Here is a 40855-nt window from a genome sequence, read left to right as displayed (position 1 = left end):
CCGCGCCCGCGCCCGCTAAAACGCGGCCGGCCCGCGCCCCCCCCACACGAGAGCGTCCCCCCGCCCGGTGGGCGGGGGGACGCTCTCGTGTGCGCGGTGCGGGTTCCGCGTCAGGCTGCGACGGCGACGCCGGCGGGCTTCGCGTCCTCGGCCTCGACCTGCTCGTCGACCGGGGAGGCCGACGCCGAGTTGTACGCGTCGTGGTCCAGGATCTTCTCCCGGGCCGCGACTATGACCGGGACCAGCGCCTGTCCCGCGACGTTCGTGGCGGTACGCATCATGTCCAGGATCGGGTCGATGGCGAGCAGCAGGCCCACACCCTCCAGCGGGAGGCCGAGCGTCGACAGCGTCAGGGTCAGCATCACCGTGGCGCCGGTGAGGCCGGCGGTGGCCGCCGAGCCGATGACCGAGACGAACGCGATCAGGATGTAGTCGCCGACACCGAGCTGCACGTCGAAGATCTGCGCGATGAAGATCGCGGCCAGCGCCGGGTAGATCGCGGCGCAGCCGTCCATCTTGGTCGTGGCGCCGAAGGGGACGGCGAAGGAGGCGTAGTCCTTCGGGACGCCGAGGCGCTCGGTGACCTTCTGGGTGACCGGCATCGTGCCGACCGAGGAGCGGGAGACGAAGGCGAGCTGGATCGCGGGCCAGGCGCCCTTGAAGAACTGCAGCGGGCTGACCTTGGCGACCGTGGCGAGGAGCAGCGGGTAGACGCCGAACATCACCAGGGCGCAGCCGACGTAGACGTCCGCGGTGAAGGTCGCGTACTTGCCGATCAGGTCCCAGCCGTAGGTGGCGATCGCGTAGCCGATGAGGCCGACGGTGCCGATCGGGGCGAGGCGGATGACCCACCACAGCGCCTTCTGGAGGAGCTCGAGGATCGACTCGCTGAGGGCGAGGATCGGCTTGGCCCGCTCGCCGAGCTTGATGGCCGCGACGCCGGCGACGACCGCCATGAAGACGATCTGCAGGACGTTCAGGTCGGTGAACGGGGAGATCACGTTCTCCGGGATGATGCCCGTCAGGAAGTCGATCCAGGAGCCCTTGGTCTCGGAGAGGCTGCCGTCCTTGGGGGTGAGGCCGGTACCCGACCCCGGGTTGGTGACCAGACCGATCGCGAGGCCGATGGCCACCGCGATCAGCGAGGTGATCATGAACCAGAGCAGCGTCCGGGTGGCCAGCCGGGCGGCGTTGTTGACCTTGCGCAGGTTGGTGATCGACACCAGGATCGCGAAGAAGACGAGCGGTGCGACGGCCAGCTTCAGCAGCTGGACGAAGATGCCGCCGACCTTGTCGAGCGTGGTGACGAGCCAGCCGACGTCCTGGCTGCGGGCGAGCCAGCCGAGCAGGACGCCGAGGACGAGACCGGCGACGATCTGGACCCAGAAGGGGACGCTGGGTATGCGGGATCCGGGACCGGAGGGCCTACCGGCCTCGGTCTCGGCGGGGGACGCGGAATTCGCGGACACGGACACACTCCAGATGTGACGCATCGGGACGTACGAGGGCAGACGTACGGCGTGCGGTCGAACAGGGGGACGGGGGTGCGGCGCCCGCGTCGGGGGCGGCGCCGCTGCATGGTGCCGGTTTCAGACGTTGCGGCAACAGACCGCGGACATACAGCGGCAGAGATCGACATGCAGGCGCACCACGAGCGGGACGCTCAAGGCGTGATGGGTGCGCACGGCTGTAATCATGTCGAATACGTTAACACTGCAACTTTGAGAACCTCAAAGGTCCGCTTCTTGATCATTTCCTCGCCGTCCACCCCGGACACGCCGAAACCCCGGTACGGGAGCGGTTGCTCCGGTCCGGGGCTTCGTCGCGTGCGGTCCTGGGTGTGAGGAACCTTACGCCGCGCCTACCTGGTGACGCTGTCCTCGCGGGTGCGGTTCGCCTCGAGCCTGGCCTTGGTCCGGTCGACCGTCGAGATGAGCTGCTCGGACATCTCGTCGCGCTGTTTGCGCAGCAGCATGAAGCTGAGGGGCGCGGAGAGGAGCAGGCCGAGGAGGAGCACCCAGACGACGTTGGAGCCGCCGACCCCCGAGGGCAGCACACCGAAGTGGACCGCCACGCCGGCGACGAAGAAGCAGCCCACGAAAATCAGCAGGCGCATCGCGGAGTACCGGATCGTTGCGCTGGGCTTGGCAGCGGACACGGCTTGCCTTCTCTCTACGTCCGACGTTCCGCGGTCGCGCGGCTGGCAGTTCTGCCCGACCAGTGAAGCATGCCCCGAATTCGATCAGTTCGCAGGGCTCCCCCCGTGCCCGGCGGCTTCCGGCGCGGACGCCGGGCCCGGCTGCCGGAAGAGCGGGAGCAGCATGATGACGTCGTCGCGGTAGTCGTCCTCGGCGACCCGGATGGCGTCGGGGATCCGGCCCACCTCCTTGTATCCGCAGGAGGCGTAGAAGCGGTCGGCCCCGGTGCCCCCGCGGCAGGTGAGCCGTACGGCGCCGATGCCGTCGATCGCGCGGGCGGCGTCGGCCGCGGCGGCCATCAGCTCCCGCCCGAAGCCCCTGCCCTGGTGCCGGGGGTGCACCATGACCGTGTAGACGCCGATCCAGTGGCGCATCAGCCGGTGGGTGTTGTGGGTGAGGAAGGCGGTGGCGGCGACCGTGCCGTCCTCGCCCCGCCCGACGACCAGGTGGGTGCGGCCTTCGGCCATCCCCGCGAGGTGCTTGACCAGTTCCGGCCTGACCACGTCGGCGGTGACGGGCGGGACGAACCCGACCGCTCCACCGGCGTTGCTGACGTCGACCCAGAGCGCGGTGATGTCGTCCCGCAGGGCCCGGTCGAACGCGGGATCCACTTCAAACGTAAGCGCCATATGCGCAGGTTAGCCATTACGCACAGCGTGCTCCAACCTGCGTCCACCACGCGGGAAAGTCCCGGCCGGGGACGGCGGACCGGGACTTCCGTACGGCGGGACGACCCGCGGACCGCGGGATGCCCGGGAAGCGCCCGCGAGGGGCGCGCGGCGTCAGACGCGCATGGGCTGCGGCGTCTCGCGCCGGTCGGCGTCCGGCCCCGGGTACTCGCGCAGGATCTCGTACCTGGTGTTGCGCTCCACGGGCCGGAAGCCCGCGTCCCTGATCAGGTCGAGCAGGTCCTCACGGCCGAGCTTGTTCGGGGTGCCGTAGTCGTCGGCGTCGTGCGTGATCTTGTACTCGACGACCGAGCCGTCCATGTCGTCCGCGCCGTGCTGGAGGGCGAGCTGCGCGGTCTGCACACCGTGCATCACCCAGAACACCTTGACGTGCGGGACGTTGTCGAAGAGCAGCCGCGAGACCGCGAAGGTCTTCAGCGCCTCCGCGCCGGTCGCCATCGACGTCCGCGCCTGGAGGGTGTTGCGGACCTTGCCGTCCTTCATGTCGACGAAGTCGTGCTGGTAGCGCAGCGGGATGAAGACCTGGAAACCGCCGGTCTCGTCCTGCATCTCGCGCAGTCGCAGCACGTGGTCGACGCGGTGACGGGGCTCCTCGATGTGCCCGTACAGCATCGTCGCCGGGGTCTTGAGCCCCTTCTCGTGCGCGAGGCGGTGGATGCGCGACCAGTCCTCCCAGTGGGTGTTGTGGTCGACGATGTGCTGGCGGACCTCCCAGTCGAAGATCTCCGCGCCGCCGCCGGTCAGGGACTCCAGACCGGCCTCGATCAGCTCGTCGAGGATCTCGGAGGCCGTGAGCCCGGAGATCGTCTCGAAGTGGTGGATCTCCGTCGCCGTGAACGCCTTCAGCGCCACCTCGGGCAGCGCCTCCTTGAGCGCGCTGAGCGAGCGGGGGTAGTAACGCCACGGGAGGGTGGGGTGCAGCCCGTTGACGATGTGCAGCTCGGTGAGGTTCTCGCCCTGCATCGCCTTCGCGAGGCGGACGGCCTCCTCGATGCGCATCGTGTACGCGTCCTTCTCGCCCGGCTTGCGCTGGAACGAGCAGTACGCGCAGGACGCGGTGCACACGTTGGTCATGTTGAGGTGGCGGTTGACGTTGAAGTGGACGACGTCGCCGTTCTTCCGCGTCCGCACCTCATGGGCAAGTCCGCCGAGCCAGGCCAGGTCGTCGGACTCGTAGAGCGCGATCCCGTCCTCGCGGGTCAGCCGCTCGCCGGCCCGGACCTTCTCCTCCAGCTCGCGCTTGAGTCCCGCGTCCACTAGGCCGCCTCCATATGTCTGTACGTATCCGATCCGGCAGCCAACGGTACTCCCCCGCCTTCCGGACGGAGGCACCCCCGCCCCCGCGTCACTCCTCGTCGGGAAGCTCGCCGACCCTGTTCTCCCACTTGGTCGAGAGCACCACGGTCGTGCGGGTCCGGGAGACCCCCCGGGTGCCGCTGAGCCTGCGGATCGTCCTCTCCAGGCCGTCCACGTCACCGACGCGGACCTTGAGCATGAACGAGTCGTCGCCCGCGATGAACCAGCAGTCCTCGATCTCCGCGAGGTCCTTCAGCCGGTGCGCGACGTCCTCGTGGTCGGCGGCGTCGGAGAGCGAGATCCCGATCAGCGCGGTGACGCCCAGTCCGAGCGACGCGGCGTCGACGGTCGCGCGGTATCCGGTGATGACACCGGCGGTTTCCAGCCGGTTGATGCGGTCGGTGACGCTGGGCCCGGAGAGCCCGACGAGCCGTCCCAGCTCGGCGTACGAGGCCCTGCCGTTCTCTCTGAGGGCCTGGATGAGCTGCCTGTCCACCGCGTCCATATGACTGGAACCTTCCATTGTTCAGCAGTGCCGCGAGTTTATGTGTAGAATCTAAGGCACAACAGGGGTTACGGCCTACAAATCTTTTCCGTCACCCAAGAAACGCTTACGAATCTTCAGGAGTGAACTTCACCGTGTACACGATCGAGATGGCCTACGCCCGGATGCGCGAGCTGCAGGACCTGGCCAACCGCTCGCGTGCCCATCAGCCCGCCGCCGCCCACCAGGTCGACCGGACCCGCACCCTCCGTCCGGGCCGGAAGAAGCGCTGACCCCACCGGATCAGCCCCGGGAGCCGCCACCGAGCTCCCCCTCCCACCGGCGGTACAGCTGGTGCGGCACACCCGCCGCGTCCAGCACCCGCCCGGCGACGAAGTCCACCAGGTCCTGGATGTGCGTCGCCCCCGCGTAGAACCCCGGAGAGGCGGGCAGCACCACGGCGCCCGCCTCGTCCAGCGCGACCATCTGCCTCAGCGTCGAGCCGCTCAGCGGGGTCTCCCGCACGGCCACGACCAGCTTCCGCCGCTCCTTGAGCGTCACGCTCGCGGCCCGCTGCAACAGGTCCTTCGAGAGCCCGAGCGCCACCCCGGCCACACAGGCGGTCGACGCCGGGACGATCAGCATCCCCTTCGCCGGGTACGACCCGGACGACGGACCCGCCGCGAGATCGCCGGCCGCCCAGTGGTGTACGGCCCCGACGTCCGGCCGGAAGGTGTCCGGCTTCCCGTCCGCGCCCCGCGCCAGCCAGGTCCGCAGGTCCTCCTGCCGGTGGGCGTCGCGGAAGGCGATCCCCGTCTCGTCCAGGAGCGTCAGTCGCGAGGCACGGCTGACCACCAGGTCGACGCTCTCGCCCGCGTCCAGCAGCCCGCGCAGCACCGAGGCCGCGAACGGCGTGCCCGATGCGCCCGACACCCCGACAATCCAAGGCCTGCGCTGCTGTTGAGTCACTGAAGTCTCGGCTGTCACACCGCCGAGCCTATCCGGCACCGGGTCTCCCGTCCGGGTCAGGTCGGGCCGGTGGCGACACGGCGGACATTCAGGAACCAGGCCGGGGCCTCCGTACGTTGCTACGGAAGAGGCAACAGCCATGGACAGGGGGTGACCATGACGGGCACACGCACGAGCGCCACCGCACGGGCCGTCACGGCCGGCGCGGTGATGCTCGCCTGGGTCGCGCTGCTGTGGGTGCTGGAAGGCGTCGACGTCGCGACGGGCAACTCCCTGGACACCTACGGCGTCAGCCCGCGCGAGCCCGCCGAGCTGGCCGACATCGTGCCGTCCGCGTTCCTGCACAGCGGCTGGGAGCACGTGGCGTCCAACAGCGTGCCGCTGCTGGTCCTGGGCTTCATAGCCGCGCTGGGCGGGACGGCGAGGTTCGCGGCCGTGGTCCTGGTGGTGATCGTGACGAGCGGCCTCGGCGTCTGGCTCACCGCGCCACCGAACACGGTCACGCTGGGGGCGTCGGGCGTGGTCTTCGGCCTGCTCGGGTACCTGCTGGTCCGCGGCTTCGTGGACCGCAGCCCGCTGGACATCGTCGTCGGCGTGGTCGTGGCCGCGGTCTACGGCTCGCTGCTCTGGGGTGTGCTGCCGACCGACTCCGGCATCAGCTGGCAGGGCCATCTCTTCGGACTGGTGGGCGGAGTGGCGGCGGCGTTCCTCTTCCGCCGCCCCCGCCGACCGCAGGAGCCGAGGGGCTACGTCACGGTGTGAGGCCGCGCCTCACACCGTGAGACCGCGCACCAGCAGATCCAGCAGCGCGCAGGCGAACAGCGCGATCCCGATGAAGCCGTTGACCGAGAAGAAGGCCCTGTTCAGCCGGGACAGGTCGTGCGGCCGCACGACCCGGTGCTCGTACACGAAGGCGACGGCCACGATCAGCATGCCGATCCAGTAGAAGAGCTCCGCGTCGGTCGCCAGTCCGAACCACACCAGCAGCCCGGTCGTGACCACGTGGCAGACCCGCGCGCCCCACAGGGCGGCCGGGATCCCGAAGCGGGCGGGGAAGGAGAGCACTCCGTGGGCCCGGTCGGCCCGCACGTCCTGGCAGGCGAAGATCAGGTCGAAGCCGCCGATCCAGATCCCGACGGCCAGTCCCAGGATCACCGCGTCCCACGACCAGCTCCCGGTCACCGCCAGCCAGGCGCCGATCGGCCCGATGGCCTGGGCGAGACCCAGGATCGCGTGCGGGAAGTTCGTGAACCGCTTGCCGTACGGGTAGACCACCATCGGCACGACGGCGACCGGCGCCAGGGCCAGGCAGAGCGGGTTGAGCAGGGCGGCGGCGCCGAGGAAGAGGACGAGGGCCACGATCGCGCCGGTCCACGCGGACCTCACCGTGACGGCGCCGGTCACCAGCTCCCGGCCCTCGGTGCGCGGGTTCCGGGCGTCGATCTCCCGGTCGATGATCCGGTTCGCCGCCATCGCGAACGTACGCAGCCCGACCATGGCGACGGTCACGAGCAGCAGCGTCCCCCAGCGGATGTCGCCGTCCGTCCGGAACATCGCGGTCAGCGCGGCGATGTACGCGAACGGCAGCGCGAAGACGGAGTGCTCGATCATCACCAGCCGCAGGAACGCGCGGGGCCTGCTGCGCGGCTGCGGGACCGCGGCGGCCGATGCTGAAGCGCTCACAGGCCGTACTCCTTCCACCGGCGGTCGACCTTCGCCGCCGTCTGCGGGTCGGACTCGACCATCTCCGGCCAGCCCCCGTCCCGCGTGTACCCCTCCTCGGGCAGCTTGCGCGTCGCGTCGATGCCCGCCTTGCCACCCCAGAACTGCTGGTAGGAGGCGTGGTCGAGGTGGTCGACCGGACCTTCGGTGACCGTCAGGTCCCGGGCGTAGTCGGTGTTCCCGAGCGCCCGCCAGGCGACCTCGTGCAGGTCGTGGACGTCGCAGTCGGAGTCCACGACCACGATCAGCTTGGTCAGCGACATCATGTGCGCCCCCCAGATGGCGCTCATGACCTTCTGGGCGTGCTTGGGGTACTTCTTGTCGATCGAGACGATCGCGCAGTTGTGGAAGCCGCCCGCCTCGGGGAGGTGGTAGTCCACGATGTCCGGGACGATGATCTTGAGGAGTGGCAGGAAGAACCTTTCGGTCGCCCTCCCCAGCGGCCCGTCCTCGGTGGGCGGCCGGCCGACCACGATGGACTGCAGCAACGGCCGCTTCCGCATCGTCACGCAGTCGATCGTCAGCGCGGGGAAGGGTTCCTGCGGGGTGTAGAAGCCGGTGTGGTCGCCGAACGGGCCCTCGGGCAGCATCTCGCCCGGCTCCAGCCAGCCCTCGATGACGACCTCCGCCTGCGCCGGGACCTGGAGGGGCACGGTCTTGCAGTCGACCATCTCGATCCGCTTGCCCTGGACGAAGCCGGCGAAGAGGTACTCGTCGATGTCCCCGGGCAGCGGCGCCGTGGACGCGTAGGTGACGGCGGGCGGCGCGCCGAAGGCGATGGCTACGGGCAGCTTCTCGCCGCGCCGCGCGGCGACCTGGTAGTGGTTGCGGCTGTCCTTGTGGATCTGCCAGTGCATGCCGATGGTGCGCCTGTCGTGGCGCTGCAGCCGGTAGAGCCCGAGGTTGCGGATCCCCGTCTCGGGGTCCTTGGTGTGCGTGAGCCCCAGGTTGAAGAAGGAACCGCCGTCCTCGGGCCAGGTGAAGAGCGCGGGGAGCCGGTCGAGGTCCACGTCGTCGCCGGTGAGGACGACCTCCTGGACGGGTGCGCTGCCGGGCTTCACCTTCTTCGGCGGCAGGTGGGTCACCGCGCCGAGCTTCCCGAAGGCCTCGCGGACGCCGACGAACCCCTGCGGCAGCTCCGGCTTGAGCAGTCCGCCGATCTTGTCGCTGATCTCGGCGTAGGACTTCAGCCCGAGCGCCTTGAGCAGCCGCCGGTCCGTCCCGAAGACGTTCATGGCCAGGGGCATGGACGCCCCCTTGACGTTCTCGAAGAGCAGCGCGGGTCCGCCCGCCTTGTTCACCCGGTCGACGATCTCGCCGACCTCCAGATACGGGTCGACCTCGGCCTTGATGCGCTTGAGATCGCCCTCGCGCTCCAGAGCCCGGAGCAGGGAGCGAAGATCGTCGTAAGCCATGAAACCCAGTATCGGCCACCCGCTACCCTTGGCCCGTCACCGGGGGCGGGACAGCGCCTCCCCATCTCTTCTGGGGGATCCTCCACGATGCTCAGGGCCTTGATCTACATTCTGCCGCTGGCGCTGACGATCTACGCGTTCATCGACTGCCTGAACACCCCGGAGGACGAGGCGAAGCACCTGCCGAAGGTGGCCTGGGTCTTCATCATCCTGCTGTTCTGGATCGTCGGTCCGATCGTCTGGCTGGTCGCGGGGAAGACCCGCGCCACGTCCGCCGGGGGCGGTAGGCCCTCCGAGTGGCACCGCGGCAGTCGCAGCAGGTGGGTGGCGCCCGACGACAACCCGGACTTCCTCAGGTCGCTCAAGGACGAGAACAAGAAGGACGAGAGCGAGAAGGACGAGCCCGCCCTCAAGGACAAGGACGAGTCGGCGCTCAAGGACTGGGAGGCGGACCTGCGCCGCCGCGAGGAGGAGATCAGGCGCCGGGAGAGCGGCACCGGTCCCGAGGACCAGGCCCCGCCGGCCACCTCGTGAGCTCCTGACCGCCGACACGGTCCGGCCGCAGGGGCCGGCGGTCCCGTCCGGCAGGTCATGAGGACAGCAGTCGCCCCAGCCTGTCCAGCAGGGGCAGCAGCGCCGTGCGCTCCTCGGGGGTGAGCGCCTCCAGCGCGCCGTGCACCACACGCATCTCTGCGCGGATCCGGTGCGCCAACTCGGTGCCCTCCGCAGTGCGGGAGGCCACCTTGGAGCGGCGGTCGCCGGGCGCCGGGGTGCGGGTCACCAGGCCGCGGGCCTCCATGCGGCCGATCAGTCCGGTGGCGTTGGAGGCGTCGCACACCAGATGGCTGGCCAGCGCGCTCATCGGCATGGGCTCGTTCAGGGCGACCAGCGCCCGGGCCTGTGACGTGCTCAGACCGTGACGGCCGGCGACGGCGGTGAGGTCGTCGTGGTGGCCGCGGACGACCACCGCCAGGGGTTCCAGCAGTTCGTCCGGGGTAGGGACGGCGCGGGGTGCCGGTTCCGTCGTCATGGTCGGCCATCCTTCGATCGGTACGTGTGGTCCGGGGCCCGGATCCCGTTCCGCCACGCCCCGCATTCATTTGACATGCTCAACTTTAGCCGGTTACATGGAGCGTATTGCTTGAGCATATCAAGCTTCATGTTTCACGCGTCTCGCGTCTCGTAGGGAGCACCCCCCATGCCCTCCGTACTCTTCGTCCTCACTGGTGCCGACCACTGGACCCTCAACGACGGCACCACCCACCCCACCGGCTTCTGGGCCGAGGAACTCGCCGCCCCGCACCGCGTCTTCACGCAGGCGGGCTTCGACATCACCGTCGCCACCCCCGGCGGGGTCACCCCCACCGTCGACAGCGCCAGCCTCGCCGCCGACGCCAACGGCGGGCAGGAGCACGCCGACGCCGTCGCCTCCTACCTCGCCTCGATCGACGAGACCCTGCGCATCCCCGCCCGGCTGGAGGACGTCGTCCCCACGTCGTACGACATCGTCTTCTACCCCGGCGGCCACGGCCCCATGGAGGACCTGGCCGTCGACGAGGTGTCCGGCCGGCTGCTCACCGCGGCCCTGGACTCGGGCGCCCAGGTCGCCGTGCTGTGCCACGCCCCCGCCGCCCTGCTGCCCGCCCGTCGGGAGGACGGCGGCTGGCCGTTCGCCGGCTACCGCATGACCGGGTTCAGCAACGCCGAGGAGACCCAGGCGGGCTTCGCCGCCAAGGCGCCCTGGCTGCTGGAGACCCGGCTGGTCGAGCTCGGCGCCGAGTACAGCGCGGCGGACCCGTGGGCGGTGCACACGGTCCACGACCGCAACCTGCACACCGGCCAGAACCCCGCCTCGTCCGAGCAGCTCGCCCGCGAGATCCTGGAGGCCCTGTGACCGCCGCCACGCCGGAGGCCCCGGCCGACGTCGTCGCCAGGCTCCGCGCCACCTTCCGCACCGGCCGCACCAGGGACCTCGCCTGGCGCACCGGGCAACTGACACGGCTGCGCGCCCTGCTCACCGAGCGCGGCGACGAACTGGCCGACGCGCTCCGGGCCGACCTCGGCAAGAGCCGCAAGGAGGCCTACCGGACCGAGATCGACTTCACGGTCCGAGAGATCGACCACACCCTGGAACGGCTGGCGGGCTGGCTGGAGCCCGAGCCCGCCCCCGTACCGGCGGTCCTCGCGGGGGCCACCGCCCACACCGTGCAGGACCCGCTCGGGGTCGTCCTCGTCATCGCGCCGTGGAACTACCCGGTACAGCTGCTCCTCGCGCCCGTCGTGGGTGCGCTGGCCGCGGGCAACACGGTCGTCGCGAAGCCCAGCGAGCTGGCGCCGGCGACGTCCGCCGCCGTGGCCCGGCTGCTGCCGGAGTACCTCGACACGGACGCCGTCGCCGTCGTCGAGGGCGCGGTCCCGGAGACCACCGCACTGCTCGCCGAGCGCTTCGACCACATCTTCTACACCGGCAACGGCACGGTCGGCCGGATCGTGATGGCCGCCGCGGCGAAGCACCTCACCCCGGTGACGCTCGAACTGGGCGGCAAGTCGCCCGCGTTCGTCGACCGTGACACCGACCTGAAGACCGTGGCCTCACGGCTTGCTTCGGGCAAGTTCCTCAACGCGGGCCAGACGTGTGTCGCCCCCGACTACGTCCTGACCGACCCGGAGACCGCCCCCGCCCTGGCGGACGCCCTCGCGGCGGCGGTCGAGGGGCTGTTCGGGAAGGACGCCTCCACCAGCCCGGAGTACGGCCGGATCGTCAACGAGCGGCACTTCGACCGGCTGGTGGGCCTGCTGGACTCCGGGCGCACCGTGACGGGCGGCGCCCACGACCGGGACGAGAAGTACATCGCGCCGACCGTGCTGGCCGACGTCGCCCCGGACTCCCCCGTGATGCGCGAGGAGATCTTCGGCCCGGTGCTTCCGATCATCACCGTGGACGGGCTCGACGAGGCCATCGCCTTCGTCAACGACCGCGACAAGCCCCTGGCGCTCTACGCGTTCACCCAGGACGCGTCCGTACGGGAGCGGCTGCTGTCCGAGACCTCGTCCGGCGGCGTGGGCATGGGCCTGCCGCTGGCCCATCTGACCGTGTCCGACCTGCCCTTCGGCGGGGTCGGCGAGAGCGGCATGGGCAACTACCACGGCCGCTACTCCCTGGAGACGTTCAGCCACCGCAAGGCGGTCCTGGACACTCCGCTCGGCTGAGACCCACGCGTACGGCGAAGGGCGCGACCGCGGAACCGCGGTCGCGCCCTTCGCCGTGTACCGCCCGTGCCGTCAGACTCCCGCGTAGGAGTGCTTGCCGGTGACGAAGATGTTCACGCCGTAGTAGTTGAAGAGCCAGCAACCGAACGCGATCAGCGCCAGGTAGGCCGCCTTCCGCCCCTTCCAGCCGGCGGTCGCGCGGGCGTGCAGGTAACAGGCGTACGCGACCCAGGTGATGAAGGACCAGACCTCCTTGGGGTCCCAGCCCCAGTAGCGGCCCCAGGCGTCGCCCGCCCAGATCGCGCCCGCGATGATCGTGAACGTCCACAGCGGGAAGACGGCTGCGTTGATGCGGTACGCGAACGTGTCCAGGGTCTTCGCCGCAGGGAGCCGGTCGAGCACGGACGAGGCGAACCGGCCGGGCGTCCCGCCGTTCGCGATCTTGTTCTCGTAGCTGTCGCGGAACAGGTAGAGCAGCGTCCCGACCGCACCGAGGTAGAAGACGGCACCGCAGATGATGGCGGTGGAGACGTGGATCCACAGCCAGTACGAGTGCAGAGCCGGCACGAGCTGGTCACTGTCGGTGTAGAGCGTCGTCGTCGCGATGCCGAGGTCCAGCAGGACCGTGGTCACCAGCAGCAGGCCGATCCAGCGGACGTTCTTCCGCAGCGCCAGCAGGGTGAGGTACGCGCCGACGGCCACCGTGGAGAAGGTGATCGAGAACTCGTACATGTTGCCCCAGGGGGCGCGCTGCACCGACATGGCGCGGGCGACGACCCCTCCGGCCTGCACGGCGAAGGCGACGACGGTCAGCGAGACCGCGATCCGCCCCCACAGGTCGCCCTTGAAGGTGCCGCCCGCGGCGCCGGGCCCGTCCGGTACGTCCCGGGACCCGGCGGCCGAACGGGTCACGACCTTGGGGCGGTCCAGCACCGCGGTGTTGCCGCCCTGCTGCGCGACCCGCACCTTCACGGCCGAATCGGCGGTCGCCGGCCCGCTCAGCGCGGCGGCGGTGCGGCCCACCTTGCTGCGGCTGCCGAACACCCACTCCGCGATGTGCGCGAAGAAGGCCAGGGTGTAGACGGCCATCGACGAATAGATCAGCACATTGCTGGTGTGCGCCAGATTCTCGTTGGTTGCGGCGGCGAGATTCACTTCTCAGCCCCTTCGGGGGTTTCTGCGGCAGATGGTCCGGAAGGTCGTCCGGGATCGGGGTCGGGGTCGGGCGCGGTGGGCGCCACGGTGTGGAGCGCGACCGCGAGGTCGGCCAGCTCCTCGGGAAGCTTCGCGGACTCGCTGCGGCCCAGGCCCGCCATCTCGACGACGGTGACGCCGTCGGCCCCGCGCACGGCGCGCACCCACACCCGGCGGCGCTGGATGAAGAGCGATCCCGCGAGACCGAGGACGGCCCCGACCGCGCCGGTCAGCGCCCAGCCGCTGGCGGGCTGGCGCGAGATCTGGAAGCTGGCCCATTCGTCGACGCCCTCGAAGGTGATCGAGCCCGCGCCGTCGGGCAGCTTCATGGTCTCGCCGGGACGAAGCCGCTTCTTGAGCTTGTCCCCGTTGCTGTCCTTGAACTCCTTCATCTTGGACGTGTCGAGCTGGTAGACGTTCTGCAGCAGGCCGGAGTCGACACCGAGGCTGCCGTAGAAGCCGTTGAGCGCGAGGACCGGGTAGTCGGCACCGGGGTACTGCGAGAACATCGTGCCCTTGCCGTCACCGGCGAACGTCGGGACGAAGAAGGCCTGGAAACCGAGCTGCTCCTTCTTGCCGCCGGCGTCCCGGTAGCCGTCCATCACCTTGATCGCACCGGTCGAGGTGACGTTGTTGTCGATGGGCAGCAGGGGCACCGGGCTGCGGTAGACCTCCTTGCCCCTGCCGTCCTTGACGGAGATCACCGGGGCGTAGCCGTGCGCGTTGAGGTAGACCTTCGTACCGTCGACGACGAGCGGCTTGTTGACCTCGATGACCTTCTTCCTCGGGGCGCCGTCCGCGCCCTCGGAGTAGGTCACCCGGGCTTCGTAGGTCCTGGGCGTACCGCGCTGCGGACCGCTGCGCTCGTACGTGCCGACGAAGTCGTCCAGGTCGAAGCTGAAGGGTGCCAGGTCGTCGTTGTCGAAGAGCGAGCCCGACTTGAAGTCGTCGTACTGCGTGATCGTGTTGGCGAAGCCGTCGCCCTCGACGACCAGCTTGCCGCCCTCGGACTTGAAGAGCTGCCCGCCGGCGAACGCGACCAGCATGACGATCAGCGCGATGTGGAAGAGCAGGTTGCCGGTCTCCCGGAGGTACCCCTTCTCCGCCGCCACCGCGTCGCCCACGGTGTGCGAGCGGAAGCGCCGCTTGCGCAGGATCCCGAGCGCGGCCTCGCGGACGTGCTCGGGGTCCGCGTCCGTGCGCCAGGTCGTGTAGGCGGGCAGCCTGGTCAGCTTCCTGGGGGCGCCCGGCGGGCGGCCGCGCAGCTGGCCGACGAACTGGCCGGTGCGCGGGACGATGCAGCCGATCAGCGAGACGAACAGCAGGATGTAGATCGCGGAGAACCACACGGAGCTGTAGACGTCGAAGAACTGCAGCTTCTCGTAGACCGGGCTGACCGTGGTGTGGGCCTCCTTGAAGGTCTGCACCTTCATTTCGTCCACGCTGTTCTGCGGGATCAGCGACCCGGGTACGGCCCCGAGCGACAGCAGGAAGAGCAGGATCAGGGCGACCCGCATCGAGGTGAGCTGCCGCCAGAACCAGCGGGCCCAGCCGATGACGCCCATCGAGGGCAGGGAGGCCGCGGACTCCTCGCGCGGGGCGGTGGAGAGCTGCGCTCCCGCCTCGCCGAGGTCGCGCTCGTCCGTGGTGTGCGTGTTGCTCATGGACTCAGATCCCCACAGTGAAGCCGTTGGACCAGACCTGCATCTCCTGGATGAGCACGTCCCACGCGCCCGTCAGCAGGAGCAGTCCGGTCGCGATCATCATGCCGCCGCCGATGCGCATGACCCATGCGTAGTGGCGCTTGACCCAGCCGAACGCGCCGAGTGCCCGGCGGAAGGCGACCGCCGCCAGGACGAAGGGGACACCGAGTCCGAGACAGTACGCCAGGGACAGGATCGCCCCGCGGCCCGCGGTCGCCTGTGTGAACGCGAGCGTGTTGACGGAGGCGAGCGTCGGGCCGAGGCAGGGCGTCCAGCCGATCCCGAAGAGCGCACCGAGCAGCGGTGCCCCCACGAGCCCGGTCACCGGTCGCCTGTGGATGCGGAACTCACGCTGCGTCATCCAGGGCATGAGCCCCATGAAGAAGATCCCCATGAGGATCATCAGGATGCCGAGGACCTTGGAGAGCGTCCCGCTGTACTCCTGGAGCGTCTGGCCGAAGAAGCCGAAGAGGGCGCCGCCGGACACGAACACGACGGTGAAGCCGAGGACGAAGAGCGAGGCGCCGGCGACGGTCCTGCTCCGCCGGCTCTCGGCCAGATCACTGCCGCTGACCCCGGTGACGTAACTGAGGTAGCCGGGCACGAGGGGCAGGACGCAGGGTGAGAAGAACGAGACGAGGCCGCCGAGCAGGGCGATGGGCAACGCCACCACGAGGGCCCCGGTGAGGACCGTCTCGTTTCCGCCGGTGGCCGCGGCAAGCCCGAGCACCGGGGTCACTTCTCCGCGACCAGCGGGTCGATCATCTCGCGCAGCTTCGTGGCGTCGAGCGCGGCGAGCGAACGGGCGGCGAGCTTCCCCTGCCGGTCGATGACCACGGTCGACGGGATGGCCTGCGGGTTGAGCGTGCCCTTCGGGAAGCGCAGGAGCAGCTTCCCGCTCGGGTCGTAGAGGCTCGGGTAGGTGACCCCGAAGTCCTCTTCGAAGCTGACCGCGAGGGACTTCTGGGGGTCCCGGGTGTTGACGCCGACGAACTGGACGCCCTGGTTCCCGGTCTCCTTCGCCACCTTCACGAAGTGCTTGGCCTCGGCCCGGCAGGGGCTGCACCACGATCCCCAGAAGTTCAGGACGACGACCTTGCCCCTGTAGTCGGCGACGTCGAGGGACTTGCCGTCCAGGGTCGCCCCTTCGAGCGCGGGCGCGGCCGTGCGCTCGCCCTTGGCGACGGTGGAGATTCCGCCACTGCCGGTGACGAAGTTCGTGTTGCCGCCGCCGCCCGCCTTGGTGCCGTCACCACTGCACGCGGACAGTGTCAGCGCGCCTGCCACAGCGGTGGCGGCGAGCAGGGTGAAGCGGCGTCGGGACGCGCGGCCAGAGGTCATGTGAAAAGTTTCGCATGGCAGTTCCGGGGATCTTGCGCACCCCCCTCGGTGCCCGTAAAGCCCCTTGTCAAGCCTGTTTAAAGAAGGTGTTCCAGCCTCCGTCGGGCGCCTTGCCGACCTGGAGCGTACGCAGCTTCGCGAGCACCGCGGGGTCCTGTACGTCGAGCCAGTCGGCGAACTGCCGGAAGGAGACGAGGCGCACATCCGGCTTGTCCGCGATGTGTTTGAGCGCCGCCTCGACGGCGTCCATATAGATGCCGCCGTTCCACTCCTCGAAGTGGTTGCCGATGTAGAAGGGCGCGCGATTCGTCTCGTAGGCGCGGTCGAATCCGGCGATGTACGCCTCGGTGGCCTGGGTCCGCCAGCCCGGATAGCGCGAGGGCATGCCGTTGGTCGAATTCTTCGACTGGTTGGCGAGGATGTTGTAGTCCATGGAGAGGACCTCGAAGCTGTGGCCCGGGAACGGAATTCCCTGGAGCGGTAGGTCCCACACGCCCTGGCGCTTCTCGGGCCACATCTGGCTGCCGCCGGGCGAGCTCGCGTCGTAGCGCCAGCCCAGCTGCTTCGCGGTCGGGAGCAGGTTGTCCTGGCCCAGCAGACAGGGCGTGCGGCCCCCGACCAGTTCCTTGCGGTAGTCGAAGGGCAGTGGGTCGAGGTCCTGCCAGCCGGTGTTCGTCCGCCATTCGGTGACGAAGGAGACGGCCTGGTCGATCTCACTGCGCCATTGCTCGGGGGACCAGTCGCCGACGGATCCGGAACCGCCGCAGAAGTGCCCGTTGAAATGGGTGCCGATCTCGTGCCCGTCGAGCCAGGCCTGGCGGACGTACTTCAGCGTCTGCCTGACGTGGTCGTCGGTGAGATAGCCGATGTCGGAGGCGCCCCTGGGGTTGTTGGGCGGGCGGTAGAGGGACTTCTTCGACTCGGGCAGCACATAGAGCCCGGAGAGGAAGAAGGTCATCGCCGCGTCGTGCTGCTCGGCGAGTTCGAGGAAGCGCGGGAAGAGCCCGTTGCCGACCTCGCCCGCCCCGTCCCAGGAAAAGATCACGAACTGCGGCGGCGTCTGACCCGGCTCCAGAGGGACCGGCGCGGCGGGCTGATTCGGCTGCTTTCCGGTGTCCGCCGTGGAACCGTCACCGATCAGCCTGACGTGTTTCTCGGGGGAGCCTCCGCCATTCCCGTGCGTCCCCTTGGCACCTTTGCCGCCCTTCTCCGGTCCGGTCGGGCCGCTGTCCGACGACCCGAGGGAGCCGCAGCCGGTCATCGAGAGTGCGGCTGCGGCTCCGAGTCCGGCCCCGAGAAGGCCCCTTCGGTTGATTTCACGCATAGCGTCCCCATCTGCGGTCGTATTACCTCAAGGCCATACAAACTGGCGATGGCTTAGATGAGGAAACCAACACGACGGTTCCGCCGATAATCACAAAAGTTATTACGTGAAGAGACCCTTACGGATGCTGCACACGATGGCCGGAACAGGGCCGCGCGACAGGCTCGGCGCGCGGCTACGGAACCGCCTCAGGCCCCGAACGCCTTGGACTGCCCCTTGGCCGGCTTCGCACCCGCGAGCAGATGCGAAGGGACCAGGTCCCGGGCCGGCTCGGTGTACCCGACGGAGACGATCTTGTCGCCCTGGTACGTGAAACTCGTCAGCGACGCCAGGGTGCACTCCCGCTTGCGCGGGTCGTGCCACAGCCTGCGCCGCTCCACGAAGCTCCGCACGATCCAGATCGGCAGCTGGTGGCTGACGCAGACGGCCTCGTGCCCGCGCGCGGCGTCGCGCGCCGCGTCCAGGGCGCCCATCATCCGCACGACCTGCTCGACGTACGGCTCGCCCCAGGAGGGCTTGAAAGGGTTGGTCAGGTGCTTCCAGTTGTCGGGCTTGCGCAGCGCACCGTCGCCGACCCCGAAGGTCTTGCCCTCGAAGACGTTGGCGGCCTCGATGAGCCGCCCGTCGGTGGCGAGATCCACACTGTGCGACTTGGCGATCGGCGTGGCCGTCTCCTGGGCGCGCTCCAGCGGGGAGGCCACGACATAGGTGACGTCCCGCTTCTCCAGGTGCTCCGCGACCCGGTCGGCCATCCGCCGGCCCAGGTCGGACAGGCTGTAGCCGGGGCGGCGCCCGTAGAGCACGCCCTCCGGGTTGTGCACCTCACCGTGGCGCATCAGGTGGACGACAGTGATGTCCTTGTCCGTGTACTCGCTCATGCCGTGGCCTCCGAGGCTGCGCGGGCGGCGGCGGGCAGGGCTGCGGCGATCCGCTCCACGGCCCGCGCGTCGTGTGCGGTCGAGACGAACCAGGACTCGAACGCGGACGGCGGCAGGTACACACCCTGCTCCAGCATCGAGTGGAAGAACGCCGTGAAGCGGAAGGCCTCCTGCTTCTTCGCGCCCTCGTAGTCGCGGACGGGCTCGTCGGTGAAGAAGACGGAGAACATGTTGCTCGCCGCCGACACCGTGTGCGCGACACCCTCCTTGGTGAACGCCTCGCCGACCAGGGAGCGCAGCTCGGCGGAGACGGCGTCGACCTTCGCGTACGCCGCGTCGTCGAGCAGCCGGAGCTGGGCGAGACCCGCCGCCGTGGCGATCGGGTTCCCGGAGAGGGTGCCCGCCTGGTAGACGGGGCCGGCGGGCGCCAGGTGCGCCATCACGTCGGCACGGCCGCCGAACGCCGCGGCGGGGAAGCCGCCGCCCATGACCTTGCCGAAGGTCATCAGGTCGGGCCGCACCCCGTCGACGCCGTACCAGCCGGCCTTCGAGGTACGGAACCCCGTCATCACCTCGTCGGAGACGAACAGCGCGCCGTCGGCCGCGCAGATCTCCTTCAGCCCGGCGTTGAAGCCGTCCAGCGGCGGCACGACGCCCATGTTGCCCGGCGACGCCTCGGTGATCACACAGGCGATCTCGCCCGGCTGCGCGGCGAACGCCGCGCGCACGGCGTCCAGGTCGTTGTACGGCAGCACGATCGTGTCGCCCGCCTGCGCCCCCGTCACCCCGGGCGTGTCAGGGAGGCCGAAGGTGGCGACACCCGAGCCGGCGGCGGCCAGCAGCGCGTCGACATGGCCGTGGTAGCACCCGGCGAACTTCACGACCTTGGCGCGCCCGGTGAATCCGCGGGCGAGCCGGATCGCGGACATGGTCGCCTCGGTGCCGGACGACACGAGCCGCACCTGCTCGACGGGCTCGACACGGGCCACGATCTCCTCGGCGAGCGCGACCTCGCCCTCGCCGGGCGTACCGAACGAGGTACCCCGGGCCACCGCCTCCTGGACGGCGGCGATGACCTGGGGGTGCGCGTGGCCGAGGATCATCGGCCCCCACGAGCACACGAGGTCGACGTACTCGCGGCCGTCGGCGTCGGTGAGGTACGGACCCGTACCGGACACCATGAACCGGGGCGTACCGCCCACGGCGCGGAAGGCGCGCACGGGAGAGTTCACGCCGCCGGGTGTCACGAGGGACGCGCGGTCGAAAAGCGTCTGCGAAACTGGGGCTTCGTATGAATACGCCACTTTGGTCCTGATCTGCGATTCGAGGGTTCGGGGACCGGCCGGATCTTCCCGGCCGCCGGTGAGCGGGGAGCACGCTCTCCCCGTATGAGGCTCGTACAACGAAAGGGCGTCAGTCTCCTCGCGTCTGCGAAACTGGTGCGTCATGGGGGAAGCTCACACATGCATGGTGTCAGAGGCGTGCACGGTCTTGCGGACAGGTGTTTCACCGCACGCCCGTGGGGGAGGTCACTGACGATGATCGGGTTGCGCGGCGGGGCTGTGTCTCCTAAGAAGTAGTCGGGTGGATGAGATATGCATCGCGGTGGCGGAGTGGGCGAAGGGACCGACGACCATGGGCCCGAGCCTGCCCGGCGAGGGCGGCACCGGCGCGAGGCCGAGCGCCGACGGGACGCCCAGGCGGGTGGCCCCGATGGTCCGGGGAGCAGGAGTGGTGGACGGGTGGGGGTGACCTACAAGTACTTCGGCGCCCCGGACGGGGCCACCGCAGCACGTGTGCCCATCTCCATGCGCCCCGAGGAACTGGGCGGCGACGAACTGGGCATGGGCGGCATGTTCAGCAAGATCAAGCCGGAGACCGTGGCGGCCATGGTCCTCACCGGCATACAGGGCATACCCCTGAACAAGGTCCCCCCGCTGGAACTGGTCGTGCTCCATCCCGACTACGCGGTGGTCAAGCTCCCGATGACGGTGGTCGACCCGCTGCGTGACGTCGGCGAGGAGTCCGTCGGCGCGGCGGCCTTCATCTGGTCCACCGTCCCGGACCGCGGCGGACCGCGCGACGCGTTCAACGTCTACCAACTGCTCCACGAGTGGCAGGACTTCTCGCACCGGCTGCACGACGCGGGTCACCAGGCGTACTGCCTGGTGTGGCCCTGACCGGGACCACACCGCCCCGGTGAGCCGACCGCCGGATCCGCGCACGCCCCCGTGCAGCCGTCGGGCGCCCGGGGCCCCGACCGCCGACGGCCCGTGGTGACCGAAAGCCCCCGGGGTCAGTGGTAGCTGAAGTCACCCACGGTCCAGGCGTCCACGTCCTCGATCGCGACGCGGTACATCCCGCCCGTCTCAGGGATACCCACCGTGCCCTGAAGGATGCGGGCGACGTGGAAGTGCAGATGGGTCGGCGGCCCTTCCCGGCCCGCTCGGTCGGTGAAGACTCCGGAGAACTCGCCCAGGCGGGCCGAGTCCGTCAGGACCTCGGAGACACGCCGGCTCCACACCGCTTCGGGAGCAAGCCGGCCGGTGATGACGGCTCCGCCGGTCACCACCGTCAGGGACATCTGGTTGCTGCGCCCGGACTCCACCATTGCGGCGATCTCGACGAGCAGCTCGTCAGGCTTCGACATGGGAGCGGATTCTATGCACCTGCCTCACGGCGCGCCCGCCCGGGACGCCCTTGCCCGGGCCGGCGTCTTCCGGTCGGCCCCACGGACCCGGCGCGGCGCGGTCCGGGCGGGAGACCGTCGTGGAGGGGGGCCGGGGCCGTCGCCCGGCGATGTAGGAGGATGTGGCCATGACGGGAGATGATCTGCGGGTGGTCGTCGAGACCGCACCCGACGGGGCCGTACTGGTCCGGGTCCGGGGCAGTCTGGACGAGTGGTCGGGTTCCAGGGAGTTGGCAGCCGCGCTGGCCGGTGCGGCCGGGGCAGGCGGGCGCCGCACGGTGGTGGACCTCTCCGGGGTCGGGTTCGCCGACTCGGCGGGGCTGCACGCCCTGCTGGGGGGCCTGAGGCAGCACGGCGAGGCCGGCATACCCCTGGTACTGGCCGGACCGATGACAGCCGCCGTCCGACGGCTCTTCGAGGTGACGGGCACGCTCGACGCGTTCCGGGTCGCGGACTGCGTGGACTCGGCATTCACGTGCTGACCGCCCGCGCCCTCCGCGGGTCGGGCGCGAGCGGATGGTGTGACCTCGGGTCCTCCGGGCAGGCGGAGAGTGCATGAACGGGGAACAGGAAAGGCCAGCGAACGGCATGAACCCGGAAAGCGGACCGGGAGACGCCGTCAGTAGCGCTGGACCACGGGAACCCGCCACGCCGGGCGACGACCCCTTGGTGCCCCGGAACGCGGCGTCCGCGCGCGCGACCGTGACACACCTCCTGGCGTCCCGGATCCACGGACCGGCCGGGCAGGGCCTGGCGGAGGTCGTCATCGCCGACGCCCTCCTGGTGACCTCCGAACTGGTGACCAACGCCTTCCGGCACGGCGGTGGGCTCACCGGCTTCACGGCCGAACTCACCGACGAGGGACTTCTGCTCGCCGTGGCGGACGCCAGCCCCGACGCGCCCGTCACCTCCCCCCACCCGCCGCGCACGGCCCATGTCGGAGGCTACGGCTGGCCGTTGGTGTGCCGTCTCGCCAAGCGGGTCTCCATCACGTTCCACCCGGGCGGCAAGCGGATCATCGCCCTGGTGGCGCTCCCCTGACGGAGCCGCGCGAAGCGGCCCCACCGGCCTCCCGCCCGTACCGGACCGCGGGCACCGGAAACCCCCTGCCCTGTCGGTCCCGCCCGTCCCTCTCGGCATACTCGGCGGCATGTCCAGCGCACCCCCGCCGCTTCCTCCCCGCCCCGGCTCCGTACCCCCACGGGCACCGGTGGCAGCCGAGTTCGAGAGCGACGGCTGCTGGGTCATCCAGGCGCGCGGAGACCTGGACAGCGACACCGTCGACCCGCTGTTCATCGCCATGTGGGAAGCAGCCGCCGGCTACGACGTCGTCGTACTGGACGCCGGGGCCGTCACCTTCGCTGACTCCTCGTTCCTGAGCCTGCTCATCCAGGTGCACCAGCAGACGCGGCTGCGCATCGCCGCTCCGGGAACCGCCCTGCGGCGCCTGCTCGGCACGGCGGGCGTCGACCGTCTCCTGGCGCACTACAGCACCCTGGAAGAGGCCCTGGCCGCTCCCCGCTGAAGCGTCAGCCCGAGGGCGTACGGGGAGTACGGGACGGGCCCGTGAACATCGCGGGACCGGTGGGGCGCGCGCCCTCGTCCGCCTGCGCCTGTTCGGGTTGTTCGTCCGCCGCGGTCGTCTCGAAGAGGTGCCGGGTGCCCGTGACGGCGAGGATCCGCTCGAGGAACGGCGGCGGGGAGTCCAGATGGAGCCGTACGCCGCGCGCGGTGGTGCTCCGGTGTATCTGGAGCAGGGTCGAGACCCCCATGGAATCGCAGAGCCGCAGCTCGGCGCAGTCCAGGTGCAGGACGTCCGGGCTCTGCTCGTCGAGACAGGCCTGCGCACGGGCGGCGAGCTCACCACTGGTGTCGTAGTCCAGGTCACCGCCTATGCGCAGGCGCACGGTGCGTGGCCCGGCCTCGACGGCCACCGTGAGAAGCGGGTTCGGCAGGACTGTCATGCGGTGGCTCCGGAGATGTGACCGGCAGACGCCGGGGTGGCGTCCAGCACGAGACGGGCGTGGTCGAGCAGCCGGACGCAGCGGGGGAAGTCCTGGAGTTCGGCCGCGAGAACGTCCAAGGCGGGGCTGAGCGACCTGGCCGGGACGTCACGGGCGCTGAGGATGCCCGCAGTCCACTCCAGGAACGTCGTGAACAGCTCGTCGTCGTCGGTGTAGAGGCCGACCGCGAGGTGGTCCACGATGTGGGCGATGTCCTCGGCCGTGTGCTCCCTCTGCTGGGCCGTGTAGGCGCCCATCGCCGGGAAGCGCTTCTCCAGCTGGGTCAGGACCTCACGGACCAGCTGCCCCTGGCTGCGGGCGACGTAGGTGTACTCCTGGTCGGCCAGGTGGGGCAGGTCGTCCACCTGGGTGCGGCCGACCGCCAGGTCCGGGGTGGGGATCCCGTCCGCGAGGAGTCCTGCGGCCGTGCGCGCGTCCGGGGCCCAGGCGTTGGCGCCCAGCAGTCGCGCGTAGCGCCCGTCGGGCCCGAAGGCCGCGCCGCCGGCCAGGACCGGCACACCGATGGCCTGGCAGGCGGTGATCGCCGCGTGCGCGGTGGGCAGCCGGGTGGGCAGGGACGAGGAGAGCGCCACGATCTCCGCGCCGCTGCTGTGCAGATGCGCGATGAGGTGCGGGGTGGGGACCTGGGCACCCAGGAAGTCGACCCGCCAGCCGCGCAGCGAGAGGACCTCCGCGAGCAGCCGGGCAGGCAGCACGTGCCATTCCTTGTCGACGCAGGCCACCGTGACCTTGCCCAGCCGTGGCTTCACCCGGGTCGACGGATGGTGGGCGAGGGCCGCGACGACCCGTTCGGCTATCGCGCTGGCGGCGTGCTCCTCCGCGACGGTGAGGCGGTTCGCCGCCCACTCGGCACCCACCTTCCTCTGGACCGGCGCGATGACGTCCAGGAGCGCGGACTCGGCGTCCATCCCGCCGTCCATGGCCTCGAAGACGATTCCGGCGGCGGCGTGTTCGTCCCGGTCCGTCACCGCGTCCCACAGCTGCTCCCGCAGCATCCGGAGGCCGTGGGTACCGGTGGTGATGACAGGTGCGCTCATGCCGTGTACCTGCCCCGCGTGTGCCCGTTCACCGCGCTCAGGTGTGTGGTGCGAGGAGCGGTGATGGCCACCAGGGCCATGTCGTCGTGCCTGCCGTCGCGCAGCCACTGGGACGCGAGCATCTGGATCCGCTCCACCACGGCCGCGCCGGGCAGGCCCGCGCACCCGGACAGGGCCCGCATGAGACGTTCCTCACCGAAGAGCTCGTCACCCATCGGACCGCCGCGGGCCTCGGTGACCCCGTCGGTGTAGAGCAGGCAGGTCTCGCCCGGCTGCAGACTGACCTCGACCGTGCTGGCCTCGACGTGCGGCAGGGCCCCGACCAGGGTCCCGTGCGTGGCGATCTCCTCGATCGCGCCGTTGTTGCGCACCACCAGCGGGGCCGGGTGGCCCGCCGAGGTGAGACGCAGCCGCACGTGGTTGTCCGTACGCAGGACCGAGGCGAGGACCAGGGTGGCGAAGCGGGTGTGATGCGAGTTCAGCAGGGCTCCGTTCAGGAGCTGCAGCATCTTCCCGTGGTCCTCCGCCATCGGCGTCAGGGCCTGCACCGTGTTGCGGATCTTGCCGGTGAGCACGGCCGCGTCCAGGCCCTTGCCGCAGACATCGCCGAGGACGACCAGCGACGGGTCCGAGTCCGTGCTGCCGGGGTGGACGTCGTAGAAGTCACCGCCCACCCGCTCCCGCACCCCGGCCGGCTGGTAGCCGCCCGCGAACTCGACGCCGTTCACCCGCTGGAGCTCGGGGGGCAGCAGGTCCCGCATCAGGGTCCGGGTGATGTCGGTCTGTTCCGCGTACAGGCGTGCGGCCGAGAGCGCGGCTCCGGCACGGGCGGCGAACTGCCGGGCGAAGAGCTCCTCGCTCTCGCTGAACTCGGCCCGCCCGTTGACGCGCAGCAGGATCAGCGCACCGGCGGGCACCCCGTGACCGGGCAGCGGGGTGACGGCGACCGACCCGATCGGACCGGTGAAGCCTTCGGGAAGCATCCACGCGGGCAGGGCCGCAGGGTCGATCCACCGGGAGGGCACGGGCGGGAAGCCCTGGAGCGCCTCGCTCAGTCCCGGCACCACGGAGGGGTCGTCCGCCACCAGGGCGCGGGTGGCGTCCTGGCCGGCCACGGCGTGCGCCACGGGCATCGTGCGTCCGGAGGACGGTGTGACGACGACCGCCGCGTCGGCCAGGTAATGGGCCGCGAGACGCGCGGTCGCCAGCATGCACCGCTCGCTGTTCAGAGAGGCCATCAGCACGTTGGAGGCCTCGGCGAGGAACGTGGCCCGCTCGCGCTCCGTGGAGAGCGCCGCCTCGGCCAGCCGCTGGACGGTGTCGTCGACCAGCCACCACGCGACCTGGCCGTCCCCGCCCAGCGAGGGGTGGGCCTCGAAGCTGTGGTCCCCGATGTGACCCCGGACACAGGCGGGTACCACCGCGTCTCCGCCGCGGTTCGCCACCGAGCCGGCTGCCACCAGATCCGAGTGCGCCTCCGCGAGCCAGGAGGGTGCGGCGTCCGCCATGACGGCTCCCGGCACCGCACCGTTCATCAGGGACGCGGCGACCGCGTTCACTTCGACGACGGTGCCGGCCCGGTCGGCGACGATCACGGGATAGGGGGCAGTGCCCCATACACCGCTCGCGGGCTGCTCGTAAGACTGCTCGTAAGCGATCGTGGCGGAACTTTCCTTCGGAGGAGCCATGAGGGGGGACCCGCCGAGGGCGAGCCGCACCACCTTCCAACTGGACGAAAATTACTTTCCCTTCGGCAACCATCGCCCAGAGGGGCGCCGAATAGCAACCCGCCATCAGGTCCCGGCTCCCCCGAAGGTCCTGACCGGCACCTGCCGACGGTCGGTTTCGAAACCTTCACGGCGCGCGCACGAGTCCCGCCCGGACGCCGGGCGCCAGGAGCCGGCGGCCGGCTCAGGCGGCCGACGACGGGCGGCCGTGCCAGTCCAGGCACACCACCAACGAGTCGTCCGCGGCGGGCCCCGGGCCGCGATGCCCCAGCAGCCTCTCCAGCAGTGCGCGCGGCACCTGCGCCGCGGGCAGCAGGCGGGTCTCGTGGATCGCCCTCACGAGGGCGTGCAGGCTGTACTTCTCCCCCGAAGGCGACAGGGCGTCATAGACGCCGTCACTCACGAAGAACAGCCGGTCCCCGGGCTCGACGGTGAGACGCTGCGGTGTGTAGACCGTGTCCTCGAACATCCCCAGCGGCATCTGGGCCTCCAGCCCGACCGGCTCTACGACCCCCCTGCGCAGCCGCCAGATACGCGGCGACCCCGCGTCGATGATCTCCACCTCACCGGTGGGCAGGTGGAACCGGAGCAGCAGCGTGGCCAGGAAGCTGCCCCCCTGGTACTGGCCGTAGAGCGCCTGGTCGGCCAGGTACGCCTGGTCGGTGAGGCTCAGCCCGGCACGGCGCGCGTTGCGCAGGGCGTTGACCGCGAGATTGGTGAGCAGCGCGGCCTCGATGCCCTCGCCCATCCCGTTGTTGACCGTCAGGACGAGATCGTCCGCGGACGCCGACCAGTCGAAGTTGTCACCGTGGATGGCGTAGGCGGGCTCCAGTTGGGCTCCGATGCTGTACTCGGGACGGGCGCACGACCGGCCGGGCAGCAGCTGCCACTGCATCTCGGCCGCGAGGGTCAGCCGCTCGGCCCGCCGGGCCTGGAGGAAGACGTCGGTGTCCCGCTCCGCGACGACGATCTCGTGCGCCAGCGCGTCCGCGCACGACCGGAGGTCGTCCACCACGGTCGCGTCCGGGCCGCTGCCGTCGTCGGACAGTGTGACGCTCAGCACGCCCGTCCGGTCGCCACGGACGCTGACCGGCAGGTACACGGTCGCGGTGGACGTGCCGGGGTCGCGCACGGTGTGCGGCTCCTGTGCACCGAAGGCCCGGCCCGGGTCGCTGTCGTGGACCGGCACCGACCGGCGGGTGTGAGGCAGGACACCGACGGGCTGGAGCTGCGTCATCGCGTAGTCGGCGACCAGCAGTTCCACCTGCGAGGCACCGTAGAGGCTCCTGATCAGGGCCTGGAACTCACCGAGAACCTGGTGCGGGGCCGCCTCGCGGAGTACCCGCTCGACGCCGTTGGGTCTGTCCACCTTGTACCCGGCCCTGCTTTCTTTGACGTATTTTCATAAGGCGACTGTTCACATCGACCAGCCGGAACGGGCATATGCCCCACTCGGGAGTGTCACATGCGCGATGAGCCAGTCCCGCTCGACCGGTACGCCCCCGACGAGGCGCCCGAGGTCAGAGAGGTCCTCGAACTCCTGGAGATCGCCTGGGAGCGCGGACGCAACACCCTCGCGACCGCGCCCGTCTCCGCGGCGCAGATACGCGTGATGTACATCATCGAACGCGACCCCGGGATCAATCTACGGACACTCGGCCGGCACCTGGACGCGGCGGCCCCCTCCGTCAGCCGCCTGTGCGACCGCCTGCAGGCGGCGGGATTCGTCCGCAGGACCCCTCGCCCCGACGACCGCCGCGAGATGCTGCTGGAACTCACGGAGGCCGGCGCGGCGCACCTGCGAGACGTACGGCGACAGCGCGAGCGGGCGCTGCACCAGGCGATGAAGCGCATGACCCCCGCCGCGCGCGAGGCGCTGGCGACCGGGCTCGCGGCCTTCTGCGAGGCGGCCGCGGACCCCTTCCTTCCGGCGGCGGAGTCTCCGCGGCGGCAGACCGTCTGAGACGGCCACGCGGCCGGGCAGCCCTCGGGGCTCAGCCGTCTCCCGCGAGTTCGCGACGACCTGGCGGCCGTCCGGGTCGGCGGCCGCGGTGACGTCCGCCACGCGGGCCACCCGGCCGGCGAGGACGACCATGGCGGTGACCGAACCGACGACGACGCCCACGGCGAGGTTCTCGGTGGGGACGACGCAGGCCACCGAGGTCCTCGCGAAGCCGCGGGTCCAGCCGGCGCGGGCCGAGGAGTTCGCCCTCACCCTGAGCAACCGCCTGGACCCGAACGGCCCCAATGAAGGCCGATACGCCGGACTGATCGCCTTTTCGCGGGATATGTAGATCATTCTTCGGCCATTCATTGGCCGAAGAATGATCTACAGCCACGCCGCCGGGTCTGCCGATGCAAGGAGCACACGCCCCGGAGGAGGCCTGCCGTGGAGGACATCCTGTTGACCCTGGCCGTCCCGGCCGTGGTCATCGCCAGCGGTATCTACACACTCTGCGCCTGCCGCCGACAGCGCCGGAACCCGCCCTCCCCGTACACCCGGCAGGCCGCCCGGACCGCGGCGCTCGACGCGACGGTACGGGCCGAGACAGTCGTCTCCGGCGCGTACGCCGACCTCGGCAGGCTGTACACCGACCCGGCCACCGCGCACCCGGCCCGGAGCGCCCCCGTCGTCACCGGCCGGAGACGCGACCCTTCGCGTCCGGCCCCCGCTCCAAGGCCGTAGCCCAGCCGACCGCGGCGCGACGGCCCACCCAGGCGCCTACGACACCTTCGCCCGGTGCACCGCCTGCGAGCACGCCCACCGGCGCGGCGCCCACCGCTCCCGCCCTGAAGGCGTCGCGGCCGACGCGGTACGCGAGCCCGGCGGCGCGGACAGCCGGACACCGGCCACCCGAGGAACCGCTCAGAAGACGTAGGCGTCGCCGGTCGAGGGGGCCAGCACCTCATGGGTGTTGTTGCGCGGGTTCCGGTCGCTCGCACCGCCGTTCCACACGGTGTCCACGCGCACCACCACCTCGGCCGGCCGCCCCGCGAGACCCAGCACCACCGTGGTGCGCCGCGCGTCGCCGGCCGCGCTCAGCACCCCCGTCCCGCACAGCACGGTCCGGGCACCGGCGCGCAGACAGCCGCGGGGCAGGCGCTGCCCCGCGGCGAGCGGGACGGAGAAGCGCAGCCTTACGGTCGCCTCGACCAGCGGCGACGGCCCCCGGTTGCCGGCCCGCAGCATGACCCCGAGCCTCCGGCCGTCGAGCGAGACATGGCCGTGGAGGGACACGTCCGCCTCCGGCGCGACCCTCCGGGGCACGGGCTCGGCCACGGCGGACAGCCCCGGACCAGGCACCACGACCGCCACCACCGCCGCCACCACCGACCCCGCCAGCCCTGCTCCACGCATCACTCGCATGAGCCGAAGATACCTATATATCCCAATAATCCTTATTTGCAGACCGGTTCACCGCTCGCGCTCCACCCGCACGGCCCACCACCCACCTCACCCCCGGCCGCCGCACCCCGCATGACACGCTTGTCCCATGCTCCTCGCCCGTTCCATCGCCCTCTTCGTCGTGGCCGCGGTCTTCGAGATCGGGGGCGCCTGGCTCGTCTGGCAGGGCGTGCGCGAGCACCGCGGCTGGATCTGGATCGGCGCGGGCGTGATCGCCCTCGGCGCGTACGGCTTCGTGGCGACCCTCCAGCCGGACGGCGACTTCGGGCGCATCCTCGCCGCGTACGGAGGAGTGTTCGTCGCGGGATCGATCGCCTGGGGCATGGTCGCCGACGGCTACCGCCCGGACCGCTGGGACGTCACCGGCGCACTCGTCTGCCTGGCCGGCATGGCGCTGATCATGTACGCCCCGCGAAACCACTGAACCCGGTCAGGGGCCGCCCGCCTATCCTTGCCCCGTACCGATCAGCTGTCCGAGGAGTCCGCATGGCCGCCACCCCCATCGCCGTCATCACCGGTGCGAGCAGCGGCATCGGCGCCGCGACCGCCAGGCAGCTGGCCGGCGCCGGCTACCGCGTGGTGCTCACCGCCCGCCGCAAGGACCGCATCGAGGCACTCGCCGCCGAGCTCACCGAAGCGGGCCACCAGGCGACCGCCTACTCCCTCGACGTCACCGACCGCGCCGCCGTGGACGAGTTCGCCACGGCCTTCCGCTCGCTGGCCGTCCTGGTCAACAACGCGGGCGGCGCGCTCGGCGCCGACCCCGTGGCCACCGGGGACCCGGCCGACTGGCGCCAGATGTACGAGACGAACGTCATCGGCACGCTCAACGTCACGCAGGCGCTGCTCCCCGCGCTCACCGCGAGCGGCGACGGCACCGTGGTCATCCTCTCCTCGACGGCCGGCCTCTCCACGTACGAGGGCGGGGGCGGTTACGTCGCCGCCAAGCACGGCGAGCACGTCCTGGCCGAGACCCTCCGCCTGGAGATCGTCGGCACCCCGGTCCGCGTGATCGAGGTCGCACCCGGCATGGTCAAGACGGAGGAGTTCGCGACCACCCGCTTCCGCGGCGACACCGAGAAGGCCGCCAAGGTCTACGCGGGCGTCGACGCCCCGCTCTCCGCCGACGACGTGGCCGACACGATCACCTGGGCCGTCACCCGCCCCAGCCACGTCAACATCGACCTCCTGGTGGTCCGCCCCCGAGCCCAGGCCTCGAACTCCAAGGTCCACCGCACGCCCTGACGGCCGGAACCACGACGGCGACCGACGAGCGACGGCCGGGGCCGGTCACCGCGGGCGCCGAAGAGCCCCGGACCACCCGCACCGCGGGATTCCGGGGCTCACGCCGTCGCCGGTGGGGGCCTCAGCCCTTCACACACACGACCTGCTTCAGCTTCGCGACGACCTCGACCAGGTCGCGCTGCTGCTCCATGACCTGTTCGATCGGCTTGTACGCGGACGGGATCTCGTCCACCACCCCGGAGTCCTTGCGGCACTCCACGCCCCGCGTCTGGTCCTCCAGGTCCTTCGTCGAGAACTTCCTCTTCGCGGCGGTCCGGCTCATCCTCCGACCGGCGCCGTGCGAGGCGGAGTTGAACGAGTGCGCGTTCCCGAGGCCCTTCACGATGTACGAACCCGTCCCCATGGACCCCGGAATGATCCCGAACTCCCCGGAGCCCGCGCGAATCGCGCCCTTCCTGGTGACCAGCAGGTCCATTCCCTCGTACCGCTCCTCCGCCACGTAGTTGTGGTGGCAGGAGATCACCGGCTCGAAGGTCACCCGGGCCTTCTTGAATTCCTTCCGGACCACGTCCTGGAGGAGCCCCATCATGATCGAGCGGTTGTACTTCGCGTACTCCTGCGCCCAGAACAGGTCGTTGCGGTAGGCCGCCATCTGCGGGGTGTCCGCGATGAAGACCGCGAGGTCACGGTCGACGAGCCCCTGGTTGTGCGGAAGCTTCCGGGCCTGCCCGATGTGGAAGTCGGCGAGCTCCTTGCCGATGTTCCGGGAGCCGGAGTGCAGCATCAGCCACACCGCTCCCTCTTCGTCGAGACAGATCTCGACAAAATGATTTCCACTTCCGAGCGTTCCCATCTGCTTTGTTGCCCGCTCCTGACGGAATTTGACCGCTTCGGCGATCCCGTCGAACCGCGACCAGAAGTCGTCCCAGCCGCTCGTCGGGAAGCCGTGCAGCCTTCCCGGGTCGACGACGTCGTCGTGCATCCCCCGGCCCACCGGGATCGCCTGCTCGGTCTTCGACCGGAGCCGCGAGAGATCACCCGGGAGGTCGTTGGCCGTGAGCGACGTCTTCACCGCCGACATCCCGCAGCCGATGTCCAGGCCCACCGCGGCGGGACAGACCGCCCCGTGCATCGCGATCACCGAGCCGACGGTCGCGCCCTTGCCGAAGTGGACGTCCGGCATGACGGCCAGACCCTTGATCCAGGGCAGCGTGGACACGTTCCGCAGCTGCTGCATCGCGCCGTCCTCGACCGACGCCGGATCCGCCCACATACGGATGGGAACCTTCGCACCCGGTACCTCTACATACGACATAACCCCTCGATTCCCCCGAAAAATCTGAAAGCGCAAAACCGGTGCCGAGGTCGGCATAACGGTCGGCCGACCGGCATTCACAGCGGCGCGTGCGATACACATTGTGTCCATCGGCCGCCATCGAGCGGCAACCCGTTTTCGTACCGAAGGGAGCCTGGGACCGTGCGACACATGGCGTACGTACCCGGCGTCGCGCTCCTCGCAGCGCTCGTCGCCGGCTGCAGCGCCGGCTCCGGCGCCGACGACCCCGCCGCCGACAGCAAGCCCGGCAGCCCGACGGTCTCGGCCGCGCCCCCGGGCAAGTACCGGACGCTGCCGGAATCCTGCCGCGCCGTACCGCGCTCCACGCTCAAGGACCTGCTGCCGGTCGGCGCCGGCCTGTCCGAGGACCAGCAGGAGAAGGTGTACGAGGGCGCGGCCGCCGTCACCTACGACACCGACCGCAAGGTCGGCTGCCGCTGGAAGTCCGACGCCCAGGACGCGTCCCGGAACCTGTCCATCGACTTCGAGCGCGTCGTCTCGTACGACCCCGCGGTCAGCGACGACGACCGCGCCCGCGAGGTGTACGCGAAGAAGGAGGACGCCGCCGCGCTTCCGGCCCCGGGCGGCGTGACACCGAGTGCGCCGGCCTCCGGAACGACCGGCGGCACGCCCTCCGGCTCCCCGAGCGGGAAGCCTTCGGCCCCGGCCTCCACGGACGCCGCCCCCTCCGGGGGCACGGGCGCAGGGGACGAGGACCTCCGGCCGCGGCTGCTCGGCGAACTCGGCGACGCCGCGTTCCTGGACGACGAGCTCACCCGGGCCGGTTCCACCGCGCAGCACCGCACCGTGAGCGTGGTGTTCCGCACATCGAACGTCATCGTGACCGTCCAGTACACCGAGCAGCCGGCCCTCGTCACCGAGGTCCCCGACAGCCGGGAACTGCAGGAGAAGGCCCAGGCCCTGGCCCGGAATCTGTCCGAGACCCTGAGCGAATGACCGTATGCCGACGGCACCCGGGCGTGGCTCCTCGCACACCCCGGGTCCCTCGGCCGAAGGCGGCATCCGGTCGCGGTCCGTCGTACCGTGGCCCCCGACCGACGTACGGCCGATCGCGGTGCGTACCGACCGCACGACCGAGACACCCCGTACCGCCCGACCGCCCGCACGACCGAGACCGCCGTGCCGTCCGAGTGAAGGAACCATGCACCGATCAGCCCCGCGACTGTCCCGCATACTCGCCTGCGCCGCCGTTCCGGTGATGCTCGTCGTCGCCGGCTGCTCGTCGGACTCCGGCGACTCGAAGGAGTCGGCCGCGTCCGCCTCCTCCGACTCCCCCGGCGCGAAGAAGTCCGAGCCGGCCGTCGAGCCCGCGAAGTTCTCCGAACTGCCCGACGCCTGCGGGTCGATCAGCAAGAAGACGATCGAGGACCTGGTCCCGAAGTCCAAGAACAAGGGCGGCACCCCGGGCAAGTCCAGCGACACCCGGACCCGCGGCAGCTGCGCCTGGAACGGTCTGGACGACAACGGCGTCAAGGGCTCGCAGTACCGCTGGCTCGACGTCGGCTTCACCCGTTTCGAGTCGGACCGGTCCCTCGGCAGCGGCGCGAAGCGTGCGACGGACGAGTTCACCAAGCAGGTCGCCAAGGCGCAGGCCACCGAGGGCGCCAAGAAGGTCTCGGCCAAGCCCGCCGCGGGCATCGGCGAGCAGGCGACCGCAGTCGTGTACAGCCTCACCAAGACCGGTGAGGAGTTCGAGTACGCGACGGTCGTGGCCCGCACCGGGAACGTCGTCGTCGGCGTCACCTACAACGGTGCCGGTTACGCGGGGGCGAAGACGCCGGCCACCGCCGACATCCTCAAGGGCGCGCAGACGGCCGCCAAGGAGGCGGTCGCCGAGGTAGGCGCCGACCAGGGCACCGCGAAGTCGTCGGCCTCGCCGTCCGCCTCGGCCAAGTCGTCCGCGCCCGCCAAGTCCTCCGCCAAGTCGTCCTCGGACGTGAAGTCGTCGGCGTCGAGGAAGCCGTCCGCGAAGGCCACCCGCAAGTCGTGACCTGACGGCGGGCGGAGGCGTCGACTCCCCGGCCCAGAAGCGGTTCCACGGAGCCCGGTACCCCCGCGGGTACCGGGCTCCGGCCCCTCCCCGCGCAACACGCCCGGTCGGCATGTGCCAGGCTGTGCCCGCGCCGGACGCCGAAGTGGAGCCGGTTCATCCAAGTCGGGAGGGGATCGCAGCGTGGCCGCCATGCAGCTGACACGCACGCACCGCGTACTCATCGGGGTCGTCGTCGCCGGTGCCGTGCTCATCGCCGCGATCGGTTTCGCGGGCTCGTACGCGGCCGTACGCGAACTCGCGGAGGAGAAAGGTTTCGGCCGGTTCTCGCTGGTCTTCCCGATCGGCATCGACGCGGGCATCTGCGTACTGCTCGCGCTCGACCTCCTGCTGACGTGGATGCGCATCCCGTTCCCGCTGCTGCGCCAGACCGCCTGGCTGCTCACCGCGGCGACGATCGCCTTCAACGGCGCCGCCGCCTGGCCCGACCCGCTGGGCACCGGCATGCACGCGGTGATCCCGATCCTGTTCGTCGTCTCCGTCGAGGCCGCGCGCCACGCCGTGGGCCGGATCGCGGACATCACCGCGGACAAGCACATGGAGGGCGTCCGGCTCACCCGCTGGCTGCTCTCCCCCGTCCCCACCTTCAAACTGTGGCGCCGCATGAAGCTGTGGGAGCTCCGCAGCTACGAGCAGGTCATCAGGCTCGAACAGGACCGGCTGATCTACCAGGCCCGCCTCCAGGCCCGCTTCGGCCGCAACTGGCGCCGCAAGGCACCCGTCGAGTCGATGATGCCGCTGCGCCTGGCGAAGTACGGCGTCCCGCTCGCCGACACCGCCCCGGCGGGCCTCGCCGCGGCCGGCATCGAGCCGGCCCTCCTGCCGCCCGCCCCGGTGGCCCCGGAGACCGAGCAGCACCCGCAGCTCGCCCACGCCGTCCGGGAGCCGGACCCCCGGGAGCGGATACCCGGGGAGCGGGAGTTCCACGAGCAGGGCCCCCAGGAACAGGCGGCGCCCCGGCGGCAGGACGGGCGGCAGGAGCAGCGCGACCAGCAGCAGTACGCGGGCGAGGGCGGCGGTTCGCACGAGAGCCCCTGGTTCGCGGCGCCCCAGGTGCCGGAGGACGCGTACGAGAGCGCGTACAACCCGACGTACGTCGAGGGCCTGGAGCCCACCCCGGTGATGATCCCCTCGGGCCCCGGCGGCCGGACGCGCCCGCTGGGCAACGTCGGCACGGTCGGCGCCTTCCCGCACCCGCGCGCCGCCGAACCCGAGCCCGGGCAGCAGCAGGAGCCGGAGCCGGAACAGGGGCGCGAGCAGGAGGCCACCGCCCAGCAGGAGGCCGAATGGGCCGAGGCGGAGATCGAGTTCGGCGAGATCGCGTACGACGTGTTCGCCGCGTACACGCACCAGCACCAGGACTATCCGAGCGCCGAGGTGCTCGACATCCACCTGTCGGACGGCCACAACGTCCGCCACCCGCGCAGCGCCGCTCTCCTGCGCAGGCTGCTGCCAGGTTTCAGGCAGCGCTTCAACATGGACGAGGCCGCCAACCACATCGCCTGACCCGTCCGGGCCCGCCCGCCTCGACACGGCTCGGCCGCCATCGCGGACGGGCCGCGTTTCGCCATGCCTCCTTGCTAAGCGGAACAGCGTTCCGTATCGTGAAGCTGAACGCTGTTCCGTTTACGTAGGTCCGGTGCGCCCCGACGGGCCCCGGGCCACAGCACGAGGAGCATCATGAAGTACCGCACTCTCGGCCGGACCGGTATCAAGGTCAGCCCCTACTGCCTCGGCGCGATGATGTTCGGCGCCATGGGCAACCCCGATCACGACGAGTCCGTCCGGATCATCCACAAGGCGCTGGACGCGGGCATCAACTTCGTCGACACCGCCGACGCCTACTCGCGCGGCGAGTCCGAGGAGATCGTCGGAAAGGCGCTCAAGGGCCGCCGCGACAAGGTCGTGCTGGCCACCAAGGTCCACCTCCCGATGGGCGACGACCCCAACCAGCAGGGGAACTCACGCCGCTGGGTGATCCGCGCGCTGGAGGACTCCCTGCGCCGCCTCGGGACCGACCACGTCGACCTGTTCCAGATCCACCGGCCCGCGCCGGACACCGACATCGAGGAGACGCTCTCGGCCCTCACCGACCTGGTGCGCACGGGCAAGGTCCGCACCATCGGCGCCTCCACCTTCCCGGCCTCGGACATCGTCGAGGCACAGTGGGTCGCCGAGCGCCGGGGACTGGAGCGCTTCCGCACCGAGCAGCCGCCCTACTCCGTCCTCAACCGGGGCGTCGAACGCGAGGTGCTGCCCGTCTGCGAGCGCTACGGCATGGGCGCCATGGTGTGGAGCCCCCTCGCGGGCGGCCTGCTCACCGGCCGTTACCGCAAGGGGCGTACGGCCGACACCCACCGGGCGACGTACGGCTTCAAGCACCTGCGCGACGAGCGCCGGCTCGACGCCGTCGAACAGCTCGTCGCGCTCGCCGAGGACGCCGGGATGCCGCTGACCCACCTGGCGACCGCCTTCGCCATCGCCCACCCCGGCGTGACGTCCGCGATCATCGGCCCGCGCACCATGCCGCACCTCGACGACCTCCTCGCGGGTACGGGGACCACCCTCTCCGACGAGATCATGGACCGGATCGACACGATCGTCCCCCCGGGCACCGACGTCGGGACGCTCGACATGGCCTACGACCCCCCGGCCGTCGGGGTGGCCCGGCTCCGCCGCCGCCCGGCCGACGAACGCTCCGCCGCCTGAACTCCCCCGGCGGCGGCTGCTGCCAAACGCGTGAGGACGGGGCCGGCCATGAGCGGCCGGCCCCGTCCTCACGCGATCCGTCGACCGCGACTACGCGCCGAGCAGCTTCCGCACCCGGTCCGCACCGACCGCGAGCAGCAGCGTGGGCAGGCGGGGCCCGGTGTCCCGGCTCACCAGCAGCCGGTACAGCAGGGCGAAGAACGACCGCTGGGCCACCTTCAGTTCAGGCGTCGGCCCGGCGTCCGGCTCCAGTCCCTCCAGCACCTTCGGCACGCCGTAGACGAGCGTGGTCAGCCCGTCCAGCGACCAGTGCGAGTCGAGCCCTTCGAGCAGCAGTCGCAGGGACTCGCGCCCCTGCTCGTCCAGGGAGCCGATGAGCTCCTTGTCCGGCTCGGTCCGGACGACGGTGCGGGCCTCGGCCGGGACCTGGGTGGTGATCCAGTTCTCGGCGCGGTCGAGCCGCGGACGCGCCTCGTCGAGCGTGGTCAGCGGGTTCGCCGGGTCGAGCTCGCTGAGGATCCGCAGTGTCTGGTCCTCAGCCCCGGCGGTGATGTCGGCGACCGAGGCCAGCGTGCGGTAGGGCAGCGGGCGCGGCGTGCTGGGCAGCTCACCGGCGGCCGTACCGACCGCCCGGGCGTAGGCGGCGGCGTCGGCGGGCAGCACCGAACCCTCGGCGACCTTGCGGGCCAGCGAGTCCCACTCGTCGTAGAGCCGCTGGATCTCCTGGTCGAAGGCGATCTTGAAGGACTGGTTCGGCCTGCGGCGCGCGTACAGCCAGCGCAGCAGCGGCGCCTCCATGATCTTCAGCGCGTCGGCCGGGGTCGGCACGCCGCCCTTGCTGGAGGACATCTTCGCCATGCCGGAGATCCCGACGAACGCGTACATCGGTCCGATCGGCTGGACGCCGTCGAAGATCTCGCGCACGATCTGGCCGCCGACGACGAACGAGGAGCCGGGCGAGGAGTGGTCCACACCGCTGGGCTCGAAGACCACGCCCTCGTAGGCCCAGCGCATCGGCCAGTCGACCTTCCAGACCAGCTTGCCGCGGTTGAACTCGTTGAGCCGGACCGTCTCGGCGAAGCCGCACTCCGAGCAGGTGTAGTTCAGCTCGGTGGAGTCGTCGTCGTAGGAGGTGACGACGGTGAGGTCCTTCTCGCAGTTGCCGCAGTAGGGCTTGTACGGGAAGTAGCCGGCGGAGCCGGAGCCGCCGTCGTCCTCGTCCGCCGCGCCGGAGCCCTCGGCGGCCTCCAGCTCGGCCTCGTCGACCTTCTTCTGCTGCGGCTTCCTGCCCTTCGCGCCCGCCGCGCCGTCCTTCTTGGTGCGGTATCGGTCGAGCACGGCGTCGATGTCGGCGCGGTGCCTCATCGCGTGCAGGACCTGCTCGCGGTACGTGCCCGCCAGGTACTGCTCGGTCTGGCTGATGCCGTCGTACTCGACGCCGAGCTCGTCCAGCGCCCCGGTCATCGCGGCCTTGAAGTGCTCGGCCCAGTTCGGATACGCCGACCCGGCCGGGGCCGGCACCGAGGTCAGCGGCTTGCCGATGTGCGCCTGCCAGGAGGCGTCGACACCCTCCACGCCGTTCGGCACCTTGCGGTAACGGTCGTAGTCGTCCCAGGAGATCAGGTGGCGCACGGTGTACCCGCGGCGGCGGATCTCGTCGGCGACCAGGTGCGGGGTCATCACCTCGCGGAGGTTGCCCAGGTGGATCGGGCCCGACGGGGAGAGGCCGGACGCGACGACGACCGGTTTGCCAGGCGCACGTCGCTCCGATTCGGCGATGACATCGTCCGCGAAGCGGGAGACCCAGTCGGTCTCGGTGCTGCTCTGACTGGAAGCCACGGTCGGCACGTCCTTCTCTCGTGTAGGACTCATAGGGGCGCCACCCATTCTCCCAGGTACCGCCCGCAGCGCGAAAACGGCTTTGCGCCCCGTGGGATACTGGGGCGATCCTCTGTCCTCTACCGAAACGGCAGCCGGCTCATGGCCTCGGTCCCCTCCCTCGCTTCCACGCTCCAGCAGCAGCTGGCGGACGCCCTGACGGCAGCTCTGCCGGATGCCGGCACCGCGGACCCGCTGCTGCGCCGAAGCGACCGGGCCGACTTCCAGGCCAACGGCATCCTCGCGCTCGCCAAGAAGCTCAAGGGCAACCCGCGCGAGCTGGCCGCCCAGGTCACCGCCGCCCTCCCGGCCGATGGACCGATCAAGGACGTCGAGGTCTCCGGCCCCGGCTTCCTCAACATCACGCTCACCGACCGGGCGATCGTCGAGACGCTCGCGGCGCGTGCCGTCGACGGCGACCGGCTCGGCGTCCCGCTGAAGTCCCACGCGGGCACGACCGTGATCGACTACGCCCAGCCGAACGTGGCCAAGGAGATGCACGTCGGCCACCTCCGCTCGGCGGTCATCGGCGACGCCATGGTCCAGATCCTCGAGTTCACCGGCGAGAACGTCGTCCGGCGCCACCACATCGGCGACTGGGGCACGCAGTTCGGCATGCTCATCCAGTACCTCCTCGAGCACCCGGACGAGCTGAAGCACGAAGGCGACAAGGCCGACGGCGAGGCGGCCATGTCGTCGCTGAACCGCGTCTACAAGGCCTCCCGGGTCCTGTTCGACTCCGACGAGGAGTTCAAGGCGCGCTCCCGCGACCGGGTGGTGGCCCTCCAGGCCGGTGACCCGGAGACGCTCGCGCACTGGCAGCGCTTCGTCGACGAGTCGAAGATCTACTTCTACTCCGTCTTCGACAAGCTCGACATGGACATCGCCGACCCCGACATCGTCGGTGAGTCCGGCTACAACGACATGCTCGAGGAGACCTGCCGGATCCTGGAGGAGACGGGCGTCGCCGTCCGCTCCGAGGGCGCGCTGTGCGTGTTCTTCGACGACGTGAAGGGCCCGGACGGCAACCCGGTCCCGCTGATCGTCAAGAAGACCAACGGCGGTTACGGCTACGCGGCCACGGACCTCTCGGCGATCCGGGACCGCGTCCAGAACCTCAAGGCCGACAACCTGGTCTACGTCGTGGACGCACGGCAGTCGCTGCACTTCAAGATGGTCTTCGAGACGGCCCGCCGCGCCGGCTGGCTGAACGACGGCGTCAAGGCGCACCAGCTGGCCTTCGGCACGGTCCTCGGCAAGGACGGCAAGCCGTTCAAGACCCGCGAGGGCACCACCGTCCGGCTGGAGGACCTCCTCGACGAGGCGGTCGAGCGGGCGACGGCCGTGGTCCGGGAGAAGGCCGAGAAGGTCGGCCTGTCCGAGGACGAGATCGTCGAGAACGGCCGGTACGTCGGTGTCGGCGCCGTGAAGTACGCCGACCTGTCGACCTCCGCGGTGCGGGACTACAAGTTCGACCTGGACCAGATGGTCTCGCTGAACGGCGACACCTCCGTCTACCTCCAGTACGCCTACGCCCGGATCCGCTCCATCCTGCGCAAGGCGGGCGACGCGAAGCCGGCCGCGCACCCGGAGCTGGGACTGGCCCCGGCGGAGCGCGCGCTGGGCCTGCACCTTGACCAGTTCGGCGCGGTCCTGGAGGAGGTGGCCGAGGGGTACGAGCCGCACAAGCTGGCCGCCTACCTCTACCAACTGGCCTCGCACCTCACCACGTTCTACGACCAGTGCCAGGTGCTCAGCCCGGACAACGCGCCGGAGGTCGTCGAGAACCGGCTGTTCCTCGTCGAGCTCACCGCCCGCACCCTGCACCAGGGCATGAAGCTGCTCGGCATCCGGACGCCCGAACGGCTCTGAGCGCTCAGGGACCCGGTACGGCCACGAAGGCCCCGCACACCTCACGGTGTGCGGGGCCTTCGGCGTACCCGTGCCCGGCCGCGCGGCCGGGCACGGTCACCTCACAGCCAGCGGCGGATCGGCAGGACGGCCGCCTCGCGCATCCGCTGCGCCGTTGAGCGGCGCCGCCACCGGGCGCCGTCGATCAGCACGCTGTTGGCCCGGTCCTCGTCGAAGTGCCCGTCCAGGGTCGCGGTGAAGGCCGGATCCAGCACGGCGAGCATCACTTCCTCGTCGTGGTCGAGGGAGCGGCGGTTGAAGTTCGTCGAGCCGATCAGCGAGGCGACACCGTCCACCGTCAGAGCCTTGGTGTGCATCATCGTCGGCTGGTACTGGTAGATCTTCACGCCGCAGGCGGTGAGGGCCTCGTAGTGGTGCTGTCCGGCCAGCTGGCACACC

The 40855-nt window shown here is 70.6% G+C and carries 44 protein-coding genes; 19 read left to right on the top strand and 25 right to left on the bottom strand.

Features of this window, described 5'->3' with window-relative positions; translation table 11 throughout:
* Positions 1 to 110: 110 nt before the first annotated feature.
* The 5 genes from AB0I83_RS30275 to AB0I83_RS30255 all read right to left on the bottom strand — a co-directional run bounded on the left by AB0I83_RS30275 (position 111) and on the right by AB0I83_RS30255 (position 4688).
* The gene (locus AB0I83_RS30275; protein ID WP_356535112.1) at positions 111 to 1469 is read right to left on the bottom strand and encodes a dicarboxylate/amino acid:cation symporter; all 1359 of its coding nucleotides are present in this window, start codon (positions 1467 to 1469) and stop codon (positions 111 to 113) included.
* 392 nt (positions 1470 to 1861) lie between these two features.
* Complete coding sequence (locus AB0I83_RS30270; protein WP_356535111.1) at positions 1862 to 2158, bottom strand: DUF4229 domain-containing protein; 297 nt, start codon at positions 2156 to 2158, stop codon at positions 1862 to 1864.
* 84 nt (positions 2159 to 2242) lie between these two features.
* Positions 2243 to 2827, bottom strand: a complete 585-nt coding sequence (locus AB0I83_RS30265) for a GNAT family N-acetyltransferase (RefSeq protein ID WP_363306901.1) — start codon at positions 2825 to 2827, stop codon at positions 2243 to 2245.
* A gap of 153 nt (positions 2828 to 2980) precedes the next feature.
* A complete protein-coding gene (mqnE, locus tag AB0I83_RS30260; RefSeq protein ID WP_356842961.1) occupies positions 2981 to 4144 on the bottom strand; it encodes an aminofutalosine synthase MqnE in 1164 nt (387 codons plus the stop codon).
* Positions 4145 to 4232: 88 nt separating this feature from the next.
* The gene (locus tag AB0I83_RS30255; protein ID WP_356535108.1) at positions 4233 to 4688 is read right to left on the bottom strand and encodes an Lrp/AsnC family transcriptional regulator; all 456 of its coding nucleotides are present in this window, start codon (positions 4686 to 4688) and stop codon (positions 4233 to 4235) included.
* A gap of 122 nt (positions 4689 to 4810) precedes the next feature.
* On the opposite strand from AB0I83_RS30255, the gene AB0I83_RS30250 reads away from it, so the two are divergent.
* Positions 4811 to 4960: a hypothetical protein gene (locus tag AB0I83_RS30250; RefSeq protein WP_356535107.1), complete on the top strand. Its 150-nt coding sequence runs from the start codon at positions 4811 to 4813 to the stop codon at positions 4958 to 4960.
* A 10-nt stretch (positions 4961 to 4970) separates the two neighbouring features.
* On the opposite strand, the gene AB0I83_RS30245 is transcribed toward AB0I83_RS30250, so the two are convergent.
* Positions 4971 to 5636 (bottom strand): UbiX family flavin prenyltransferase, encoded by a 666-nt coding sequence (locus AB0I83_RS30245; RefSeq protein ID WP_363306903.1) that lies wholly within the window; start codon positions 5634 to 5636, stop codon positions 4971 to 4973.
* Positions 5637 to 5792: 156 nt separating this feature from the next.
* Between AB0I83_RS30245 and AB0I83_RS30240 the strand changes: the two genes are divergently transcribed.
* Entirely contained in the window at positions 5793 to 6398 is a 606-nt protein-coding gene (locus AB0I83_RS30240; protein WP_363306900.1) for a rhomboid family intramembrane serine protease, read from the top strand.
* A gap of 9 nt (positions 6399 to 6407) precedes the next feature.
* Here AB0I83_RS30240 and mqnP read toward each other — a convergent pair whose 3' ends face one another.
* Together mqnP and AB0I83_RS30230 are read right to left on the bottom strand one after the other, a co-directional pair.
* Positions 6408 to 7319: a menaquinone biosynthesis prenyltransferase MqnP gene (mqnP, locus tag AB0I83_RS30235; RefSeq protein ID WP_356535105.1), complete on the bottom strand. Its 912-nt coding sequence runs from the start codon at positions 7317 to 7319 to the stop codon at positions 6408 to 6410.
* The gene (locus AB0I83_RS30230; RefSeq protein ID WP_363306899.1) at positions 7316 to 8773 is read right to left on the bottom strand and encodes a menaquinone biosynthesis decarboxylase; all 1458 of its coding nucleotides are present in this window, start codon (positions 8771 to 8773) and stop codon (positions 7316 to 7318) included. The genes mqnP and AB0I83_RS30230 overlap by 4 nt, the downstream gene beginning before the upstream one ends.
* A gap of 87 nt (positions 8774 to 8860) precedes the next feature.
* Between AB0I83_RS30230 and AB0I83_RS30225 the strand changes: the two genes are divergently transcribed.
* A complete protein-coding gene (locus AB0I83_RS30225; protein ID WP_363306898.1) occupies positions 8861 to 9307 on the top strand; it encodes a PLD nuclease N-terminal domain-containing protein in 447 nt (148 codons plus the stop codon).
* Between the two features lie 55 nt (positions 9308 to 9362).
* Here the strand turns inward: AB0I83_RS30225 and AB0I83_RS30220 are convergent, their stop codons facing one another.
* Positions 9363 to 9803: a MarR family transcriptional regulator gene (locus AB0I83_RS30220; protein WP_356535102.1), complete on the bottom strand. Its 441-nt coding sequence runs from the start codon at positions 9801 to 9803 to the stop codon at positions 9363 to 9365.
* Between the two features lie 168 nt (positions 9804 to 9971).
* Here AB0I83_RS30220 and AB0I83_RS30215 point away from each other — a divergent pair, with 168 nt between their 5' ends.
* Positions 9972 to 10667 (top strand): type 1 glutamine amidotransferase domain-containing protein, encoded by a 696-nt coding sequence (locus AB0I83_RS30215; RefSeq protein ID WP_356535101.1) that lies wholly within the window; start codon positions 9972 to 9974, stop codon positions 10665 to 10667.
* Entirely contained in the window at positions 10664 to 11983 is a 1320-nt protein-coding gene (locus AB0I83_RS30210) for an aldehyde dehydrogenase family protein (RefSeq protein WP_356535100.1), read from the top strand. Before AB0I83_RS30215 ends, AB0I83_RS30210 begins: the two co-directional genes overlap by 4 nt.
* Positions 11984 to 12055: 72 nt before the next feature.
* On the opposite strand, the gene ccsB is transcribed toward AB0I83_RS30210, so the two are convergent.
* The 7 genes from ccsB to hemL form a co-directional block, all read right to left on the bottom strand.
* The gene (ccsB, locus tag AB0I83_RS30205) at positions 12056 to 13138 is read right to left on the bottom strand and encodes a c-type cytochrome biogenesis protein CcsB (RefSeq protein ID WP_363306897.1); all 1083 of its coding nucleotides are present in this window, start codon (positions 13136 to 13138) and stop codon (positions 12056 to 12058) included.
* The gene (locus AB0I83_RS30200; protein ID WP_363306896.1) at positions 13135 to 14841 is read right to left on the bottom strand and encodes a cytochrome c biogenesis protein ResB; all 1707 of its coding nucleotides are present in this window, start codon (positions 14839 to 14841) and stop codon (positions 13135 to 13137) included. Before AB0I83_RS30200 ends, ccsB begins: the two co-directional genes overlap by 4 nt.
* 4 nt (positions 14842 to 14845) lie before the next feature.
* Positions 14846 to 15619 (bottom strand): cytochrome c biogenesis protein CcdA, encoded by a 774-nt coding sequence (locus tag AB0I83_RS30195; RefSeq protein ID WP_363306895.1) that lies wholly within the window; start codon positions 15617 to 15619, stop codon positions 14846 to 14848.
* Entirely contained in the window at positions 15616 to 16221 is a 606-nt protein-coding gene (locus tag AB0I83_RS30190) for a TlpA disulfide reductase family protein (RefSeq protein ID WP_356537705.1), read from the bottom strand. Before AB0I83_RS30190 ends, AB0I83_RS30195 begins: the two co-directional genes overlap by 4 nt.
* A 67-nt stretch (positions 16222 to 16288) precedes the next feature.
* Entirely contained in the window at positions 16289 to 17545 is a 1257-nt protein-coding gene (locus tag AB0I83_RS30185; RefSeq protein ID WP_356537704.1) for a hypothetical protein, read from the bottom strand.
* 188 nt (positions 17546 to 17733) lie between these two features.
* Positions 17734 to 18423: a histidine phosphatase family protein gene (locus tag AB0I83_RS30180; RefSeq protein WP_356842976.1), complete on the bottom strand. Its 690-nt coding sequence runs from the start codon at positions 18421 to 18423 to the stop codon at positions 17734 to 17736.
* Entirely contained in the window at positions 18420 to 19727 is a 1308-nt protein-coding gene (hemL, locus tag AB0I83_RS30175) for a glutamate-1-semialdehyde 2,1-aminomutase (RefSeq protein ID WP_363306894.1), read from the bottom strand. The genes AB0I83_RS30180 and hemL overlap by 4 nt, the downstream gene beginning before the upstream one ends.
* A gap of 291 nt (positions 19728 to 20018) precedes the next feature.
* Between hemL and AB0I83_RS30170 the strand changes: the two genes are divergently transcribed.
* A complete protein-coding gene (locus tag AB0I83_RS30170) occupies positions 20019 to 20603 on the top strand; it encodes a hypothetical protein (protein ID WP_356537698.1) in 585 nt (194 codons plus the stop codon).
* 116 nt (positions 20604 to 20719) lie between these two features.
* On the opposite strand, the gene AB0I83_RS30165 is transcribed toward AB0I83_RS30170, so the two are convergent.
* Positions 20720 to 21073, bottom strand: a complete 354-nt coding sequence (locus tag AB0I83_RS30165; RefSeq protein ID WP_356537696.1) for a hypothetical protein — start codon at positions 21071 to 21073, stop codon at positions 20720 to 20722.
* A gap of 167 nt (positions 21074 to 21240) precedes the next feature.
* Between AB0I83_RS30165 and AB0I83_RS30160 the strand changes: the two genes are divergently transcribed.
* From AB0I83_RS30160 to AB0I83_RS30150, 3 genes are all read left to right on the top strand, one after another.
* On the top strand, positions 21241 to 21594 hold the full coding sequence (locus AB0I83_RS30160) for an STAS domain-containing protein (RefSeq protein WP_363306893.1): 354 nt from the start codon (positions 21241 to 21243) through the stop codon (positions 21592 to 21594).
* Between the two features lie 187 nt (positions 21595 to 21781).
* On the top strand, positions 21782 to 22153 hold the full coding sequence (locus AB0I83_RS30155) for an ATP-binding protein (protein WP_363306892.1): 372 nt from the start codon (positions 21782 to 21784) through the stop codon (positions 22151 to 22153).
* A gap of 109 nt (positions 22154 to 22262) precedes the next feature.
* Positions 22263 to 22637 (top strand): STAS domain-containing protein, encoded by a 375-nt coding sequence (locus tag AB0I83_RS30150; protein WP_363306891.1) that lies wholly within the window; start codon positions 22263 to 22265, stop codon positions 22635 to 22637.
* Between the two features lie 4 nt (positions 22638 to 22641).
* Here AB0I83_RS30150 and AB0I83_RS30145 read toward each other — a convergent pair whose 3' ends face one another.
* From AB0I83_RS30145 to AB0I83_RS30130, 4 genes are all read right to left on the bottom strand, one after another.
* Entirely contained in the window at positions 22642 to 23076 is a 435-nt protein-coding gene (locus AB0I83_RS30145) for an STAS domain-containing protein (protein ID WP_363306890.1), read from the bottom strand.
* Positions 23073 to 24173: a B12-binding domain-containing protein gene (locus AB0I83_RS30140; protein WP_363306889.1), complete on the bottom strand. Its 1101-nt coding sequence runs from the start codon at positions 24171 to 24173 to the stop codon at positions 23073 to 23075. Before AB0I83_RS30140 ends, AB0I83_RS30145 begins: the two co-directional genes overlap by 4 nt.
* The gene (locus AB0I83_RS30135) at positions 24170 to 25861 is read right to left on the bottom strand and encodes a PP2C family protein-serine/threonine phosphatase (RefSeq protein ID WP_356537685.1); all 1692 of its coding nucleotides are present in this window, start codon (positions 25859 to 25861) and stop codon (positions 24170 to 24172) included. The genes AB0I83_RS30140 and AB0I83_RS30135 overlap by 4 nt, the downstream gene beginning before the upstream one ends.
* Positions 25862 to 26084: 223 nt before the next feature.
* Entirely contained in the window at positions 26085 to 27269 is a 1185-nt protein-coding gene (locus AB0I83_RS30130) for a PP2C family protein-serine/threonine phosphatase (protein WP_363306888.1), read from the bottom strand.
* A gap of 96 nt (positions 27270 to 27365) precedes the next feature.
* Here AB0I83_RS30130 and AB0I83_RS30125 point away from each other — a divergent pair, with 96 nt between their 5' ends.
* The 3 genes from AB0I83_RS30125 to AB0I83_RS30115 all read left to right on the top strand — a co-directional run bounded on the left by AB0I83_RS30125 (position 27366) and on the right by AB0I83_RS30115 (position 28586).
* The gene (locus AB0I83_RS30125) at positions 27366 to 27863 is read left to right on the top strand and encodes a MarR family transcriptional regulator (RefSeq protein WP_356537681.1); all 498 of its coding nucleotides are present in this window, start codon (positions 27366 to 27368) and stop codon (positions 27861 to 27863) included.
* Between the two features lie 130 nt (positions 27864 to 27993).
* Positions 27994 to 28194, top strand: coding sequence for a hypothetical protein (locus AB0I83_RS30120; protein ID WP_363306886.1), 201 nt, complete (start codon positions 27994 to 27996; stop codon positions 28192 to 28194).
* Positions 28195 to 28289: 95 nt separating this feature from the next.
* Positions 28290 to 28586 carry a hypothetical protein gene (locus AB0I83_RS30115; RefSeq protein WP_363306885.1) on the top strand — a complete coding sequence of 99 codons (297 nt, stop codon included), beginning with the start codon at positions 28290 to 28292 and terminating at the stop codon, positions 28584 to 28586.
* A 180-nt stretch (positions 28587 to 28766) separates the two neighbouring features.
* On the opposite strand, the gene AB0I83_RS30110 is transcribed toward AB0I83_RS30115, so the two are convergent.
* Positions 28767 to 29267: a hypothetical protein gene (locus AB0I83_RS30110; protein WP_363306884.1), complete on the bottom strand. Its 501-nt coding sequence runs from the start codon at positions 29265 to 29267 to the stop codon at positions 28767 to 28769.
* A gap of 127 nt (positions 29268 to 29394) precedes the next feature.
* Between AB0I83_RS30110 and AB0I83_RS30105 the strand changes: the two genes are divergently transcribed.
* Both AB0I83_RS30105 and AB0I83_RS30100 read left to right on the top strand, forming a co-directional pair.
* On the top strand, positions 29395 to 29730 hold the full coding sequence (locus AB0I83_RS30105) for a YnfA family protein (RefSeq protein WP_356537676.1): 336 nt from the start codon (positions 29395 to 29397) through the stop codon (positions 29728 to 29730).
* A gap of 62 nt (positions 29731 to 29792) precedes the next feature.
* A complete protein-coding gene (locus AB0I83_RS30100; protein ID WP_356537674.1) occupies positions 29793 to 30551 on the top strand; it encodes an SDR family NAD(P)-dependent oxidoreductase in 759 nt (252 codons plus the stop codon).
* Positions 30552 to 30672: 121 nt separating this feature from the next.
* On the opposite strand, the gene AB0I83_RS30095 is transcribed toward AB0I83_RS30100, so the two are convergent.
* Entirely contained in the window at positions 30673 to 31866 is a 1194-nt protein-coding gene (locus AB0I83_RS30095) for an RtcB family protein (protein ID WP_363306882.1), read from the bottom strand.
* Positions 31867 to 32037: 171 nt separating this feature from the next.
* Between AB0I83_RS30095 and AB0I83_RS30090 the strand changes: the two genes are divergently transcribed.
* The 4 genes from AB0I83_RS30090 to AB0I83_RS30075 all read left to right on the top strand — a co-directional run bounded on the left by AB0I83_RS30090 (position 32038) and on the right by AB0I83_RS30075 (position 36667).
* On the top strand, positions 32038 to 32844 hold the full coding sequence (locus AB0I83_RS30090) for a DUF3558 domain-containing protein (protein ID WP_363306881.1): 807 nt from the start codon (positions 32038 to 32040) through the stop codon (positions 32842 to 32844).
* 205 nt (positions 32845 to 33049) lie between these two features.
* The gene (locus AB0I83_RS30085) at positions 33050 to 33898 is read left to right on the top strand and encodes a DUF3558 domain-containing protein (RefSeq protein ID WP_363306880.1); all 849 of its coding nucleotides are present in this window, start codon (positions 33050 to 33052) and stop codon (positions 33896 to 33898) included.
* A gap of 183 nt (positions 33899 to 34081) precedes the next feature.
* Positions 34082 to 35464 carry a DUF2637 domain-containing protein gene (locus AB0I83_RS30080; protein ID WP_363306879.1) on the top strand — a complete coding sequence of 461 codons (1383 nt, stop codon included), beginning with the start codon at positions 34082 to 34084 and terminating at the stop codon, positions 35462 to 35464.
* 174 nt (positions 35465 to 35638) lie between these two features.
* Positions 35639 to 36667: an aldo/keto reductase gene (locus AB0I83_RS30075; RefSeq protein WP_363306878.1), complete on the top strand. Its 1029-nt coding sequence runs from the start codon at positions 35639 to 35641 to the stop codon at positions 36665 to 36667.
* 90 nt (positions 36668 to 36757) lie between these two features.
* On the opposite strand, the gene lysS is transcribed toward AB0I83_RS30075, so the two are convergent.
* The gene (gene lysS, locus AB0I83_RS30070; protein ID WP_356843003.1) at positions 36758 to 38515 is read right to left on the bottom strand and encodes a lysine--tRNA ligase; all 1758 of its coding nucleotides are present in this window, start codon (positions 38513 to 38515) and stop codon (positions 36758 to 36760) included.
* A gap of 132 nt (positions 38516 to 38647) precedes the next feature.
* On the opposite strand from lysS, the gene argS reads away from it, so the two are divergent.
* Complete coding sequence (gene argS / locus AB0I83_RS30065) at positions 38648 to 40417, top strand: arginine--tRNA ligase (RefSeq protein WP_363306877.1); 1770 nt, start codon at positions 38648 to 38650, stop codon at positions 40415 to 40417.
* A gap of 101 nt (positions 40418 to 40518) precedes the next feature.
* Here argS and AB0I83_RS30060 read toward each other — a convergent pair.
* The coding region (locus tag AB0I83_RS30060; RefSeq protein WP_363306876.1) for a phospholipase D-like domain-containing protein at positions 40519 to 40855 on the bottom strand (337 nt) is incomplete at its 5' end.

The organism is Streptomyces sp. NPDC049970, from assembly GCF_040660235.1.
Classification (GTDB): Bacteria; Actinomycetota; Actinomycetes; order Streptomycetales; family Streptomycetaceae; genus Streptomyces.
This window is presented reverse-complemented; position numbering and strand designations above follow the sequence as displayed.

Coding starts and splice junctions, on each gene's coding strand:
- AB0I83_RS30265 (WP_363306901.1), bottom strand. CDS start 2,827: ATGGCGCTTACGTTTGAAGTGGATCCCGCGTTCGACCGGGCCCTGCGG.
- AB0I83_RS30255 (WP_356535108.1), bottom strand. CDS start 4,688: ATGGACGCGGTGGACAGGCAGCTCATCCAGGCCCTCAGAGAGAACGGC.
- AB0I83_RS30240 (WP_363306900.1), top strand. CDS start 5,793: ATGACGGGCACACGCACGAGCGCCACCGCACGGGCCGTCACGGCCGGC.
- AB0I83_RS30230 (WP_363306899.1), bottom strand. CDS start 8,773: ATGGCTTACGACGATCTTCGCTCCCTGCTCCGGGCTCTGGAGCGCGAG.
- AB0I83_RS30225 (WP_363306898.1), top strand. CDS start 8,861: ATGCTCAGGGCCTTGATCTACATTCTGCCGCTGGCGCTGACGATCTAC.
- AB0I83_RS30220 (WP_356535102.1), bottom strand. CDS start 9,803: ATGACGACGGAACCGGCACCCCGCGCCGTCCCTACCCCGGACGAACTG.
- AB0I83_RS30215 (WP_356535101.1), top strand. CDS start 9,972: ATGCCCTCCGTACTCTTCGTCCTCACTGGTGCCGACCACTGGACCCTC.
- AB0I83_RS30200 (WP_363306896.1), bottom strand. CDS start 14,841: ATGAGCAACACGCACACCACGGACGAGCGCGACCTCGGCGAGGCGGGA.
- AB0I83_RS30190 (WP_356537705.1), bottom strand. CDS start 16,221: ATGACCTCTGGCCGCGCGTCCCGACGCCGCTTCACCCTGCTCGCCGCC.
- AB0I83_RS30185 (WP_356537704.1), bottom strand. CDS start 17,545: ATGCGTGAAATCAACCGAAGGGGCCTTCTCGGGGCCGGACTCGGAGCC.
- AB0I83_RS30180 (WP_356842976.1), bottom strand. CDS start 18,423: ATGAGCGAGTACACGGACAAGGACATCACTGTCGTCCACCTGATGCGC.
- AB0I83_RS30170 (WP_356537698.1), top strand. CDS start 20,019: ATGCATCGCGGTGGCGGAGTGGGCGAAGGGACCGACGACCATGGGCCC.
- AB0I83_RS30165 (WP_356537696.1), bottom strand. CDS start 21,073: ATGTCGAAGCCTGACGAGCTGCTCGTCGAGATCGCCGCAATGGTGGAG.
- AB0I83_RS30160 (WP_363306893.1), top strand. CDS start 21,241: ATGACGGGAGATGATCTGCGGGTGGTCGTCGAGACCGCACCCGACGGG.
- AB0I83_RS30150 (WP_363306891.1), top strand. CDS start 22,263: ATGTCCAGCGCACCCCCGCCGCTTCCTCCCCGCCCCGGCTCCGTACCC.
- AB0I83_RS30145 (WP_363306890.1), bottom strand. CDS start 23,076: ATGACAGTCCTGCCGAACCCGCTTCTCACGGTGGCCGTCGAGGCCGGG.
- AB0I83_RS30140 (WP_363306889.1), bottom strand. CDS start 24,173: ATGAGCGCACCTGTCATCACCACCGGTACCCACGGCCTCCGGATGCTG.
- AB0I83_RS30135 (WP_356537685.1), bottom strand. CDS start 25,861: ATGGCTCCTCCGAAGGAAAGTTCCGCCACGATCGCTTACGAGCAGTCT.
- AB0I83_RS30125 (WP_356537681.1), top strand. CDS start 27,366: ATGCGCGATGAGCCAGTCCCGCTCGACCGGTACGCCCCCGACGAGGCG.
- AB0I83_RS30120 (WP_363306886.1), top strand. CDS start 27,994: ATGGCGGTGACCGAACCGACGACGACGCCCACGGCGAGGTTCTCGGTG.
- AB0I83_RS30110 (WP_363306884.1), bottom strand. CDS start 29,267: ATGCGAGTGATGCGTGGAGCAGGGCTGGCGGGGTCGGTGGTGGCGGCG.
- AB0I83_RS30105 (WP_356537676.1), top strand. CDS start 29,395: ATGCTCCTCGCCCGTTCCATCGCCCTCTTCGTCGTGGCCGCGGTCTTC.
- AB0I83_RS30100 (WP_356537674.1), top strand. CDS start 29,793: ATGGCCGCCACCCCCATCGCCGTCATCACCGGTGCGAGCAGCGGCATC.
- AB0I83_RS30095 (WP_363306882.1), bottom strand. CDS start 31,866: ATGTCGTATGTAGAGGTACCGGGTGCGAAGGTTCCCATCCGTATGTGG.
- AB0I83_RS30090 (WP_363306881.1), top strand. CDS start 32,038: ATGGCGTACGTACCCGGCGTCGCGCTCCTCGCAGCGCTCGTCGCCGGC.
- AB0I83_RS30085 (WP_363306880.1), top strand. CDS start 33,050: ATGCACCGATCAGCCCCGCGACTGTCCCGCATACTCGCCTGCGCCGCC.
- AB0I83_RS30075 (WP_363306878.1), top strand. CDS start 35,639: ATGAAGTACCGCACTCTCGGCCGGACCGGTATCAAGGTCAGCCCCTAC.
- argS (WP_363306877.1), top strand. CDS start 38,648: ATGGCCTCGGTCCCCTCCCTCGCTTCCACGCTCCAGCAGCAGCTGGCG.